The sequence below is a fragment of the Nonomuraea basaltis genome, from assembly GCF_005893125.1.
Lineage (GTDB): Bacteria > Actinomycetota > Actinomycetes > Streptosporangiales > Streptosporangiaceae > Nonomuraea > Nonomuraea basaltis.
This window is the reverse complement of the sequence record NZ_VCJS01000093.1, coordinates 1-47,731: the sequence shown is the minus strand read 5'-3', so window position 1 is coordinate 47,731 and position 47,731 is coordinate 1. Positions and strand designations below refer to the sequence as shown.

The 47,731-nt window shown below is 68.6% G+C and carries 43 protein-coding genes and 2 pseudogenes; 28 read left to right on the top strand and 17 right to left on the bottom strand.

Annotated features, from left to right (window positions below; translation table 11 throughout):
- Positions 1–410 precede the first annotated feature (410 nt).
- Both EJK15_RS35595 and EJK15_RS73120 read left to right on the top strand, forming a co-directional pair.
- Positions 411–977: a TetR/AcrR family transcriptional regulator gene (locus EJK15_RS35595; protein WP_138714869.1), complete on the top strand. Its 567-nt coding sequence runs from the start codon at positions 411–413 to the stop codon at positions 975–977.
- Positions 978–1,479: 502 nt separating this feature from the next.
- A complete protein-coding gene (locus EJK15_RS73120; RefSeq protein ID WP_206061289.1) occupies positions 1,480–1,707 on the top strand; it encodes a hypothetical protein in 228 nt (75 codons plus the stop codon).
- On the opposite strand, the gene EJK15_RS35580 is transcribed toward EJK15_RS73120, so the two are convergent.
- Positions 1,682–2,260 carry a helix-turn-helix domain-containing protein gene (locus EJK15_RS35580; protein WP_138714868.1) on the bottom strand — a complete coding sequence of 193 codons (579 nt, stop codon included), beginning with the start codon at positions 2,258–2,260 and terminating at the stop codon, positions 1,682–1,684. The two genes, EJK15_RS73120 and EJK15_RS35580, sit on opposite strands and share 26 nt — an antisense overlap.
- 134 nt (positions 2,261–2,394) lie before the next feature.
- On the opposite strand from EJK15_RS35580, the gene EJK15_RS35575 reads away from it, so the two are divergent.
- The 4 genes from EJK15_RS35575 to EJK15_RS35560 all read left to right on the top strand — a co-directional run bounded on the left by EJK15_RS35575 (position 2,395) and on the right by EJK15_RS35560 (position 6,100).
- Positions 2,395–2,964, top strand: a complete 570-nt coding sequence (locus EJK15_RS35575; protein WP_138714875.1) for an MOSC domain-containing protein — start codon at positions 2,395–2,397, stop codon at positions 2,962–2,964.
- Positions 2,961–3,905, top strand: coding sequence for a PDR/VanB family oxidoreductase (locus EJK15_RS35570; RefSeq protein WP_138714867.1), 945 nt, complete (start codon positions 2,961–2,963; stop codon positions 3,903–3,905). The genes EJK15_RS35575 and EJK15_RS35570 overlap by 4 nt, the downstream gene beginning before the upstream one ends.
- 184 nt (positions 3,906–4,089) lie before the next feature.
- Positions 4,090–5,331: an MFS transporter gene (locus EJK15_RS35565; RefSeq protein WP_171074709.1), complete on the top strand. Its 1,242-nt coding sequence runs from the start codon at positions 4,090–4,092 to the stop codon at positions 5,329–5,331.
- The gene (locus tag EJK15_RS35560; protein WP_138714865.1) at positions 5,324–6,100 is read left to right on the top strand and encodes an aspartate/glutamate racemase family protein; all 777 of its coding nucleotides are present in this window, start codon (positions 5,324–5,326) and stop codon (positions 6,098–6,100) included. Before EJK15_RS35565 ends, EJK15_RS35560 begins: the two co-directional genes overlap by 8 nt.
- Before the next feature lie 285 nt (positions 6,101–6,385).
- Here the strand turns inward: EJK15_RS35560 and EJK15_RS35555 are convergent, their stop codons facing one another.
- The 3 genes from EJK15_RS35555 to EJK15_RS35545 are packed head-to-tail and all read right to left on the bottom strand — an operon-like array spanning position 6,386 to position 9,062.
- Positions 6,386–6,586: a ferredoxin gene (locus tag EJK15_RS35555; RefSeq protein ID WP_138714864.1), complete on the bottom strand. Its 201-nt coding sequence runs from the start codon at positions 6,584–6,586 to the stop codon at positions 6,386–6,388.
- Between the two features lie 30 nt (positions 6,587–6,616).
- Positions 6,617–7,831: a cytochrome P450 gene (locus EJK15_RS35550; protein WP_138714863.1), complete on the bottom strand. Its 1,215-nt coding sequence runs from the start codon at positions 7,829–7,831 to the stop codon at positions 6,617–6,619.
- Between the two features lie 37 nt (positions 7,832–7,868).
- Complete coding sequence (locus EJK15_RS35545) at positions 7,869–9,062, bottom strand: NAD(P)/FAD-dependent oxidoreductase (RefSeq protein ID WP_206061287.1); 1,194 nt, start codon at positions 9,060–9,062, stop codon at positions 7,869–7,871.
- Between the two features lie 139 nt (positions 9,063–9,201).
- On the opposite strand from EJK15_RS35545, the gene EJK15_RS35540 reads away from it, so the two are divergent.
- Positions 9,202–9,846 (top strand): TetR/AcrR family transcriptional regulator, encoded by a 645-nt coding sequence (locus EJK15_RS35540; RefSeq protein WP_138714861.1) that lies wholly within the window; start codon positions 9,202–9,204, stop codon positions 9,844–9,846.
- Here the strand turns inward: EJK15_RS35540 and EJK15_RS35535 are convergent.
- A complete protein-coding gene (locus tag EJK15_RS35535; protein ID WP_138714860.1) occupies positions 9,824–10,801 on the bottom strand; it encodes a LacI family DNA-binding transcriptional regulator in 978 nt (325 codons plus the stop codon). The genes EJK15_RS35540 and EJK15_RS35535 overlap by 23 nt on opposite strands.
- Before the next feature lie 170 nt (positions 10,802–10,971).
- On the opposite strand from EJK15_RS35535, the gene EJK15_RS35530 reads away from it, so the two are divergent.
- From EJK15_RS35530 to EJK15_RS35520, 3 genes are read left to right on the top strand one after another with little or no spacing between them, the layout of a single operon-like run.
- The gene (locus EJK15_RS35530) at positions 10,972–12,255 is read left to right on the top strand and encodes an MFS transporter (RefSeq protein ID WP_138714859.1); all 1,284 of its coding nucleotides are present in this window, start codon (positions 10,972–10,974) and stop codon (positions 12,253–12,255) included.
- A gap of 2 nt (positions 12,256–12,257) precedes the next feature.
- Positions 12,258–14,906, top strand: a complete 2,649-nt coding sequence (locus tag EJK15_RS35525; protein WP_138714858.1) for an alpha-L-rhamnosidase — start codon at positions 12,258–12,260, stop codon at positions 14,904–14,906.
- A gap of 20 nt (positions 14,907–14,926) precedes the next feature.
- Positions 14,927–15,736: an SDR family NAD(P)-dependent oxidoreductase gene (locus tag EJK15_RS35520; RefSeq protein WP_138714857.1), complete on the top strand. Its 810-nt coding sequence runs from the start codon at positions 14,927–14,929 to the stop codon at positions 15,734–15,736.
- A 195-nt stretch (positions 15,737–15,931) separates the two neighbouring features.
- Here the strand turns inward: EJK15_RS35520 and uidA are convergent, their stop codons facing one another.
- Entirely contained in the window at positions 15,932–17,716 is a 1,785-nt protein-coding gene (uidA, locus tag EJK15_RS35515) for a beta-glucuronidase (RefSeq protein ID WP_138714856.1), read from the bottom strand.
- A 30-nt stretch (positions 17,717–17,746) separates the two neighbouring features.
- Positions 17,747–18,946: a family 1 glycosylhydrolase gene (locus EJK15_RS35510; protein ID WP_138714855.1), complete on the bottom strand. Its 1,200-nt coding sequence runs from the start codon at positions 18,944–18,946 to the stop codon at positions 17,747–17,749.
- Between the two features lie 91 nt (positions 18,947–19,037).
- Here EJK15_RS35510 and EJK15_RS35505 point away from each other — a divergent pair, with 91 nt between their 5' ends.
- Positions 19,038–19,670, top strand: coding sequence for a TetR/AcrR family transcriptional regulator (locus tag EJK15_RS35505; protein WP_138714854.1), 633 nt, complete (start codon positions 19,038–19,040; stop codon positions 19,668–19,670).
- A 16-nt stretch (positions 19,671–19,686) separates the two neighbouring features.
- On the opposite strand, the gene EJK15_RS71100 is transcribed toward EJK15_RS35505, so the two are convergent.
- Both EJK15_RS71100 and EJK15_RS35495 read right to left on the bottom strand, forming a co-directional pair.
- Entirely contained in the window at positions 19,687–19,956 is a 270-nt protein-coding gene (locus EJK15_RS71100) for a hypothetical protein (protein ID WP_171074708.1), read from the bottom strand.
- Positions 19,953–21,269: an FAD-dependent monooxygenase gene (locus tag EJK15_RS35495; RefSeq protein ID WP_240777425.1), complete on the bottom strand. Its 1,317-nt coding sequence runs from the start codon at positions 21,267–21,269 to the stop codon at positions 19,953–19,955. The genes EJK15_RS71100 and EJK15_RS35495 overlap by 4 nt, the downstream gene beginning before the upstream one ends.
- A gap of 88 nt (positions 21,270–21,357) precedes the next feature.
- Here EJK15_RS35495 and EJK15_RS35490 point away from each other — a divergent pair, with 88 nt between their 5' ends.
- Entirely contained in the window at positions 21,358–22,107 is a 750-nt protein-coding gene (locus tag EJK15_RS35490; RefSeq protein ID WP_206061286.1) for an IclR family transcriptional regulator, read from the top strand.
- Between the two features lie 120 nt (positions 22,108–22,227).
- A complete protein-coding gene (locus tag EJK15_RS71095) occupies positions 22,228–22,365 on the top strand; it encodes a hypothetical protein (RefSeq protein WP_171074707.1) in 138 nt (45 codons plus the stop codon).
- 40 nt (positions 22,366–22,405) lie between these two features.
- Here the strand turns inward: EJK15_RS71095 and EJK15_RS35485 are convergent, their stop codons facing one another.
- Positions 22,406–22,795 carry a cupin domain-containing protein gene (locus EJK15_RS35485; protein WP_240777424.1) on the bottom strand — a complete coding sequence of 130 codons (390 nt, stop codon included), beginning with the start codon at positions 22,793–22,795 and terminating at the stop codon, positions 22,406–22,408.
- A 4-nt stretch (positions 22,796–22,799) separates the two neighbouring features.
- Between EJK15_RS35485 and EJK15_RS35480 the strand changes: the two genes are divergently transcribed.
- Complete coding sequence (locus EJK15_RS35480) at positions 22,800–22,997, top strand: EamA family transporter (RefSeq protein ID WP_206061285.1); 198 nt, start codon at positions 22,800–22,802, stop codon at positions 22,995–22,997.
- A 222-nt stretch (positions 22,998–23,219) separates the two neighbouring features.
- Here the strand turns inward: EJK15_RS35480 and EJK15_RS35475 are convergent, their stop codons facing one another.
- Positions 23,220–24,269 (bottom strand): LacI family DNA-binding transcriptional regulator, encoded by a 1,050-nt coding sequence (locus EJK15_RS35475; protein WP_138714853.1) that lies wholly within the window; start codon positions 24,267–24,269, stop codon positions 23,220–23,222.
- A gap of 544 nt (positions 24,270–24,813) precedes the next feature.
- On the opposite strand from EJK15_RS35475, the gene EJK15_RS35470 reads away from it, so the two are divergent.
- From EJK15_RS35470 to EJK15_RS35445, 6 genes are all read left to right on the top strand, one after another.
- On the top strand, positions 24,814–25,857 hold the full coding sequence (locus EJK15_RS35470; RefSeq protein ID WP_138714852.1) for a substrate-binding domain-containing protein: 1,044 nt from the start codon (positions 24,814–24,816) through the stop codon (positions 25,855–25,857).
- Positions 25,858–25,937: 80 nt separating this feature from the next.
- Positions 25,938–27,014, top strand: coding sequence for an ABC transporter permease (locus tag EJK15_RS35465; RefSeq protein ID WP_206061284.1), 1,077 nt, complete (start codon positions 25,938–25,940; stop codon positions 27,012–27,014).
- Entirely contained in the window at positions 27,011–27,808 is a 798-nt protein-coding gene (locus EJK15_RS35460; protein ID WP_138714851.1) for an ATP-binding cassette domain-containing protein, read from the top strand. Before EJK15_RS35465 ends, EJK15_RS35460 begins: the two co-directional genes overlap by 4 nt.
- The gene (locus EJK15_RS35455) at positions 27,805–28,722 is read left to right on the top strand and encodes a TIM barrel protein (protein ID WP_206061283.1); all 918 of its coding nucleotides are present in this window, start codon (positions 27,805–27,807) and stop codon (positions 28,720–28,722) included. The genes EJK15_RS35460 and EJK15_RS35455 overlap by 4 nt, the downstream gene beginning before the upstream one ends.
- Before the next feature lie 15 nt (positions 28,723–28,737).
- On the top strand, positions 28,738–29,742 hold the full coding sequence (locus EJK15_RS35450) for a Gfo/Idh/MocA family protein (RefSeq protein ID WP_138714850.1): 1,005 nt from the start codon (positions 28,738–28,740) through the stop codon (positions 29,740–29,742).
- Positions 29,743–29,754: 12 nt separating this feature from the next.
- Positions 29,755–30,609 carry a sugar phosphate isomerase/epimerase family protein gene (locus EJK15_RS35445; RefSeq protein WP_138714849.1) on the top strand — a complete coding sequence of 285 codons (855 nt, stop codon included), beginning with the start codon at positions 29,755–29,757 and terminating at the stop codon, positions 30,607–30,609.
- A 104-nt stretch (positions 30,610–30,713) separates the two neighbouring features.
- Here EJK15_RS35445 and EJK15_RS35440 read toward each other — a convergent pair whose 3' ends face one another.
- Positions 30,714–31,943, bottom strand: a complete 1,230-nt coding sequence (locus EJK15_RS35440) for a mandelate racemase/muconate lactonizing enzyme family protein (RefSeq protein ID WP_138714848.1) — start codon at positions 31,941–31,943, stop codon at positions 30,714–30,716.
- Positions 31,944–32,066: 123 nt separating this feature from the next.
- On the opposite strand from EJK15_RS35440, the gene EJK15_RS35435 reads away from it, so the two are divergent.
- The 5 genes from EJK15_RS35435 to EJK15_RS35415 all read left to right on the top strand — a co-directional run bounded on the left by EJK15_RS35435 (position 32,067) and on the right by EJK15_RS35415 (position 38,266).
- Entirely contained in the window at positions 32,067–33,416 is a 1,350-nt protein-coding gene (locus tag EJK15_RS35435; RefSeq protein WP_138714847.1) for an ABC transporter substrate-binding protein, read from the top strand.
- Positions 33,417–33,422: 6 nt separating this feature from the next.
- Positions 33,423–34,286, top strand: coding sequence for a carbohydrate ABC transporter permease (locus EJK15_RS35430; RefSeq protein ID WP_138714846.1), 864 nt, complete (start codon positions 33,423–33,425; stop codon positions 34,284–34,286).
- Positions 34,283–35,104: a carbohydrate ABC transporter permease gene (locus tag EJK15_RS35425; protein ID WP_138714845.1), complete on the top strand. Its 822-nt coding sequence runs from the start codon at positions 34,283–34,285 to the stop codon at positions 35,102–35,104. The genes EJK15_RS35430 and EJK15_RS35425 overlap by 4 nt, the downstream gene beginning before the upstream one ends.
- 30 nt (positions 35,105–35,134) lie before the next feature.
- Positions 35,135–37,360 (top strand): hypothetical protein, encoded by a 2,226-nt coding sequence (locus EJK15_RS35420; protein WP_138714844.1) that lies wholly within the window; start codon positions 35,135–35,137, stop codon positions 37,358–37,360.
- Between the two features lie 78 nt (positions 37,361–37,438).
- Positions 37,439–38,266: a FadR/GntR family transcriptional regulator gene (locus EJK15_RS35415; RefSeq protein WP_138714843.1), complete on the top strand. Its 828-nt coding sequence runs from the start codon at positions 37,439–37,441 to the stop codon at positions 38,264–38,266.
- 32 nt (positions 38,267–38,298) lie between these two features.
- Here the strand turns inward: EJK15_RS35415 and EJK15_RS35410 are convergent, their stop codons facing one another.
- Together EJK15_RS35410 and EJK15_RS35405 are read right to left on the bottom strand one after the other, a co-directional pair.
- Positions 38,299–39,054: an SDR family NAD(P)-dependent oxidoreductase gene (locus EJK15_RS35410; RefSeq protein ID WP_138714842.1), complete on the bottom strand. Its 756-nt coding sequence runs from the start codon at positions 39,052–39,054 to the stop codon at positions 38,299–38,301.
- Between the two features lie 174 nt (positions 39,055–39,228).
- Complete coding sequence (locus EJK15_RS35405) at positions 39,229–40,887, bottom strand: alkaline phosphatase D family protein (RefSeq protein ID WP_138714841.1); 1,659 nt, start codon at positions 40,885–40,887, stop codon at positions 39,229–39,231.
- Between the two features lie 148 nt (positions 40,888–41,035).
- Between EJK15_RS35405 and EJK15_RS75025 the strand changes: the two are divergent.
- Positions 41,036–41,272 (top strand): annotated as a pseudogene (locus EJK15_RS75025) (TIM-barrel domain-containing protein); the annotation flags it as partial.
- A 159-nt stretch (positions 41,273–41,431) separates the two neighbouring features.
- Here EJK15_RS75025 and EJK15_RS35395 read toward each other — a convergent pair.
- Positions 41,432–44,644: an alpha-L-rhamnosidase gene (locus tag EJK15_RS35395; protein WP_206061281.1), complete on the bottom strand. Its 3,213-nt coding sequence runs from the start codon at positions 44,642–44,644 to the stop codon at positions 41,432–41,434.
- Positions 44,645–45,683: 1,039 nt separating this feature from the next.
- A pseudogene (locus tag EJK15_RS78470) lies at positions 45,684–45,788 on the bottom strand (NAD(P)-binding domain-containing protein); the annotation flags it as partial.
- A 97-nt stretch (positions 45,789–45,885) separates the two neighbouring features.
- Between EJK15_RS78470 and EJK15_RS35385 the strand changes: the two are divergent.
- Together EJK15_RS35385 and EJK15_RS73115 are read left to right on the top strand one after the other, a co-directional pair.
- Positions 45,886–46,293 (top strand): MerR family transcriptional regulator, encoded by a 408-nt coding sequence (locus EJK15_RS35385; protein ID WP_138714840.1) that lies wholly within the window; start codon positions 45,886–45,888, stop codon positions 46,291–46,293.
- Between the two features lie 129 nt (positions 46,294–46,422).
- The gene (locus EJK15_RS73115; protein ID WP_206061280.1) at positions 46,423–46,674 is read left to right on the top strand and encodes a site-specific integrase; all 252 of its coding nucleotides are present in this window, start codon (positions 46,423–46,425) and stop codon (positions 46,672–46,674) included.
- Here EJK15_RS73115 and EJK15_RS35375 read toward each other — a convergent pair.
- Positions 46,665–47,731: alpha/beta hydrolase family protein (locus EJK15_RS35375; protein ID WP_138714839.1), on the bottom strand; the 1,067-nt coding region annotated here is incomplete at its 5' end. The genes EJK15_RS73115 and EJK15_RS35375 overlap by 10 nt on opposite strands.

The window sequence follows — 47,731 nt, the reverse complement described above, 5'->3', positions numbered from 1 at the left end:
GACCGGATGCTTCTGGGGGTGAGGGACCCCGTCCCCGCATTCCCGGACCACGCACCCGATGCGTGCCGCCCGGATGCGGCGAGCACACGGGCGACCAGAACGCTCAACACCGTTCGGAGCGTTCGGCTGAGCATGAGCAACTCATGCTCAGTCCCTAGGAACGGTTGAACAGGCTCCGTCAGCCGCTATGCATGCGCTCCACGAGATTTTGCATCGGCGTCTTCTCGCAACCGCACCCGGAACGGATGCATCGCACGGTCGGAAGCCGCTTCCGGTTCGGATGCGGGCCCACGAGTTCCTCGCCTTGCGACAGCGAGAAAGAGCCGTACGGAAAGAGGGCGCTGCGGCCGGCCGCCCGGCACTTCCCATATGATAGATGCGCTTTACTATCTAACGTGGGCGGGTGGCTGATGAGTCGCGTTTCGCAAGCACAAGCGATCGAGAACCGCAGGCGCGCGGTCGCCGCGGCCTCCCAGCTCTTCCGGGAGCGTGGCGTGAACGGCATCAGCGTCGCCGATCTGATGAAGTCCATCGGGCTGACCACGGGCGGCTTCTACAAGCAGTTCCCCTCCAAGGAGGCCCTGATAGCCGAGGCGGCTCAAGCCGCTTTCGGGGACCTTGACCTACTCCTGGCGTCGTTCGACACCGACCACGGCGATCACGACACCGCGCGCGGCGCCCTCGTCGACTTCTACCTGTCGGCCGAGCACCGTGACCAGCCCGGCACCGGTTGTCCCACCGCGGGATTCGCCGGGGACATGGCTCGCGAGTCCACGGCTGGGGAGGTGCGCGAAACGTACGCAGCCGGAGTCGAGGAATTCGCCGCGTGGCTGTCTACCGACGCCGACGACGGCCTTCCCATGGTGGCCACCCTGGTCGGCGCGATCCTGCTTGCCCGGGCCACGGCGGGCACAGAACTGTCGGAGAAGATCCTCGAGTCGACCCACAAAGTCCTGACTGCACCACACGGACCTTGACTCGGAATCCTGGACACGGGCTATGCGGCTGGGGCCCGGTGTAGTCCCATTTGTTCGCCACGAGTTTGCGGTGCCAGGCCAGCAACGTGGCCGGGGTAATCGGGAAGATCCTTCCCATTGGGGGCGGGTATCAGGTGCGAGAGCGCCGCCAGCCACAGGCGATCGGCCGGCTCGTAACGCACCCGCGGGACCTGACGGCGCAGGACCGCGTTCTGATGCCGAAGCACCAGCAGCTCCGCCTCCTTGGAGACACTCCTCCGTAGCAGCAGCGCGGGCAAAGACAACAGACGTCGGGTGACAGCCGTGTCCGGCTGCTCGAAGGTGAGTCGTCCCGACGTGTAGAGCGGCAGTGGGGTGTCGGCCTGCACGCTGTGGGCCCCGAACGGGGTGTTGATCGGGCCGGGCTCGACGAGCAGGACCCGGACGCCGTGCTCGCGGACACGGCTGCCCGTCCGCCGCCCTGCTGGACGAAATCGGCCGCTGCGCGGACGCCACCAAACGGGTGTACACCGACGGCGTGCTGGCGGTCATCGGCGACTTCGCCGTCCGCCTGGCGCCGCATGATCCGCAGTCGGCACACGCGAAGGTGCTCAGCATCTACGCCGTGATGATCGGGGCGATGCAACTGTCCCGCGCGCTGGCCGACCGCGAGCGATGTCAAACGCAGAGAGCGGAGCGGGGTGACGGTCTGTCGGAAACGCGGATCAATGGCCCGGTGATGCGCCGGTGACCGGCGAGACCATCACCAACATCAGTCGTGCGGCACCAGAGACGCTGCTCAGCATGTGCTCCTCGCCGGAGTCGAAGTCGATAGCGTCGCCGGCCTCGAGTGTCCAACGTCGCGGGCCGATGCCGAGTTCGGCAGTGCCTTCCATCACAAAGATCCACTCGGTGCCGGAGTGGGATGACGGAGGTGTCGTCGTCCCGGCTGCGATGTCCACCAGGACGATTTGTACGCTGCTCGGGCCTGCGTGGGTGAGCAGCGGCCGGTAGCCGACGCCCGCAGTGAGTGGATGTGTGCGAAGTGAGCTGTGTCGCACGGCGGGGAAGGCGGACTGGTTCTCCCCGACGAGCTCGCCCAGCGTGAGGTCGTAGGCCTTCGCCAGCTGCAGGAGCACCCCGAGCGACGGGGCGCGTTCCCCACGCTCGATACGCGACAGGTGGGCGGCGGACACCCCGCTCGCCTCCGCGACGCTGGTCAGGCTGAGGCCGCGGCTGCGACGGTGTTCCGCGATCATCCGGGCCGCGAGCCCCTCCAGGTCCTCGGCGTGCGCCTGCGACATCGATCTCCTTAGGCTCCTGGTTCAGATGGTATCTTTGCCTATTGGCAAAGTAGGCATCGTTTCGGCTCATTTTAGTCCGATCCAGCCGGTACAGGAGTGATACCGGCGCCGAGAGGACGTGAGGACCGATCGTGATGGACACAGAGAGGCGTGACGAGGTGGCCGACGAGCCATGGCTCGGAGAGGTCCGGGCGATTTACGCAGCCGAGGGCGCCGGAGTGGAGATGCACGCATTGTCGGCGGCGCGCCTGCTGGCCGGGGTGGGTATGGAAGGCGACAGGTATGCGCTCGGCACCGGCCACTACTCACACCTTTGGCATCCGGACCGTCAGCTCACCCTGATCTCCCAGGAGGTGATCGACGGCCTCGCCCACGCCCTTGGTGAACCGGTGGACGGGGTGGAGTTGCGACGCAACATCGTGACCAAGGGCGTCCCGCTCAACTCTCTGGTCGAGCGGTGCTTCGCGATCGGGGAGACCGTTGTCTACGGAGGCAGGCTGAATGTGCCGTGCCGTTACCTTGAACGCTTGATCGACAAGCCCGTGTTCGAGCCGCTTCTCGGCCAGTCCGGGCTCAACTGCCGCATCTTGCGCGGCGGCACGATACATCCAGGAGATCCGATACGTCCGCTGCGGCCGGGAGAGGACGCCGGGATCCAGATGCCCGTGGCCGAGCAGGCCGAGATCGGCGGGGGTGCCACATGAGCGTGCGTCTGTTGATGGCCGCGCGGCTGCAGGCGGACGCGTGGCCCGCGCCGGGGGTACGCGAGCTCACCCTTGTTCCCCTTCACCGCGAGGCATTCCCGCCGTTCGTGGCCGGCGATCATGTCCAGATCCAGCACCGGAACGGGACCCGACGCGATTACTCGCTCATCGGGCCGGTAAGCGACTCATCGGCCTACCGGATCGCCATCCGCCGGGACGGGGATGGCCGCGGCGGCTCAGTCCTGTTCCATGACGACCTCGCGATCGGCGACATGCTGTTCGTCTCGTACCCGCAACCGGGCATGCGCATCGATCCGGCGGCGTCGCACCACGTGTTCGTCGCCGGGGGGATCGGTATCACGGCGATCCTCGGCCTGCTGGGCGGGCTGCCGCCTGGTGCGTCCAGCGAGATCAGGTACTGCGTACGGCGTCGCGAGCACGCTGCCTACCTCGACGTGCTGCAAGGGACGGGCGCCGATGTGGTCGTGCACGAGTCGTCCACTGGAGACCGGCTCGATCCGCATAAGCTGGCGGCTGAGCTCACCGGTGACACGACGCTGTATTACTGCGGTCCCGAGGGTCTTATGGCCGAGATGGCCCAGGCAACCACCCATCTCGAGCCGGAGCGGGTGCGCTGCGAAAGCTTCACTGCCCGGGCGAGCGCAGCTGGCGACGAGCTCGGTAACGCGTTCGACACATGGCTTGTGCTGTCCCGGCGAGCAATTCACGTCGGTGCGGACGAGTCTTTGGTCCAGGCGATGGTGCGGGAGGGGCTGCCAGTCGACTACTCGTGCGAGGGCGGTGCCTGCGGTACCTGTGTGCTCGACGTGGTCGACGGCGACATCCAGCACCGCGACCTGTGTCTGACCGACGACGAGCGCGCCAGGTCCATGGCCGCTTGCGTTTCGCGCGGGAAAGGTGCCATTTCCGTGCTGGCCTGACCATCGGCGGCAGCGTTTTACCCCGCCGCAATACGCGGCAATCGGATGGCAACGCAAGGACCGTACTTTGCCAATTGGCAAAGCCTTTGCCTGGTCTTCCCCCCGATCGCGATTGGACCGGCTCATGACCGACACGCTCCCGTCCACAGGCAGGACACAGGACAGCACCCGGCGCATCAGACGCGTGGTAGCCGCCAGCACGGTGGGCAGTACCATCGAGTGGTACGACTTCATGCTGTACGGCACGGTCGCCGCGCTGGTGTTTCCCACACAGTTCTTCCCTGCGAGTGACGGTCTTGCCGGGACGCTGCTCACTTTTTCGACCTTCTTCGTCGGGTTCGCCGCGCGCCCGATCGGCGCGGTCATCTTCGGCCACCTGGGCGATCGGATCGGGCGGAAGTCGGCCCTCATCAGCACGTTGATGCTCATGGGGATCGGCACGGTCGGAGTCGGGCTCATCCCGGGCTACCACTCGATCGGACTGTGGGCGCCTATCCTCCTCGTGCTCATGAGGACCCTTCAAGGTATCGGGATGGGTGGCGAGTGGGGTGGCGCGGTCCTCATGGCCACTGAATCCGGTGACGCGAAGAGACGTGGTTTCCGCGCTGCGTTTCCGCAGGCCTCAGCCATGCTCGGGGTGGCCCTGGCCAACGCGGTGGTGCTCGCGGTCAGCAACCTCGCGGGAGAGGCGTTCCTCAGCTGGGCCTGGCGACTGCCCTTCGTGGCCAGCATCGTGCTGGTCATCCTCGGGTTCTGGATGCGCAAGGGTCTCCCGGAGACGGCGGATTTCGCGGCGGCCAAGGACGCGGGGGCGGTCCACCGCGCCCCTGTGCTCAGCGTCGTGCGGTCGCATTCGCGAGAGATTTTGCTCGGTCTATTCCTGAAGGTCGGCGAGATGGCGGCGGTGTTCGTGTTCATCACCTTCGTCTTCGCCTACGGCACCTCGGTGGGCGGGTTCGGCCGCGGACTGCTGCTCGGACTCGTCGCGGCAGCGGCGCTGCTTTCGGCCTTGATCATGCCGCTGATGGGCTTGCTCGGTGACCGCTTCGGTCCCCGCCGGGTCTACCTGGCTGGTGCCGCCGGCACCGCCGTCATCTGCGTCGTCTACTTCGCGGCCATCAAGAGCGGCAACCCTGCCGTGGCGATTCCGGTGATCCTGGTTTCGCTAGTGCCGTACGCGGCTATGTTCGCCAGTGAGGCACCTTTGCTCACTGGGCTGTTTCCTGCACCGGTGCGCTACTCGGGCAGTTCTCTGGCCTTCAACCTCGCGGGGATCATCGGGGGCGGGCCCGCGCCTTTCATCGCCGCTGCGATCGCGGGCAGCTTCGCCTCTCCGTTCGCCTTGAGTGCCTACCTCCTGGTGACCGTGGCGCTTGGCGTCATCGCGACAATCCTGCTCGGCCGCCGGGAGACGCAGCATGCCTGACGACCAGACCAAATCCGCCGAGGTGCTCGTCATCACGCCGCAGGACGCCCCCTTCGTGGCCGGCTCCGCCGCCGACCGCTCGGTCCACGATGCCGACCTCGCCGGCATCGAGAGTGCGAACCTGTTCGCAGACCTCGCCGATCCACGGCAACCCCTGTTGCACCGCACGCTCGCCCGGCTCCCACCCGCCGGTGGCAGCGAGTCACCTTCGGTCGTCGCACTGACCATCGGCTACCTGTCGCGCTACCAGGGCAAGTTCGCCGCCGCCAGTGAAGCAGTGGTCGTGTCTTCACCGTTGCTGGCGGTGCCGACCCTTCTGGCGACCATCGCGCCGGACCGGGCGATCCTCGTGATCTACGCAGACTCACAACTCGCGTCGACCGCCGACCTGCCTGGCGTCGCCTCCAAGGACCGTGACCGCCTTCTCGTCGTCGGGTTGCAGGGACCCGGGCCGTTCCGCCGCGCCGTGATCGACCGGGCGGAGGCGTTCGACGCCGTAGCCGTCCTCGAGCAGATCAAGGGCGTCATCATCGAGTTCGCGGCGGCACACCGAATCGGCGCGGTCGTGCTCGAATGCGGCGAGATGGCGTGCATCGCCGACCGGCTGCGCGAGCGGATCTCCGTGCCAGTAGTCGACTACCACGCCCTCATCCACTTCTTCCGAGGAACGATCGGTCGAACCCCTATGCTCCACCGAGGCGCGCTCGCGCCGACGCAGATCGATCCCTTACCTCGGGGGAGCCGGGGATTGGCGGGTGACCCTGGTTGACAGGTCGGTGAGGCGCTCGGTTGCCGAGTCGCTCAGTGCCGTCTTCACTGCCCCGGAGGCCGTCTCCCGAACATTCGTCGGGTGACCTACTGCTCGATCGTCTCGCCGAAAGCGGCTGACTCGTGCGGGGGGCCGGTCGGGCAGTGTCATGCAGCAGCGGCTGCGGCGATGGCACCGGCTTCGTCGGCACCCCGCTCGTCTGCGTTCCTGCATCGCACCGTCGGGTCGAAGACCGGCGCATTCGCATGGGCGTTGCATGCCGAACGGTCGCTTATGAAGGCCCGATTACGCCTGCTCGGCCACCTCGATGGCGGCGGCGGGGCAGACAGCGGCGGCCTCGCGGACGGCGGCGTGCTGGTCCGCGTCCGGCTCCGGCTCCAGCAGGATGACGATGCCGTCGTCGTCGCGCTGGTCGAACACCTCGGGCGCGATCAGAACGCACTGGCCGGCGCCGCAGCACTTGGTCTCGTCGACGATGACTTTCATGATGATTCCCTCCGTGTGTCGATCAGGTGGTCACCAACGGACCGGCACGGTGCGCAGGCCGCCGACGGCCAGCCCCTCCAAGCGCTCCAACTCCTCTACCGGCACCGCCAGCTCCAGCGTGGGGAGCTTGCGCAGCAGCACCTCCAGGACGACCTGCAGCTCCGTGCGAGCCAGCGCCTGGCCCAGGCAGGAGTGGGCGCCGGCGCCGAAGGCCAGGTGGGGGTTGGGGCTGCGGGTCAGGTCCATCTGGTCGGCGGCCTCGATGGCGCTCTCGTCGCGGTTGGCGGCGGCCATGCTGCAGATCACGGTGGTGCCCTTGGGCAGGACAGTGCCGCTGACCTCGGTCTCCTCCTTGAGGTAGCGGGGCAGGCCGAAGCCGGAGTTGGCATCCAGGCGCAGTGACTCCTCGACCGTGGTGCGGATCAGTTTCGGGTCGGCCAGCAGCGCCTCCCAGCGGGTGCGGTCGGCCAGCAGCATGGCGACCATCTTGCCGATCATGTTGGCGGTGGTCTCGTGCCCGGCGACCAGCAGCGCCATACCGGTGACGAGGATCTGGATGTCGTTCAGCCCGCCGTCCTCGGGGCCGCCGGCCGCGATCAGCTCACTCAGCAGGTCGTCGCCCGGTTCGGCACGCTTGGCGGCGAGGTGGTCGGACATGTACTGGAAGAACTCGGCCTGGGCGGCGTCGATCTCCTCCTTGCCGTAGCGGGTCAGGTTGAGCAGGGTGTCGGACCAGTACGAGAAGCGGTCCCGGTCGGCGGCGGGCACGCCGAGCATGTCGCAGATGACGTAAACCGGCAGCGGGAAGCCCAGACCGGCTTTGAGGTCGCCGGGGGCGCCGCGCTTGACCATGTCGTCGATGAGGTCCTCGGCGATCTGGGCCATCCGAGGCCGTAGGGCGTTCATGCGCTTGGCGGTGAACCACCTGCCGACCAGGCGCCGCCAATGCTGGTGCTCCTCACCGCCGTCAGGGATGATCGCCGCCATCTCACTGCTGAACAGTCCGCCGTCGTCCGTCGCCGACAGCCGGGCCGCGTCGGGGGCGTTCAGCAGACGGGTGAAACGCGGATCGGCCAGCACCTGCTTGACGTCCTCATAGCGGGTCAGCAGCGTCGCCTGGTCGCCGCTGGGCAGCTTCACGTGCGCCACCGGGCACGTGCCCCGTAGCTCGGCCCACTCCGCGGGCGGGTCCAGCGCCGCGTCGTTGGGGATCGGATACGTCAGGACCTGCTCATTTGCACTCATTCGGCGTCTCCTCATGAATCGATGGTCATGCGTGTTCTCACGCGGGCGTGAGTGGCGGGGTGGTCTGCCAGGTGCCCAGCTCCTGCTGCCTCAGGAGGCGGGCCTGCTTGGGCATGTTCCAGCCGAGGACGCCGGTGATCATGCCGCCCTCGCGATAGACGGCGGTGAATCGGTGCTGCTCCGGGTCGCCCTCGGCGATGGTGACCTCGGCCGCCGGTGAGGGCCGGCCGTGGGCCTGGATCTTGATGTCGTACTGGTCGGTCCAGAAGTACGGGATCGGCGTGTAGGGGCGGTCGGCGCCGAGGATGTTGGCCGCCACCACCTGGGCCTGCTCGGTGGCGTTGGTACGGTTCTCCAGCCGCAGCCGCCTGCCGAGCCCAGCGTGCTCGAAAGAGGCCACGTCGCCGACGGCGTAGACGCCCTCGGCGGCGCGGCAGCGGGCGTCGCATTCCACCCCGTCGCCCAGGGTGAGGCCACTGCCGACCAGCCAGCCGGTCGCCGGGCGGGACCCGATGGCCACTACGACCGCGTCGGCGGGCAGAAGCTCGCCGGTGGCCAGCCTCACTCCGGTGACCCGGCCGTCGATGCCGGTCAGCTCGTCGACCGCGACGCCGAGCCGCAGCCGGACCCCGCGCTCGGTGTGGGCGCGGGTGAGCAGGGCGCCGACCACATCGCCGAGTTGCTCGCGCAGCAGCGCCGGCCCCAGCCCGGCGAGGGTGACCTCCAGGCCCATGGCACGGGCGGTGGCGGCGAGCTCCGCGCCCAGTACCCCCTCGCCCACGACCACGAGCCGGGCGCCGGCCGTCAGGTGAGCGCGCAGGGTGAGCGCGTCGTCCAGGCTGCGCAGCACGTGCACGCCCGTCAGGCCCTCCTGGCCGGGCAGCCGGTGCGGCGTCAGGCCGGTGGCGACGACCACGGCGTCGGCTCGCAGCACGCGGCCGGAGGCCGTGGTGACCGTCCGCCTCGCCGCGTCCAGCGCGACGGCGGGCTCGCCCCGGACCAACTCGGCGGCCAGGGCTTCGAGCTGGGCCGCCGTGCGGAGCCGGGTGCGGGCCGGCTCCCAGGTGCCGGCCAGGACCTGCTTCGACAGCGGCGGCCGATCGTAGGGGAGATGGGGCTCAGCGTCCACCAGGGTCAGCCGGCCCTGGTGACCGAGTCGCCGCAGCGCCTCCGCGGTACTCAGACCGGCGGCTGACGCACCGACGATCACAACATGTCCAGGCGAGGTCACGAGGCGCTGCTCGAATCGAGGGCGGTGGCCTGGCCTGCACGCATCCACATATGTCGAGATCCCTTCGTCATCCGGCCCATACATTAGCCTACAGCTGCAAGAAAACTTGCATGTGTAGTCGTTCGATAAGCTGGCAAGCGTGGACACCGTCAGAGAGAGCAAGGCTTCCTCGCGTGACCGGCGCGTGCGCCGTACCCGATCAGCCCTGGCACACGCGCTGATTCAGCTGGTCGAGGAGCGGGAGCTGTCCCGGATCAGCGTCTCCGACGTCGCCGAAGGCGCCGGAGTGAGCCGTTCGGCCTTCTACGACCACTACCGGGACGTCCACGAACTGGCCGAGGACGCCTGCACCGAGATGATCGACAACTTGATCGAGTCCTTGCCCGGCCCTGGCCTCGACTCGCCTGACCTGGCGCAGGAGGCGATCGAATCGCTGGCGGCGTTCTTCGGCAGCCTGGCCGAGCATGCGGGGCTGTATCGCGCGCTGCTGGGGCCGCAAGGCAGCGCACGCGTCGTCGGCCACATCCGCCGCCGCATCGCCATGGTCGTCCGTGACCGCCTGGCGCACGCCGACGCCGGCGTGTGGCCTGAGCGCGTCCCACATGACGTGACGGCGGCGTTCACTGCGGGGGCGCTCATGGGAGTGGCCGTCGACTGGCTCGAGCGCGGGTGTTCCCGGACCCCTGCCGAGATGGCCGAGGTGATCTGGCCGCTGCTGCACGCGCACTATCGCATCAACGAGAGCGCAAGCGGACGGAGACTCAGGTCGAAGCGCGGTGGATGATGTGCGGAGACAACGAGGTGGGGGGCAGGCGCGGCTTGCGGCCTGACAGGCTCGCCACGACTGCCTCGGCCAGGGAACGACCCACCTTCTCCAGGTCGAAGGCGATCGTGCTGAGCGGCGGATCGGCCACCTGGGCGAGGGGGATGTCGTCGGCGCCGATGACCGCCAGATCGCCTGGGGCGGCGAGCTTGGCGCGGCGCATACCCGCAAGCACAGCGATCGCGACCTCGTCGTTGTAGGCGCACACGGCCGTCACCGACTCCCGACGCCACCGCCGCGCCGCGCGTGCCATAGCGGCGGTGTCGAGTTTGGTGTCGAGCGCCAGCGGGGAGTCGATGCCGGCTTGCGCACAGGCGTCGGCGACCCCGAGCAGCCGGTCGTCGGCGATCTTGCGCAGCAGCGGGTGTTCGGGCATGGCGTAGCCGAGGCGTCGATGCCCCAGGGCGATGAGGTGCTCGGCCTGGAGGCGGCCCATGTGCTGCATGGTCGCGTGGGCCTCCACCTCGGTGGTGAACACGATGTCCGCGCCTGCGGCTTGGAGGGCCTGGGAGGTTTCGTCGTCCAACGGATCGAGGCTGGCCACCACCGAGGCGTCGATGGCGGCGCAGACATCGGGAAGCGACCGCCCGGACGCTCCGGCCAGGTGCGTGACCAAGGTCAGGCCGGCGTGGGCCAGTGAGGTGGCGAACTGCTCGACGAAGCGGGTGATCCCGGGGCCGATCGACAAGTGCGGGATGGACAGCAGGACGACGTCGCTGCGCCCGGCGGCCAGCGCGCGGGCCGAGCCGCGGGGGCGGTAGCCGAGCTGCCTGACCGCCTCCAGGACACGGTGCCTGGTCTCTTCGGGGATGGACTGCCCTGGCGTGTCGTTGAGCACGAAGCTCACCGTCGCTCCGGAGACGCCGGCCGCGCGGGCGACGTCGACGATCGTGGTCCGCTTCGCAGGGCGCGTCATGTCGGCTCATCGTAGGCGATTGTCGGCCACATATGTGAACGGCGCCTCGTTGCGTAGTTGTTACGGGGAGATGTCTTGCAACCTGGACGGCAGCCAACGGTAGGTTACTAATGCGCTTAAGTAACGAGCTGCAGTTTCTCCGGCCCTGACTTCTTAAAGGAAGGGTGTTCATGGCCACTCCCCCCTCTCTCGGACCGCTCGACACCGAGACCCCCGACGACCTGCCGAGTGCGAGCGCGAGCTACATCTTCTGGATGATGGCCGCCAACTTCGGCATCTCCATGGCGTTCGTGGTCCCGCTGTCGTTCTCGCTGGCGGTGCGGATCGACGAACTCGCCCCCGGACACGAGGAGGTGCTCGGATACGTCACGGGCACCGCGCAGACCATCTACCTTGTGCTCAGTCCCCTGCTCGGCGTGTGGAGCGATCGCACCCGCACCCGCCTCGGCCGTCGCCGCCCCTTCATGCTCGCCGGCCTGATCCTGGGCCTGGTCGCGCTGGTCGGCATCGCGATCGCGCCGAACCTGCTGCTCGTGGGAGCCGGCTGGATCCTCGCGATGCTGGGCTGGGCGACCGCCTCACAGGCGATCCTCAACGTGCAGGCCGACCGCATCCCCGAGGCCCAGCGCGGCAAGATCTCCGGCTTCACAGGGCTGACCGGCCAAATCGCCCCGATCATCGGGATCGGCATCACGACCGCCGTGACGGGCAACACGTTCCTCGTCTTCGTCCTGCCCGGCCTCATCGGCGCGGCGCTGCTGGCGGTCTTCCTCGTCGTGGGCAAGGAGAACGACACGCGCGGCGCCGTTCGGACGACGCCCGTGTCGGTGCGGACGCTGGCCTCCAGCTATGTGTTCAATCCCCGCAAGCACCCGGACTTCGGCTGGAACTGGCTGGGGCGCCTGATGTTCTTCATGGGGCTGTACTTCAATACGACGTTCACCACGTTCTTCTACGCCCAGCGCCTGGACCTGCCGGTGCGGGAGGTCGCGGGCACGGTGGCGATCATCGGCATCCTCGGTGTCGCCGCGGCGGCCCTTGGCGCGATCGGCGGTGGCTTCCTGTCGGACAAGCTACGCCGGCGGAAACTGTTCGCCCTCATCGGTGCGCTGTTCTTCGTCGCGGGCGGAATCGTCGAAGCCTTCGCGCAGTCCTTCCCCGTGCTGATGATCGGGTCCATCCTGATGCAGCTCGCGATCGCGTTCTTCAGCGCTGTCGACCAGGCGATCGTGCTCGCCGTGCTGCCCAGCCGGGAGGAGGCCGGGCGGTACATGGCCGTGGTGTCGTTCGCGCACAAGCTCCCGAGCGCGATAGCGCCGCTCATCGCTCCGTTCATCATCGGCATCGGCGCGATCGGCGGCGACAAGAACTACACGCTGCTCTACCTCACCGGCGCGGTTCTGGCGCTCATCGGTGGATTGCTGGTGTTCACGCGGGTGAAGTCGGTGCGATGAGTATGAGCGAGCACGCACCCTACGACCTGCGGATCACCAGTGACGGCGACCAGTTCCCGGTCACCGAGGAGCGGCCGCCGCTGTCCTGGACGCTGCCGCGGACGTGGGGCGGACAGGACGGCTACGACCTTCAGTTCCGTATCGACGGCGCCGAGCAGACGGTGGAGAACGTCGCCTCCGCCCGGCACCTGTTCGTCGAGTGGCCGCTGCCGCCGCTGCGCAGCCGACAGTCCGTCGGGTGGCGCGTCCGCACGCATCGTGACGGGCAGTCCTCGCCGTGGTCGTCGTGGCACGAGTTCGAGGCCGGCCTGCTGGACGAGGACTGGACGGCGCGATGGATCTCCCCGCAAGAAGACGGCAGGGAGCCCCGTCCCGCCTACGTTCTGGCCGGCACCGCCGATCTACGTGACGACATCGCCGCCGCCCGGCTCTACTCCACCGCCCTCGGCGTCTACGAGGCGTTCGTCAACGGCACGCGAGTGGGGGCAGCCGAGCTGACGCCGGGATCCACCTCCTACGGCGACACGCTCTACGCCCAGGCCGCCGACGTCACCGCGCTGCTGCGCGGCGGCGCCAACGACCTGGAGATCCTGCTCTCGGACGGCTGGTACCGGGGCAGCGTCGGGACCTGGCGCAAGCGCGACGCATGGGGCACGACCACTGCGGCGCGGCTTCAGCTTCACGTCCGCTACGCCGACGGCAACGAGGCGGTCGCCGTCACGGGCGCGGACTGGACCTCGCGCCGCAGCACCATCGTCGCGGCCGACCTCATGAACGGCCAGACGACCGACTTCACGGCCCCGCCCGGCGACGCGCGGCCTGTCCTCGTGGACGCGGTCAGCGCGCCGCCGATCAGCTGGTCGCCGGCCCCGCCGGTGCGACGGGTCGAGCAGCTCGCCCCGCGTTCGGTGACCCGGCACGCCAACGGCGCGTGGATCGTTGACTTCGGACAGAACGCGTCCGGCTGGATCAGCCTCACCGACCTGGGCCCGGCCGGCACCCGCACCGTGATCGACTACGGCGAGCATCTCGACCCGACCGGCGACCTGACCACGACCCATCTGGACAGCCAGAAGCCGGGCGAGGCAGCAATCCCGTTCGTCCAACGCGACGAAGTCGTCTCCTCGGGCAGCCTGGGCGAGGTGTTCGAGCCCCGGCACACCGTGCACGGCTTCCGCTACGCGCGCGTCCGCCGCACTGACGCGGACCTGGACCCGGCGAGCATCGTCATGCAGGTCGTGCACACCGGCCTGCGCCCGACGGCGACCTTCGCCTGCAGCGACGACGACCTCAACCGCCTGCACGAGGTGGCACGCTGGAGCTTCCGCGGCAACGCCGTCGACATCCCCACGGACTGCCCCACGCGCGAGCGCCTCGGCTGGACGGGCGACTATCAGATCTTCGCGCCGACCGCGTCGCGCCTGTACGACGTCGACGGCTTCAGCCGTAAATGGCTGCGATCGATCCGCGACGACCAGCTGGACGACGGCCGCGTCGTGAACTCCTCCCCGGACGCCAACCGGCTGAAGGTCCACGACGACCCGATGGCGAACGCGATCACCGGCTCCGCGGGGTGGGGAGACGCCATCGTCCACGTTCCGTGGGTGCTGTATGAGACGTACGGGGACACGGCCGCCCTCGCCGAGAACTGGCCGGCGATGCGGCGCTGGGTCGAATGGGCGCTCTCCACCGCACGCAACGCCCGGCACCCCTCCCGCGTCGAACGCTCGGCCGAGCCGCTCACGCACGAGGAGTTCATCTGGGACGGCTCCTTCCACTGGGGGGAATGGCTGGAGCCGAAGCAGCGCGCCGCGGACGGCTCCCTCATCGACCCCGTGATGAGCGATCCCACGGCGTGGTACATGGCCGACAAGGGAGAGGTGGGCACCGCGTACCTGTTCCGCTCCGTACGCACCCTCGCTGACGTGGCGGAGGTGTTGGGCCGCGCCGGCGACGCGGCCCGCTACCGCGAGACGGCGGAGAAGGTGCGCCGGGCGTGGCAGACGGAGTTCCTGGACGCCGAGGGCCGGACGAAGGCCGGCACGCAGGCGAGCTACGTGCGTGCCCTGGCGTTCGAGCTCGTGCCCGAGGAGCTGTGCGAGATGGCGGCCCGGCACCTCGTCGACCTGATCGACGCGGCCGACGGCCACCTCGGCACGGGCTTCCTCTCGACGGCGGACCTGCTGCCCGTCCTCGCCGACTCCGGCCATCCCGACGTCGCTTACTCGGTGCTGTACCAGCGCTCGTCCCCATCGTGGCTCGGCATGCTCGATCGCGGGGCGACGACCATATGGGAGGACTGGGACGGCGTATCAGAGGACGGCACCGCCACGGCGTCCCTCAACCACTACAGCAAGGGCGCGGTCATCCGCTTCCTGCACACCCACACCCTCGGCCTGCGGCAGGCTCCGGGCTCCGCCGGTTGGGAGTCCTTCGTCGTCGCACCGGTGCTCAACGAAGCGATCACCTGGGCCACGGGCACCTTCGACAGCCCCCAGGGACAGATCACCGTCGACTGGCGCGTCGAGGACGATCACCTGACCATCTCCATCGACGTGCCCGGCGGCTCCGAGGTGCAGGTCCGGCTCCCGGACGGCAGCACGTTCCACACCGGCCCCGGTCGCTTCGCCCGGCGCCACCCCATTTCCTGAAGAACCAAAGGAGACCATTCGTGTCCACTGCCGATGTGTCGAGCAAATCCCTGGCCGAGCTCGTTTCCTTGCAAGGGCGACGTGCGGTCGTGACCGGAGGCGGCCGCGGACTGGGCAAGGCGATCGCGCTCCGCTTGGCCGAGGCAGGAGCCGACCTGCTGATCGGCGACATTGATGAAGAGCTCGCCGTGACCGCCGCCAAGCAGCTCGCGGAACGCCATGGGGCACGCGCGATCGGCGCCGCCATGGACGTCACGGACGCGGCCGCCGTGGCCACGGCGGCCGACCGCGCGGTCGCCGAGCTCGGTGGCCTGGACATCTGGGTGAACAACGCCGGCATCTTCCCGAGCGTCCCGCTGCTGGAGATGACCGAGGAGACGTGGGACACGGTGTTCGCCGTGAACGCGCGCGGCGTCTTCGTCGGTGCGCGGGAGGCGGCACGGCGGATGTCGGCGGCGGGCACGGGCGGTGTCATCGTGAACATCGTCTCGACGGCCGGTTTCCGCGGCACCGCGCCGGGCCTGGCCGCCTACGTCGGCTCCAAGCACGCCGCTCGCGGTCTCACGTGCGAGCTGGCCCTCGAGCTCGCTCCACTGGGCATCCGCGTGCTCGGAGTGGCACCGAGCTATGTCCCCACGGAAGGCAACATGATGATGGCCGCGGCCGTGATGACCGCCGACGTCCCGCCGACCGACCTCATGCTGAACAGCCCGATCGGCCGGGTCGGTGTTCCTGACGACATCGCGCGCGTCGTCCTGTTCTGCGCGTCGGACCTGTCCGCCTTCATGACCGGCAGCACCTTGCTCGCCGACGGCGGCGACACCGCCTGAGCAGACGTCGGCTGTCCACGCGAGAGCTGTGGCCGGCTCCCCGAGGCGACTCGTCAAGAAACCCGCCGAGTGCGAGATCACACTCGGCGGGGGTTTTGCCGCGTCTGCGTCGCTGAGCACCATGGGGTTTCCCGCGCACCGTCCGGCGTGTTCCGGCCCGGCGCGCGGAGGGCACGTCCACGTCGGGGCGCTTGCCTACTGCGTGCTGGACGGTTTGCGGCCGGCGAGCGGCCTCCAGCGTGCCCGCAGCGCGTGAGCGGCGGCCTTGGGTCTGCGATCGCGGGTGAAGACGCCCTTCTTGTTGCCGTCGACCCGGTGGATGCCGTGGGAGGTCTGGAAGTCGGCGAAGTTCCACACGTGCTCGCCGATGAACGCCTCGATCCGGCCGAAGACGCGGTGGTGCATCTCGAGATAGGCCTGCTGGTACTCCTCGGTCCACGGCGTGTCCCAGACCGAGTGCAGTCCGGGCATGGTGTCGGCGCCGTACTCGCTCATCATGATCGGCTTGCCGAACTTCTCCGCCCAGCCGCGCAGGTCGTGCTCCAGGTAGGTCTCAGCCGTGGCGAGGTCGCCGGTGGCGATGTACCAGCCGTAGTAGCGGTTGATGCACAAGACGTCGAAGAGGTCGGCGAGGCGGTCGTTCTCGTGCGTGGCGAAGATCACGGCCGCGTAGCTGACCGGGCGGGTGGGATCGAGCTTGCGGGTGAGCTCCACCAGCGGCTCGAAGTACTCGCGCGCGCCGTCCTCGTTGGAGGCCGGCTCGTTGGCGATGCACCACATGACGACGCTCGGGTGGTTCTTGTCGCGGGCGATCAGCTCGCGGATCGCCTGGGCGTGTGCCTCACGGGTGGCCTCCCCGAAGGTCTCCGGTGAGAATGTGGGCCGGGGCGGAGCGCCGGTGAGCCCGGCGGCGACGGCGAGATTGAGGCCGACGGCGGCGGTCTCGTCGATGACGACGATGCCGTGCCGGTCGGCGAAGTCCATCACTTCTTCGGCGTAGGGGTAGTGCGAGGTGCGGAAGGAGTTGGCGCCGATCCAATCCATGAGCTGGAAGTCGTGGACGAGGTAGGCGTTGTCATGGCCCTTGCCGCGCACCGGCGTGTCCTCGTGCTTGCCGAACCCGGTGAAGTAGAACGGCTCGCCGTTGATGAGGAACTGCGTGCCGCGTACCTCCACGGTCCGTACGCCGAACGGCTCGGTGTAGCTGTCGATGACCTGGTCGCCATCGAGGACTTCGACAAGGAGGTCGTAGAGGTAGGCGGCGCCCGGTCGCCACAGGGCCACCTCGTCGATCCGCAGGATGCCGTTGGCCCCGTCCGCCGCCGCGACCTCCGCGCCGGCGGCGTCGAGCGCTCGCACCCGGACCGGTGCGGGCGCGCTGGTCCGGATGGAGTACTCGACCGTGCCGATCGTTTCGTCGAGGCCGGTCACGATCGTGATGTCCTCGACGTGGACGGCGGGACGGCTGCAGAGCCACACCGAGCGGGCCAGACCGGCGTAGTTGTAGAAGTCGTGCAGGTACGTCTGCCGGCGCCGCCCGTCGGCGGTGACGGTGATCGTGCCGGGCGGGATCGTCGTGTCGGTCAGTTCGTTGTTGACGCCGATGGTGAGGCGGAACTCCTGCCCGGCGCGCACGTGCTCGGTGATGTCGGCTTCGAAGGGCGTGTAGCCGCCCACGTGCTCGGCCACCAGTACGTCGTCGACGTAGACCTGGCCCTGGTGGGTGGCGGCGTCGACACGCAGGACGACGCGCTCGCCGGCCCAGCCGCGCGGCACCCGCACCTGGCGCTGGTACCAGACCCAGCCCACGTGGTCGCGGATCGCGCTGTCGGTGAACAAGTCGTTGTAGCTGGCCGGGACCGCTGCCTCCAGCGTGGTGTCCAGCGGCCCGGTCCACGGCTGCGTCCCCGCGACGGAGAACCGCCAGAGCCCGTCGAGATTCACCAGCTCACGGGTGGGGGTGGATCGGGGTTTCACCATCGAGCCGCTCCTGTCGGGTGGCCTCCCATGTCAGAGCTTTCCTCGGCGGGCGACCTCGCCCAGCCAGGCCAGGCTCGGCTTCGGGTGGCGCTCGAACGTCGTGCGATCGACGGCGATGAGACCGAAGGTCGGCTCCCAGTGGCCCCACTCGAAGTTGTCCAGCGCGGTCCAATGGAGGTAGCCCCGGACGTCGATGCCGTCGTCCATCGCGGCGAACAGGTGGGTGAGGGCCTCGGAGGTGTAGGCGATCCGCCGCGAGTCGTCAGGGGTGGCGATGCCGTTCTCGGTGATGAGGATCGGCGTGCCGCCGGTCGTCTCCCAGGTGTGCCGGACGGCGATGCCGAGCGCGTCGGGCCGGTAGGCGTTGCCGGTCATGGTGTTGTCGGGGTGCTGCGGGTGCGGGACGACGCCGTTCTCGTCGACGGCCTGGCTGGAGTACGACTGCACGCCGATGAAGCCGTCACCGCGGGCCGCCTCCAGATAGAGGTCCTCCCGGACGTAGCGCACCTCGCGGAGCTTGTCCTCGTTGCCAGGCGTCGCGGTGAGCGCCTGGCAGGCCACCGTCCAGCCGACGGCCGCCCCGGTGTGCTGCTTCAGCACCGCGCGGGCCGCGTCGTGCGCCTCGGCCAGCCGCGCGCCGATCTTCGGGTCGGGGTCGGGCAGCACCGGCCGTGCGGCGCCTTCCACAGTGGGGCTCATCCAGTCCTTGGTCGTCCGATCGGTCTGCGCATCCCGGGCCATCCCCAACATGAGGGCGAGCATGTTCGGCTCGTTGATCGTGCACACCCACTCGACACCGTCGAGAATGCTCGCGGCCTCCCGGACGTAGGTCTGGAAGCGCTCGATCGCCTGGTCGCCCAGCCACCCGCCGACCTCGGCGAACCATCGCGGGTTCGTGAAGTGGTGCAGGGTGACGACCGGGGTGAGGCCCAAATCCAGAGCCGTGTCGATCATCCTGCGGTAGTGGGCGAGCTCGGCCCTGGAGAATTCCCCGGGAACCGGCTCGATGCGGGCCCACTCGATGCCGAAGCGGTAGGAGTTGAGCCCGGCCTCGGCCAGCAGACGCATGTCCTCGGCGTAGCGATGGTAGCTGTCGACCGCGTCGCCGCTGCGCTGCATGCCGGGCATCTGCTGCTCGAGAGTCCACCAGTCGCTGTTGACGTTGTTGCCTTCCACCTGGTGCGGCGCGGTAGCCGCACCCCAGAGGAAACCGGCGGGGAGCTGGGGCATGGTTGAGTTCCTTGCTCGAGACCATGGTTTGTGACGCTGGCGACACGCTAGCATGAAAACCGAAACGCGCTACTAATTTGGAGGGGCGTCCATGACCGCAACCGGCAACCGCGGCCCGTACGCGAAGACGGCGGCGGTGCGGCGGCGCGTCCTCGAGGCCTGCGTGGACGCGTTCGGCGAGACCGGCTTCTACGGCGCCACCATGAAGGACATCGCCAAGCGCGCGGGCATCAGCCACACCGGTCTGCTGCACCATTTCCCGCGCAAGGAAGACCTGCTCCTCGGGGTGCTGGAGCTGCGCGACGAACGCGGCACCGAGTTCCTGCAATCGGCCAAGGTGCTGGACCCCGCAGCCGACCCCATCGACACCCTCAACGGCATGATCGCCGTCATCGTCGACAACGAACTCCAGCCAGGACTCATGGAGCTGCACTGCGTCGTCTCAGGCGAGGCGACCTCTCCGAACCACCCCGCGCACGCCTACTACGCCGACCGCTACTGCAACCTCCGCCGCTTCTACGCCGACACGTTCGTCGCCCTCGCCGAACGCAACGAGCTCCGCCCATCGATCGACCCCGAGACCCTGGCCACCATGACCATCTCCCTCATCAACGGCCTGCAGGCGCAGTGGCTCTTCGACCGCGACTCCGTGAAGGTCGAGTCCGCGATCCGCCAGTTCTTCCTCTCGGTCATCCCGGGACTTCCGCGCGAGGCCTTTTGGTAGGGCCTCCACATCCCTCCTACGGCTCAGGCCGGGCGCGTTCCGCCAGCTTGCCGACCGACTGGACAGGAGCAGCGCCCGTCGCCGCCGCGCTGATGATCAGGTGCCGGCGGGCGCGAGCACGATGTCGAATCGGACCTTCGACCAGGTGCCGTCGATGCCGCGGCCGTCGGGGGTAGGCGTGCCGGCCGGCCGGCACCGCCACGTGCATGGCGATCTCGTGGTGCCAGTGCGCCACCGTAAGACCGCCCGGGGGAGCGCGGCCATGGGAGAAGTTGAGAGCAGTCATCGCGTGTCGGCGGTCTCTTTCAGTGCGTCGTCGGGGTCGTAGGCGTAAATCCAGCCGTTCGCCACCAAGGGGTCCGCGGCGGCGAAGGACTTGTCGCGGGCCTGCTGTTCTGGCCCGTCGGGCAGGTGGTTGATGAGCGCCCGGGCGTGGCTGACTTCCTGCAACCGGCTGGTCCGGGGGATCCGCAGCGTCTCGTAGCGCCGCAGAGCCCGGGCCGGATCGCCCAGGTCGTCGGCGAGGCAGCGGGCGAGCACGGCGGCGTCCTCGATGGCCTGGGCCGCCCCTTGCGCGAAGAAGGGAAACATCGGGTGGGCCGCGTCGCCGAGGAGGGTCACCGGGCCCTTGCTCCATCGCCGCAGCGGCGCCCGGTCCAGGAGGGCCCACCGTCCAGGTGCCCCACCTGCCCGGATGAGCCCGGTCAGCCTCGGATCCCAGCCTTCGAATTCGGCCAGGAACTCCTCCACCGTCGCGGTCGCGGTCCAGGACTCGACGGCATCGTCCCCCGCGGGAGCGAAGGCGACGAGGTTCACGAACCGGCCGGCCGAGACGGGGTAGTGCACCAGATGGTGGCCGGGCCCGAGCCAGAGCGTCTGGGCGTTGCGCCGGGAAAAGGCCGGGGCATGCTCGGACGGCACGAGGGCGCGGAAGGCGCAGATGCCGGAGTAGACGGCCGGGGCGGATTCCGCGATCGTGCTCCGTACGACGGAGTGGATCCCGTCCGCTCCGATCACGACGTCGGGCTCGACGATCTCGCCGTCGGCGAAGCGCAGCACCGGCCTGCCGTCAGCGCGGGTGGTGAGATCGACGCACCGCTTGCCGAGGCGAACGCTGCTGTCGGGGACGGCTGATCTCAGGATCTCCAGGAGATCGGCACGATGTGCGGTGTAGGTGTGCTCGCCGTACAGCTGCTCGCACGCCGAGGCGAGGTCCTCGGCGGACAGCACCGTGCCGTCCTGCCAGCGGCGGAACTCCCAGCCGATCTCGAGTCGCACGGCACGGTGCAGGAAGTCGTCGAGGACGCCGAGCCGGCGGAGCAGCCGGGCGGCGTTCGGCGCCACCACCAGCCCCGCACCCACCTCGTTCAGTTCTGAGGCTTGTTCGTAGACGGTGGCGGAGATCCCTTCGCGACGGAGGAAGGCGCCTGCGGCGAGTCCGCCGATCCCGCCTCCCAGGATCGCGATCCGCGGGTTCTTCGCCCCTGTGTCGACCATCTGCTCGCACTCCGCTCCCGCCGTGGCCCCTTGCGCCTGGACGGCCCGTCTGATGGCGTCATGGTGCCCCGCTGCATCGCTCCAGCGGATGGACGTGTTCATCCAATGAACATGCCTGTTAAGGTGCCGCTACCCGATGAGCGAGGAGGTCGCGCACTGCATGCCTCGAACGCGTGAGCCGGGGAGAACGGTGAGCTCCCGCCTCCTGGAGGTCCTCTTCGCCTTCCAGCCTGACCACCCCGACCTGAGCCTGGCCGATCTGGTGCGCATGACCGGCATTCCGCACCCGACCGTGCGCCGCCTGGCCATGGAACTGGTCGCGGCGGGCGCCCTCGATCGCCGGGAGGACGGGCGATTCACCGTCGGGCTGCGGTTGTGGCAGCTCGGGACGCTGGCACCGCTGACCGAGTCCTTGCGGAGCCTGGCCCAGCCGTTCATGGAGGACCTCCACAGCGCGCTTCACCAGCATGTGCAACTGGCCGTCCTGGAAGGACACGAGGTAGTGATCATTGAGCGGTTGTCGGCACCACACGCTCTGGGCCTGGTGTCGCACGTCGGTGGGCGGCTGCCGCTGCATTGCTCCGGCGTAGGGAAGGTGCTGCTGAGCCATGGCGGCCCGGAGCTGATCGAGAGTGTCCTGAACCGAGGGCTTCGCCGCTACACCTCGCGGACGGTGGTCGATCCGGCGGAGCTGCGCCACGAGATCGCGGCGTGCCGCCGGACCGGAACCGCCGCCGTTCGTGGCGAGCTGACCGAGGGGGCCGACTCGGTGGCAACGCGAATCGTCGACGGCCACGGCCGGGTCGTCGCGGCGCTGTCGGTGGTGCTCCGGGCGGGCTCGGTCAAGCACCAGGCCGCACTGCCGTCGGTCCTGGCGAGTGGCCTGGGGATCTCGCGGCAGCTCGGATGGCGACCCGGAATCCGCATCCGCGAAGGCTGAGCCCTCCTGTCGTCCGACGTTGGGTGTCCGATGTGTGCGTTGTTCGGGGGGTGTGTCGTCGGATACTCGCGGCGCTGTTCGTCAGCGCGGCGGGCAGCCGACGTCGTGGAGGAGAGACCTATGTCAGCCACCGATCCGGACCCTGCTGTCGCACCCGGCATCCCGACCTCCGACCTGTTCATCGGCGGGAGCTGGGTACCGGCCGAGGCAGAGCGGTACATCGACAAGGCGGGAGGCCTGACCGGCCCCTTTCGATAAACACTGGAGCGGCAGCGGGTCCGAGACTGCTGCCGCTGAGTCAGGGTGTGGAAGCGGGGCTGGGCGGCAGGTGGACGGTCATGATCAGGTTGCAGGTTTCGGTGCCCGAGCCGCGGTAGGTGTGAGGGGTGTCGCCGTCGAACGTGGCGGTCTGTCCGGCTTCGACGGTGTGCTCGGTGCCGTCGACGACCAGGATCATCCGGCCGGAGGTGACGCTGACGGTTTCCACGACTCCGGCCTGGTGGGGGTTGCTGGGGTATTCCTCGTCCGGTTCCAGCTGCCAGCGCCAGACCTCGACAGGAGCCGGGCCTGAGGTCGTCAGCATGAGCCGGGCGTGGCTGCCCCGTTCTCCGGTCCACAGTGGTGCGACGGCGTCGGCTGTCACGACGCGGACGCGGCCTTCGGGCGGTCCCTGCATCAGGGCGGACACTGAAATGGACTCTGTGGCGAACCTGCTGTTCCTGCTCGCCGCCCGCAGCGGCGACCTCGCCGTCGTCGCCGTGATCGTCGCGCTCTACCCGGCCGGCATGGTCCTGCTCGCCCGCGGTGTGCTCGCCGAACGCATCCACCGCGGCCAGCTCGCCGGGCTGGGCACCGCCGCCGTCGCCGTCAGCCTCCTCGCCCTGACCTGAGCAGGCCCGCAGCCCCACCACACCGCCGATCACGCAAGGAGAACAGCATGTTCATCCGTCCCTACCGCACGCCGGCAGCGCCGCCGCCTGGACCGCATCGGCCCCTGGAAGCCCTGGGGTGCCCCGAACCCGGGGCGGTTCACACGCCGCCGACTGGCTCAGCAGCTCGGTGGAGCGGTGGGCCGAGGCCAAGGTCTGACCGCCATCGGTGCCACGAATCGGTCATGCGCGTGGTGGCGCGGTGGTGCCTCGGACGACGAGGCGGGCGTCGAGGATGAGCTCGCGGGAGGGCAGCCGGTGGTCGTCCAGGCGTTCCACCGCGGAGCGCACGGCGAGCTGAGCCATCTGCTCGGCGTCTTGACGCACGGTGGTGAGGTTGATGTGGGACAGGTGTGCAATGTGGCTGTCGTCGTACCCGACCACCGAAATGTCTGTCGGGATGCTGACGCCCGCGCGGCTCAGTGCGTGCATGAGCCCCATGGCGCACCGGTCGTTGCCGGCCAGCACGGCGGTCGGCAACCGGTCGTCGTGGACCAGCGTCTCACCGGCCTTCTCGCCGGATTCCTCGGTGTGATCTCCCGCGAGGACTCGGATCTCTTCCTGTAGCCCGTGGTCGCACATGGCGGCGCGGTACGCGCGGCGGCGTTCGGCGGAACCAGGGCCGTTGCCCCCGTCGATGTGGACGATGGCGCGGTGGCCGAGGCCCACCAGGTGATCCATGGCCTGTCGCATGCCCTTGTTCTCGGCGGTGTGTACGGTGTCGACGCCGCTCGCCGGCACGCGCCGCCCCACGACCACGGTGGGGGTATGGGCTCCCAACTCGGCGAGGTATGGGGTCTCGGCGTTCGGGCCGAGCAGGATCAACGCCTCGCAGCGGTGGCCCAGCAGGGCCTCGACGACCTTCCGCTCGTCCCGCGTGGGGCCGAGCGCGCTGAGCAGGACCTCGTAGCCGAGCCGCTCGGCCTCCGCGTAGATCGCCTCGACGAGATCGGCGTGGAAGGCGTTGCGGATGTTGATCATCACGCCGAGGACCATGCTGCGGTTGCGGGCGAGGAGCCGGGCGGCGTTGTCCGGACGGTAGCCGAGCTCGTCGGCGGCGCGGAAGACCCGGTCACGCGTCTCCTTGCTCGCCCCCGGCTCGTTGCGGAACACGAGCGACACCAGCGCCCGTGACACGCCCACGCGTGCCGCGACATCCGCCATGGTGGGGCGCTTGGCCCGCGTCGAGGCCCTGGTCACGGACGACTCGGATTCCGCACCTTGCTCCAACATCAACCCTTTTCCGATGTGCGCAGATTGTCGCAGGCTGTTGACATTCCGTGTGACCCGGCTCATAGTAACAGCGACTAGAGCGCGCTAGAAGAGCGCTCTAAATGCGGAAGCCGGACGGACACATGGAGCATCCATGAGACGCCGACGCCGGCCGTGTGCCGCGGTCGCACAACGACATCCGAGGAGACGCCGCTCCTGGGCAGCGGAGTGTGGTGCCCCTCCCCGGACGGCCGGATTCGGCGTAGGTACTCCGCCGCGCGGCGGGTCGGGAGTGCGCCGCGCCCTCCAGCACGTTTCCCCAGGTAAACGAGCCAATGAACGCTATATTGCTATGAGGTCAGTACGTCGTTATGTCAAGACAAAATTTGTTAAGACAATGTATTGACAGGCGGCTTCTCCTGCAGGTTACATCGTCGAAACGAAGCTGACCCGACGGGTCGGCCGACGCACCGACGGGCCCTCCTGGGCCCCTCACCGCCCGAGAACCTCTCGGTGCTCCCCTGATCCCAAAGGCCCGTGACCGCTCCCAGGAGAGGTAGAACCAGTGCCGTACTCCATTCGCATCGACTGGCGCGCTCTAGTAGCCGCGCCCCTTCTCGTGCTCGCCCTCGCCGGCTGTTCGAACGGCCCGGGCGTCGGTCAGAGCGCACTGCCCACGGAGCCCGCCGCGGCCGCTTCGGGGGCGGGGCTGCAGTCCGGGCTCGGGAGCCGGGCTGAGAACCGTAAGATCACGTTCTTGCTCTCCCAGGATCCCGGTGACTCTTTCTGGGGCACCATCTCGCAGGGCGCCAAGGACGCGGCCGAGTTGTTCAACGTCGAGCTGAACCTGCAGACCAGCCAGGGCGACTCGTCGAAGTACAACGACCTGATCGGCAGCGCCGTGGCCGACAAGCCCGCCGCCGTCGCCGTGGTGATCGACGACCCGAAGCGCTACACCGAGAACGTCTGCGCCGCTTCGAAGGCCGGCATCTCGGTGCTCGCGTACAACATCACGCAGGAGGGTGACGTCGCCAAGTGCACCCTGGGCTTCGTCGGCCAGAACTTCGAGGAGGCGGGCTTCCTGCTCGGCCAGCGCCTGATCGCCGAGGCGAAGCTGCCGCAGGGCGCCAAGGTCTTCACCCCGGTCGAGTTCCCCGACCAGGTGTACGCCATCCAGCGCAACGCCGGGGTCCAGAAGGCTCTCGACGCCATCGGCGCGAAGACCGAGATGGTCGCGACCGGCATCGACGACGCGGGGGCGCTGGACAAGATGAGCCAGTACCTGCTCGGCCACAAGGACACCGCGGCGATCGTGCCGCTGGGCGGCACCCCGCACCGCAACGTCGAGGCGGCGATGGCGGACGTCGGCGTCAAGGTCCCGGTGGTCGGCTTCGACCTGTCCAAGCCGGTCATCGACGGCATCAAGAGCGGGACCATCCTCGCCGCGGCGGACCAGCAGCCCTACGTCCAGGGCTTCCAGACCGTGGCGCAACTGGCGATGCACCTCGACTTCGGACTCAGCGCCGCGACCATCAACTCCGGCGGCGGCGGTCTGGTGGACAAGTCCAACGTCGCGGTCGTCGAGCAACTGGCAGGCACGATCCGCTGATCGGACCGGCAGCGGGGCGGGCCCTGACGCGCCTGCCCCACCGGTCCCGTCCCGCCACGGACAGGGAGAGCCAAGGAGCAATGAGCAAACCGACCAGCGACGGAGCTCCGTCACTCACCATGCAGGATCATTCGCCGATGGCGCAGACGGCTTCGGCGAAGCGCACCCCGGAGGCCTCTGCCCCTGGGCCGTTCGGCGGGTGGCTGCGGCTGGTGCGCGGCCGCGGCGCGCTCGAGATCGGCATCATCTTCGCGCTGGTGCAGATCGGTTGTGTCGTCGCCTATCTGCTGGCGCCGGACAGCTTCCCCTACCTCTCAGAGGCCAATTTCAACGTCCTGAGCCAGTCGATCCCGGTGCTGGCGATCCTCGCGATCGGCGCGGGCGTGCTGATGATCGCGGGGGAGTTCGACCTGTCTCTGGGGATGAACTACACCTTCTGCGCGCTGGTGTTCATTCACTGGTACTCCGACGGGAACGTGGCCGGTGCCTTCATTCTGACCTTCGCGATGGGCATCGGCATCGCGCTGCTCAACGGCGTGATCGTGACCCGGTTCAAGATCCCGTCTTTCATCGTCACGCTCGGCATGATGCTGTTCTGGGACGGCGCCGCGCTGTTCTACAACGGCACCTCCGCCGCGCGCATGCAGCGGGGCGAGACCCTGCGGACCGTCTTCGCCGGGCAGGTGGGCCCGTTCCGGGGCCAGGTCGTGTGGCTGGTCCTGGTCGCGGTGTTCTTCTGGGTGCTCATGCACCGCCACAAGCTCGGCAACCACATCTTCGCCGTCGGCGGGAACGAGTCCGCGGCCCGGGCGATCTCCATCAACCCGACGCGCATCAAGCTGATCGCCTTCGGCATCCTCGGGCTGTGCGTGGCGCTCGCCGCGATCCTCGTCGCGGTGCGGACGCAGTCCGTCCAGCCCGGCACCGGCCGCGGCATGGAGCTGCAGGCCATCGCGGCGGCCGTGGTCGGCGGCGTGGCGCTGCGCGGCGGCAAGGGCAGCGTGCTCGGCATGGTGCTCGGCGCGGCGCTCATCCTCGTGCTGCAGGACATCCTGCTGCTCTCCGGAGCTCCCGGCTTCTACCTCAATCTCTTCATCGGCGTGATCATCGTCTTCGCCGCCGTCTTCAACCGCCTCATCGAAGGGAAAGCCGAATGAGCTCGAACGGCGCCGGCGAGGTCCTCCTGGAGCTGTCGGGCATCACCAAGCGCTACGGACCGAACACCTGCCTGAACGACGTAGGCTTCCAGATCCGCGAGGGCGAGGTCGTCGGCCTGCTCGGCGACAACGGCGCCGGCAAGTCCACCCTCGTCAAGATCATGTCGGGCGTCGTCCGCGCGGACGCGGGGCAGTACGCCTGGCGAGGCAGGAAGCTGACCGCGCCGACCCGCCAGGACACCGAGAAGCTCGGCATCGAGACGATCTTCCAGGACTCCGCGCTGGTCCCGTCGCTCACCATCACCCGCAACATCTTCATGGGCCGCGAGCTCACCAGCCCGCTCGGCCTGCTGAGGCTGCGCGAGATGGACCGCATCGCCGCGGACATCCTCGACAGCGTCGTGACGATCGAGGGCATCAAGAGCCCTCGCCAGCTCGTGAGCTCGCTGTCCGGCGGCCAGCAGCAGGCGGTGGCGATCGCCCGCGCCGTGCACTTCAAGCGCAGCCTGCTCATTCTCGACGAACCGACGAGCGCCCTGGCCGTTCGCGCCACCGAGGCCCTGCTGGCCTACCTCACCCGGCTCAAGGGCGAGGGCGTCAGCTCCGTGCTGGTCACGCACAACCTGCACCATGCGTACCAGGTGTGCGACCGGCACATCGTGATGAACCACGGCCGCAAGATCCTCGAGACCACGCGCGAGCAGACCTCCGTCAAGGAGCTCACCGCGGCCGTGGTCGAAGGGGAGATCGGCCTGCAGCGCCACCGCCAGTCCCTGACCATCGATAGGAGATGACGTTGTCGCACACCGGCCCTCTGTCCCGGATCCGGTTGGGCACGGCCCCCGACTCGTGGGGCGTATGGTTCCCCGACGACCCGGACCAGGTTCCCTGGGACCGATTTCTCGACGAGGCGGCCGCGGCCGGCTACCGATGGATCGAGCTCGGCCCGTACGGCTACCTGCCCACCGATCCCGAGCAACTCCGTGACGAGCTCGGCCGGCGCGGGCTGCGGCTGTCCGGCGGCGCGGTGTTCGCGGGACTGCACCGCGGCCGGGAGGCGCTGAAGGAGGCCATCGAGGAGTGCCGCGCGGAGGCCAGGCTGCTCACCGCGCTCGGCGCGAAATACCTGGTCTCGCTGCCCGAGGGATACACCGACCTCGACGGGAGCCTCACCCAGCCGGTGGACCTGACCCCCGAGCAGTGGAAGGACCTCACTTCGGGCATGTCGGAGCTGGCCGGCGTCCTCCACGAGGAGTCCGGCGTCCGGCTGGTCTTCCACCCCCACGCCGACAGCCACGTCGACACCCAGGAACGCGTCCTGCGGTTCCTGGAGGACACCGACCCCGAGGTCGTCTCGCTCTGCCTTGACACCGGCCACATCTCCTACTGCGGCGGGGACAACATCGAGATCATCCGGGCGTACCCCGAGCGGATCGGCTACGTGCATCTCAAGCAGGTGAACCCCGAGATCGTCCGGCAGGTCCGCGAAGAGAACCTGTGCTTCGCCGAGGCCGTACGGCGCGGCGCCATGATCGAGCCTCCCACCGGCATCCCCGCCATGGAGCCGCTGCTGGCCGAGCTCGGCCAGCTGGACGCCGACCTGTTCGCGATCGTCGAGCAGGACCTCTACCCCTGCCCGACCGACACTCCGCTGCCCATCGCCACCCGCACCCGCAAGTACTTCAACGGCTGCGGCCTGCGTCCCTGAAAGAGAGGAATCCCTGTGACCATCAACGTCGGTGTCATCGGGGCCGGCAACATCGGGGCCGACCACGTGACACGGCTGGCATCCCAGGTCGTCGGATCGACGGTCGTCGCCCTGTTCGACGTCGACACCGCCCGCGCGGAGCAGATCGCCGCCGGGGCGGGCGCCGTGACGCGCGCGAGCGCGCTCGACGTCGTCGAGGACCCCGCCGTCGACGCCGTGGTCATCGCCTCGCCGGGCGACCTCCACGCCGAGCAGGTGCTGGCCTGCATCGCCGCGGGCAAGCCCGTGCTCTGCGAGAAGCCGCTGGCCACCACGGCGGCGGACTGCCTCAAGGTCCTCGAAGCCGAGGTCGCCTCCGGCCGCCGATGGATCCAGGTCGGCTTCATGCGCCGCTACGACCCGGGCTACCAGGTCGTCAAGAACGCGATCGACGACGGCACGGTCGGCGAGGCGCTCCTCGCCCACATGGTGCACCGCAACGCGGCCGTACCCGACTCCTTCACCAGCGCGATGGCGATGACCGACTCGGTCATCCACGAGATCGACACCACCCGCTGGCTGTTCGGCCAGGAGATCGTGCGCGCCACCGTCGTCGCCACGAAACCGAGCCCCCTGGCCGCGGCCCACGTGCGCGACCCGCAGATCGTGCTGCTGGAGCTCGCCGGCGGCGGCGTGGTCACCGTCGAGGTGTTCGTCAACTGCCAGTACGGCTACGACGTGCGCTGCGAGGTCGTGGGCTCAACGGGCGTCGTGGCGCTGGAGAACCCGAGCGCCAACGTGCTGGTCACCGGCGGGCGGCGGGTCCAGGCGGTGCCGGCCGACTGGCGGGTCCGGTTCGGCGGGACGTACCTGGCGGAACTGCAGGAGTGGATCACCGGGCTGCGCGCCGGCGTCGTCGGCGGGCCGAGCGCGTGGGACGGCTACGCGGCCACCGCCGTCGCGGAGAGCGCCGTCGCCTCGCTCGAGACGGGCGAGCCCGTCCCGGTCGGCCTCGTTGAGCGGCCCGGTCTCTACGCCTGAGAGGAAACCACGATGAAGATCACTCTTGACCCGTACATGATGCGCCGCACGCCGCTGCTCGAGTTGCCCGCGCTCGTCGCAGAGCTGGGCTACGAATACATCGAGTTGTCGCCGCGCGAGGACTTCCTGCCTTTCTTCCTGCACCCGAGGGCCGATCGGGACACCGTCGTGGCCTTCAAGGCCGCCCTCGGCGCAGCGAATGTCAAGATCTCCTCGGTGCTGCCGCTGTATCGCTGGTCCGGCCCCGACGAGGAGGAGCGCCAGGCGGCCGTGCGCTACTGGAAGCGGGCCATCGAGATCACGGTCGACCTCGGCTGCAACGTCATGAACTCGGAGTTCAACGGCCGTCCCGAGCAGGCGTCCCGGAGCGAGGCCATGTTCTGGCGGTCTATGGAGGAGCTGCTGCCCGTCTTCGAGCGCCAGGGAGTGGAGCTGCGCCTGGAGCCGCACCCCGACGACTTCGTCGAGGACGGCAAGACCGCCGTCGACATGGTGCGCGGGGTCAACTCCCCGCTCGTGTCGTTCCTCTACTGCGCGCCGCACACCTTCCACCAGGGCGGCAACATGACCGAGATCATGGAGTACGCCGGCGATCTGCTCACCCACCTGCACGTCGCCGACTCCTTCGACCATCGCGCCTCGTCCGGGCTGCGCTACATCGTCAACCCGCCGGGGTCGGCCGCCCGCGTTCACCAGCACCTGAACATCGGCCAGGGCGAGGTCGACTGGGACGAGTTCTTCGGCACCCTCGGCCGCGTCGGGTTCGACGGCATCATGACCGCGTGCGTCTTCGCCTGGGAGGACAAGGCGCGCGAGTCGAGCTTGTTCATGCTCCAGGAGATGACCAAGCGGACGGCCTCGTGGTGACGGAGCCTTTGCTGACCACACTGGACGGTACTCCGGCCAACGCGATCATCACCGATTCAACGTCGTCACCTCGACAGCCTTCCGAGGGGCCAGGCGAACGCCGGTTATCGGGCTAGCGGGAGGGGATGGGTGGCGCCGGTTACGCGGCGGCGTACAGTGGCGCTCTGGTCGAGATCGGGGCGGAGCCGGACTCCGTGGCCGGGGGCCGTTCCCGGGCTCAGCCGGCCAGCGGAGATGTCCGGCAGGCCGGTGACAAGCTGCGGGTACCAGCTGGAGTAGTAGGCCCTGGTGGTCTCCTGGATGAACACGTGCGGCAGATGGACGGCCAGGTGCGCCGAGGCGGCCAGCACCACGGGCCCGCTGCAGTCGTGCAGCGCGAGGGGCATTTCGGCCGCGAGCGTGCGCTCGGCCAGAGCCAGGACTTCGCTGATCCCGCCACACCAGCCGAGGTCGGCGATGAGGACGTCCACCCCGCGCCGATCGAGCAGAGGGGCCACGGCCGTGCGGCCACCCAGCGTCTCACCGGCGGCGATCGGAACCGGGCTGGTCGCTCGCAGTTCGCCGAGCTCGGCGTACCGATCCGGCCGTATCGGGTCCTCGACCCACAGGGGATCGAACTCCGCGAGCGCCGCCAGAATGACCCGCGCCACGGAAGGCTCCCACAAGCCGTGCAGTTCCACGAGGAGGCGCATGCGATCACCGACGGCGTCGCGCACCTTGCGCAAGGGGCCGAGTCCGGCATCGAGGTCGGCCCGGCTGATCTCGCGTCCCGCCGAACGTTCGGCGTAGACGTCGAAGGGCCAGATCTTCATGGCCGACACCCCCTCGGACAGGAGATCCTCGGCCAGCCGGTCGGCGTGGTGGAGGAAGCCGTAGAGGTCCTCGTAGCGTCCCTCGCCGGCCACCCCCCAGTTGGCCGACTTCTGGCCGCTGGGGTTGCGCATGTAGTGCGGGCCCGCGCAGGTGTTGTAGATCTGCACGTCGCTCCTGACCCGGCCGCCGAGCAGTTCGGTCAGCGGCAGGCCGGCCTCCTGACCCATCGCGTCCCACAGCGCCAGGTCAATGGCCGACAGCGCGCGGACCTCGGCGCCGCTGCCCAGGTAGCCGACATAGCCCTCCAGCTCCGTCAGCAGCGCCCGCAACTCGTCCGCGTCCCGCGGCATGGCGCGCCCGACCAGGGCGGGCGCCAGAGCCTCGTGGAGGTGCGCCTCGGCCGCGGCGGCCCCGTAGTAGGTCTCACCCAGCCCGACGATTCCCGAATCGAGGTGCACCTGAACCAGCAGCAGGTTGGGCAGTTCCTCGACGACGAGTGTCTCGATGCCTTCGATGCTCATGAATGTCTTCTTACCGGCCAGACTGGTCTGACCGCAACTCCTGGATGATGTCCGGCATGGTTGACGAAACCTCCTGTTTACCTAGATGGTGGTCTGACCGGTAAGCCCGCAAAGGAGTCTGCGATGACGTTGACGACACGTACGATCGCCGGCCTGGCCCTCATAGCCGCCACCGTGACGGCCTGCGCCCCTGGTGCCGCACCCACCGAAGCCCCCGACGCGGGCAAGGCCGTGTCCAGTGCGCTACCGACCGAGCCGGTCACGTTGACATTGAGCCACTTCGAGGAAGGCGGCCAGGGAAAGGCGATCGAGCAGCTGGCCGCCAAGTATCAGCAGCTTCACCCCAACATCACGATCAAACCGACCTACACGGCCTTCGCCGACTACGGCAAGAACATCAAGCTGCAGATGTCCTCGGAATCGGCGCCCGACATCGCCCAGGCCGGCCAGGCGCAGACGATGCAGGGCCCGCTGGTCCAGGCGGGCCTGCTCCGGCCGCTGGATGAGTACGCCAAGCTGTACGGCTGGAGCGAGCGGTTCAAGCCGGGCCTGCTCGACCAGGCCCGGTTCTCCAAGGACGGCAAGACCTTCGGCGCCGGCGAGCTGTACGGCATAGCCTTGGGCGGCAACCTGGTTGGCATTTACTACAACCGGGACAAGCTCGCCAAGCTCGGCATCACCACCCCCTTCAAGGATCTGGCCGCCTTCCAGGACGCGCTGGCCAAGGCCAAGGCGGCGGGCGAGACGCCGATCCAGCTCGGCAACCTGGAGGCCTGGCCGGGCAATCACGTGCTGTCCGACCTGATCGCTCAGTACGAGCCGCACGAGAACGGGCTCAACTGGGTCTACGGCCGCAAGGGCGCCACCTTCGACAGTCCCGGTGTGCAGCAGGCCACCAAGACCCTCGCGGAATGGGCCGAGGCCGGCTACATCGACTCCTCCGCCAACGGCACCTCCGACAGCGACGGCGTCGGCAAGTTCGTCAAGGGCAAGGGCGTCTTCATGGTCTCCGGCAGCTGGAACCGGTCGCGTATCGACGAGAACATGGACGGCAAGGCAGGATTCACCGCGATGCCGCCGGTCAAGGCCGGTGACCCGGTCCGCGCGACGGGCGCGACCACCTCGCCGTTCAGCATCTCCGCCAAGACCAAGTACCCCGACGTCGCCGCCAACTTCATCGACTTCATGACCCGGCCGGAGAACGCGGCCACGCTCTTCCAGGGCGGTTATCTGCCCGTCGCCGAGCGTGACGCGGGCAAGCCCAAGGCGGGCAGTGCCCAGGAGGGTTTGGTGGAGACCTGGCAGCAGGTTCTCGCCGACGACGGGCTGGCGCTCTACCTCGACTGGGCGACCCCGTCGATGGGCGACACCCTCTTCCCCGCGGTCCAGCAGCTGATCGCCGGTAAGACGACGCCGGACAAGCTCATCTCCACGGTCCAGGAGAACTGGGCCGACGAACGCGGCAACGGCTAGGGCGATATGAGGGCCAACTCCAGAGTCGCCTACCTTTACATCCTGCCCGGCTTCCTGGTCTTCGCGCTGTTCGTTCTGGGGCCGCTGGGGCACACCGCCTGGCTGTCGCTGTACGACTGGGACGGCATCACCCTCGGCACCTGGACCGGGCTGGACAACTACACCGAGCAGCTGGCCGATCCCGACGTCCGCACCGCTTTCAGTCACTCGATGGTGTTTCTGTTCTTCTTCGCCGCGCTGCCCGTCGGCCTGGGACTGGTGCTGGCCTCGGTACTGTCGCGGTTCCGGCTGCGCGGGCTGGGCTTCTTCCGCACCGTGATCTTCCTGCCCCAGGTGGCGACCGCGGTGGTGGTCGGCATCGCGTGGCGGTGGATGTACGCCGACGAGGGGACCATCAACCAGCTGCTGTCCGCGGTCGGCCTGGACGGGCTGGCCCGCGCCTGGCTGGGTGACTTCACCTGGGCGCTGCCCGCGCTCGGGCTGGTCGGCACCTGGGTGATGTCCGGGCTGTGCATGGTGTTGTTCCTGGCCGGCATCAGCAAGATTGACGCCAGTCTGTACGAGGCGGCCCGCGTGGACGGAGCCGGTCCGGTCAGGGAGTTCTTCGCGGTGACCTTGCCAGGACTCAAGCAGGAGATGGCCGTGGGGCTCACGCTCACCACGATCGCCGCGCTGCGCTCCTTCGACCTGGTCTACGTCACCACCGGTGGCGGCCCGGGCAACGCCACCAACGTCCCCGGTTTCGAGATCTACAAGCTGGCCTTCCGCCAGGGGGCCGTGGGCGAAGCCTGCGCGGTCGCCGTGATGCTCACCGTGCTCATCTTCACCGTGGTCCTGTTGATCACCCGGTTGCTGCGGGAGAAGCTGTGAACGCCCGTTTCGAACGGCTCGGCGCCTACACCTTCCTGTGCCTGTTCGCCCTTGCCGTATTGCTCCCCCTGTTCAGCATCCTCTCGGTCGCCCTGCAGCCCCAGGGGGCGCCGGTCACCGGCCTGAGCTGGCCAGACGATCCGCAGTGGGGCAACTTCGCGCGGGCGTGGACCACCGGCTCCTTCGGCGACCTCATCACCTCGAGCGTGATCGTCGCGGTGGTGGTGGTCCCGGTCGCGACGGTGCTGTCGATCATGACCGGGTACGCCTTCGGCACCATGCGGTTCCGCGGCAGCACCCCGCTTTTCTACGTGATGCTGATCGGCATCGTCATGCCGTACGAGGCCACCGTCGTGCCGCTCTACTACGACCTGCGCCAGTTCGGTCTCACCGACAACTACCTGGGCCTGATGCTGCCCGAGATCGGGTTGTCGGTGTCGTTCGGCACGTTCTGGATGCGGGCCTTCTTCCTTTCCACGCCCCGCGCGCTGATCGAGGCGGCCCGCATGGACGGCGCCAACTCCTTCACCGTCCTGTTCCGTATCTTGCTGCCTGTCGCCCGGCCCGCCGTCACCACGCTCATGGTCCTGTTCTTCGTCTGGACCTGGAACGAGTTCCTGCTGTCGCTGGTGCTGCTGCAGGATCCGGCCGTCCGCACCGCGCCCGCCGGCCTCGGCCTGTTCGTCGGCCAGCGCACCACCGACGTCGCCGGACTGTCAGCCGGGGCCCTCATCGTCACCGTCCCCGTCGTCGTCGTCTACCTTTTCCTGCAACGCCATGTGATCCGCGGCATGCTGCAGGGCGCCGTCAAGGGCTGACCCTTTCGAGGTAGAAGGAAGGCTCCGTACGTGTCCCACGCCATCGACTTCCGGTTCGCGCCCCCCTCGCGCTGGACAGCGATCTGCCTGCCCGACGACCCGCACAAGACCCTGGTCCGCGAGGACGGCGCCCTGCTCTACGGCTTCACACAGACGCACCTCGCGGCCTGGCACTTCGCCACCGTCGTGGAGTTCTCCGCCCAGACCGCCGACCGGCCCGTGTCGGTGACCCAGTGCACCGAGTCCGCCGCACGCCCCATCGTGGTCACCACCATGCGCTACCCCCGGCTGGAGCTCACGCTGACCGCCTTCGCCCACGAGCACGACGGCTTCCGCGCCGATGTCGTGATGTGGGAGCTGACGCACATCGGCGACGACGGCGAGGTGCTCACCGGACTGCACATCGACCACCACGACCGCGACGCGGTGCTGACGGGTGGCACGACACCGTTCCACGTCGCCTACTCGGTGGCGCCCGAGCAGGCTCCCGCCCAGCCGATCTGGATGGACGACACCGCCGAACAAGACGGCACGCCGCTCGGCCCTGTCGCCCTGGTCCACCGGCCGCAACGGCTCCATCTCGCCCACCCGACCGGATTCCGCCCGGCCACCGGCCTTGACGTCACCCCCGAGATCCTGCGACCAGGCGGGCGTACCGGCGGGGCACTGGTCCTGCCGCAGCCGGCCGTGGCCAAAACGCCCGCCATCGCGGACCTGGCCTGGGCCGAGGCCGCCCTGACCCGTGCCCGCGCCTTCTGGGACGAGCTTCCAGCGCTACGGCTGCCGATCACCGTGCCCGACCCGGCCGTGCAGGACCTGCTGGTGGCCTGCGTGCGCAACCTGCTGCAGGCGCGGGAGATCCGCGACGGGCTGCCGGTGCCGCAGGTCGGCGCTACGGTCTACCGCGGCTTGTGGATCGTCGATGGCCATTTCATCCTGGAGGCGGCCCGCTACCTCGGCTTTGCCGCCGACGCCGACGCCGGTGTGCGGGTACTCCTGCGCCGGGCCAGACCCGACGGCTCCATCACCGGGTTGGAGATGGCACCGCACATCAAGGAGACCGCGATCGCGATCGCCACGCTGGTGCGGCAGTCGGAGCTCAGCGCCGACCCGCGTGGCGCGCTCAGCTCGCACTGGCCGGTGGTGCTGCGCGCCATCGACCACATCGCCGACCTGCGCCGCCAGGCCGACGCGTTGCCCGCCGGCCACCCGCTGCACGGCCTGATGCCGCCGGCGTTCGCCGACGGAGGAGTGGCAGGCGTACGGGCGGAGTACACCACCACGCTGTGGACGCTCGCGGGGCTGCGCGCCGCGGTCAGGGGAGCGACGATGCTCGGCCGCGCATCCGATCGCAACGCGATTCACGCGCAGTACCTCCAGCTGCGCGCCAACTTCGACACGGCGGCCCGCCGGCACCGCGAGGAAGGACTCGCGTACCTGCCCATGATCCATCCGGAGAGCGGATCGCATCACTACCACGCTGGTCCCGTCGAGGCCGACGTGGCCGCATGGCATCGGATCCGGCCCGGCAGCGCCACGTGGGCGCTGTGCCAGGCCATCTGGCCGGGCGAGGTGTTCGAGCCCGGCGACCACGTGGTCACCGACCTGCTGACGCTGTTCGACGTGCTCGATGACGAGCAGGGGATTCCTGCCGAGACCGGCTGGCTGCCCTACCGCGCCGTCTGGCCCTACGCCGCCTCGTTCGCCGCGCACGCGTGGCTCTACGCCGGCCGTGCCGACAAGGCGGTCGACTACCTCTACGCCTTCGCCAACCATGCCGCGCCCACCCGCGTATGGCGGGAGGAGCAGTCGCTGACCGCCACCGGCAACGGGCAGCTGTGGGGCGACATGCCGCACAACTGGGCCTCGGCCGAATTCGTGCGGCTGGTCAGGCATCTGCTGCTGTTCGAGCGGGACGACACACTCGAACTGCTGCCCGCCGCACCGGCTGGGTGGTTCAGGGCCGGTCAGACCATCGAGCTGGAGCGCAGCACCACCCGCTTCGGGCCGGTCAGCCTGCACGTCACGACCGAGCACACGGACGTGGTCACGGTCACCGTCCGCTACACCCGCCAGGGCGACGCTCACCCGGCCCCGGACCGGCTCTCCCTGAGCCTGCCCCTTCCCGAGGGGGCCGCGGAGCGACCCACCGAGATCACCGTCGACGGCCGCGCGGTGCCGCCCGCCGACGGGCGGATCCCGCTGGCCACGGTCGACGACGTCACCGTCCGCATGACATACCGTCGGCTATCATGATCAGGGACGTTTGCCTCCGGCGGGGGCGGGAAATAGCATCCGGTCTGACCGCGCGGGGTGCTGTCGGGAGGATCACCGGTGACGATTGACGCCGTTCCGCGTGACATGCTGTCCACCTATCTCGAGGACGCCTTGCTCACCGGGAAGATCAGCCCGGGCAGCCGGCTTCCCTCCGAGCGGCTGCTTGCCCAGCGTTTCGGGCTCAGCCGCCCCTCCGTCCGTGAAGTCATCAAGGAACTGCAGGAGCGTGGGCTGGTCCGGGTCATTCCCGGGCGCGGCACGTTCGTCCGCGAGCCGAGCAGCGTCGACAGCATCCGCCCGCTGGAGGCCTATTACCGCCGGCGCAACGCCACCCCGCGCGAGGTGACCGACGCGCGGATCATGCTGGAGACCCACGCCGCCGTGCTGGCCGCGCGAAACGCGACCGAGGACGATCTGACCGCGCTGCGCAAGATGCTGAGCGCCTTCGAGATGGCCGGCAACGTCGTAGAGAAGGCCCGCGCCGACATCGCCTTCCACATCCTCATCGCGCGGGCCGCCCGCAACTCCGTGCTGGAGGTGATGTTCCTGTCGATCGCTGGGCTCACCTTCGAATACATGCTGCGCAGCCTCGCCGATCCCACGATCGTCCGAGAGGGCGCCCCGTACCACGACGACATCCTCGCGGCGATCGCCGACCGCGACACCGAACGGGCTCGCCGCGCCATGGAGGGCCACCTGTCAGTGGCGCACTACCACTACGGCGAAGACCTTGACCAGGGGCTCGACACGCTCGCCCGCCGCGAGCTCACCCGGCTAATGGGGCCGGGTGTGTCACTCGACGGCATCATCGAATCGGTGCTGACCGCGCTCGACGGCCCTGACGACGACCTGCTGCGACTGGAGCCCAACTCCCGTCAGCGCTAGGGTCTGTTTTCAAATTGATCTTCAACTCCTGGTCAGTCCTGGTTGAACAGCGAGCAGCCGCCGTCGGCCAGCAGGGTCGTGCCGGTGATGTAGTCGGCGTCGGGTGAGCACAGGAACGCGGCCACCCTGGCCACCTGCTCGGCGGATTGCGGAACTCCCAGCGGAATGGCCTGGGCGGCCCGCGCGGCGTAGGCGGGCTCGTTGTCGAACTGCCACTTGGCCAGGCCCGCGGCCACGATTCCCGGCGCGAGGGCGTTGACGAGGATGCCGTGCGGTGCCAGCTCCTTGGCCATCGACCGGGCGAGCATCGCCACGCCGGCCTTCGACGCGCTGTAGGCCGCGATCTCCGGCCACGGCACCGTGCCGACCCAGGATCCCGTCAGCACGATGCGCCCGCCAGATCCTTGGGCCACCATGCGCCGTGCGGACGCCTGGGCCGTGTGGAAGCAGCCGGTGAGATTGATCGCCAGCTGTTGTTCCCAATGCTCGACAGAGATTTCCAGGAACGGGGCGGATTTGACGACGCCGGCGTTGGCGATTGCGATATCGAGATGCCCGACCTCGTCGACAGCGGCGTCCAGGGACGGCCGATCGCGCACGTCGGCCTGCACATAGCCCACCTTGCCGTGCGCGGATGCGGTGGCGATCCACGGGCGGGCCTCGGCAGGCGACTTCACGTCCAGGAGCGTAACGCGAGCTCCCCTGCGAGTCAGCTCGGCGGCCATCGCGGCACCGATGTCTCCTGCGCCACCGGTGATCAACGCGGAGCGTCCCTCTAGTACGGGCATGATCCATTCTCCTCTGGTTTGACCGGTCAAACCAGAATCCTACGCCGGAGCGACGCACCTGCAGCAGATGGCGCGGTATCAGCGCTGACGGTCGGCGGGTGACCTGGAGTAAGCGTCGCGCGGGCAGGTGAGCGGCCGCGGAAGCAAGCCGTCCCGCCCGCCTGCCCGACGTGGTCAGCGTTGCGGTTGCTCGGCGAGATGGTCCAGCTCGCCGGCCACGTCCGGAATGCTCAGAACGCCGATCGGCGGGTTGTCCGCTGTCTGGTGCAGGCCGGGGTTGCCCGCCTCCACCGCGAACGACGCACGAGTCGAGATGGGCGCTCCAGGCCGCGTAACGTAGGGCACGATCCGGTAGTCGACGGTCAACGTCTCCGGAGTCGCCGTGGCGCGCACGTAGCCACGCTGAACGTTGTGGAACTTCAGGTGCGGATTGGCGGCGAGGAACGTCTGCCCGAGCCCGTCCTGGTCGGCGCCGTCCTTGCCGGAGGCGATCGAGGTCCCGGCGAACTCCACGCCCATGACCGGAGAGTTCGGGTCGTCGAAGTCGGGCTTGAGCTCAGCCGCCAGGCTGCGGTGGATGTCACCGGACAGCACCACCGGATTGCGCACGTTGTGCTCCACCATCCCCGACAGCAGCCGGGCGCGGGCGGAGGCGTAGCCGTCCCACAGATCCATGCCGAAGGCCTGCACGTCGGGACTGGCGTCGTGGTCGAGCGGCGCCATGAGCAGTTGCTGCGCCAGCACGTTCCACGTCGTACGCGAGCGCGCGAGGCCGCCGAGCAGCCACTCCTCCTGCCTGGCGCCCAGCATCGTCCGGTTCGGGTCCAGCCGGTCCGCGCATCCGACGTCCAATCCGTCGCCGCACGGCTGGTCGTCGCGATACTGGCGGGTGTCGAGCACGTTGAAGGTCGCCAGCCTGCCGAAGGACGCGCGCCGATAGAGCCGCATGTCAGGCCCTCCAGGCATGGAGGCGCGGCGCAGCGGCAGGTGCTCGTAGTACGCCTGGAACGCGGCGGCCCGCCGTTGCAGGAAGACCTGCGGGTCCTGGTCGGGCTCGGTGTCGATCTGGGAGATGTCCTTGGCCCAGTTGTTCTCCACGTCGTGGTCGTCGACCGTCACCATCCAGGGGAACGCCGCGTGCGCGGCCTGCAGGTCGGGGTCGGTCCGGTAGAGGGCGTGCCGGTTGCGGTACTCCGTGAGGGTGAAGGTCTCCTTCAGGTACTGCTCGGGCAGGCTGAGCCCGCGCACCCCGCCGGTGGCGCCCACGCCGTACTCGTAGATGTAGTCGCCGAGGTGGAGGACCACGTCCAGGTCCTCCTGGGCCAGGTGCCGGTAGGCGGTGTAGAAGCCCTCATACCAGCACTGACAGGAGACGAAGGCGAACGCCAGGGCGCTCATGTCCGCCCCCGGCGCGGGCGTGGTCTTGGTCCGGCCGACCGGGCTGATCTCGCCGCCCGCGCGGAACCGATAGAAGTACTCCCTGCCGGGACGCAGGCCGTGCAGCTCAACGTGCACGCTGTGCCCACGCTCCGGTCTGGCCAGGCTGATCCCCTCGCGAACGACACGCCGGAACCGGTCATCAGCGGCGACCTGCCACTGTACCTTTACGGCCTGCTCCGGCATACCGCCGCGGCCGTCCAGGGCGAGCGGCTCAGGAGCCAGCCTGGTCCACAACACGACCCCGTCGGGCGCCGGATCGCCCGACGCCACCCCAAGGGTGAACGGGGTGCTCGCGGCAGCCGCCGTTCCCGTCCCGATCCAGCCTGGTATTGCGGCTGCCGAGCCCGCCACCAGCGTCGCTGTGAGGAATCCTCGACGGCTGTACCTGTTCATGCGCGAGCTCCTGTCGATCATGGTGCGTACCCCACCATGAACACAGAAGCCGGAAGTGATCAAGAGGTTGAAATATCGTGGATTTGTGCTTAATGATCGCCCACGGTCCCTCGTGTTTCGCAGTTGTGGGTGATCATGTAAGCGCTGGGTCGCCTTCGGGCTCATGTCCTCCCCCTCGCGGCTGCACGGCTCATCGTCCTACCGCGTGCCGTGGGCCTTCGGCGAGGAGGCCGTGGAGGTGACCCGGCTGTTCACGAGACTCAAGCTCCGCCTGATGCCGTCCCGACGGCACGTGGACGAGCTACCTGACGGGCGAGCGCGTCGAGGGCCTCCGGTTGGACCTGCGAACTCGCCTGACGACGCCACGGAACAACGAATTTCATGACGTCCTCTTGAGACGGTTACCGTCAGCGCGGCCTCGTGTTCCCGCACGGTCCAGAAGGGCGCCGCTCCACCCGCAGACCGCAAGGGCGTCGATTAACCAATAGTCCCATCTTGAGCATGCTGGATCCCGGTCTCCGTATGGAGACCGGGATCCTGTGAATCACTGGGCAGTAGCGGCTATGAAGGTGAACGAACCGGACGGGACGTTGTACACGGCGTAGTTCCCATCCATTCGCAGGAACTTCGCCCGATGCGGGCTCACGGTGGAACGGAAGTCCTTCGCCGGCACCCAGACCTCAGCGGTGGTGTTCGCGGGGACATCGACCGTCAGCTTGAACCATCGGTCACCCTTGGTCCATGCGGAACGGGCGGTGCCCTGCGGCGCTTCGTAGCTGCCCTGCACCGAGGTGAGGTCGCCGACCGGCTTGGGCTGAATGACGAGGCGCCGGTAGGCGGTGGAGCCGTCGGCCTCGCGGATGCCCGCCAGCCCGGTGTGGAACCACTCCTCGATCTGCGCGAGGATCATGTGGTTCTTCGAGGCCCCGCGGTTCCACTGTTCGCCGATCGTGGTCATGCCATTGGGGTTGGCGCTGGTGGGCTGCATGAAGAACCCGTAACTCGGCTGGTCGTCGCCTTGCAGCAGGTCCCACAGGACGTCGTCCCTGCCGCCGTCGGCCAGTGCGCGGACCGTCGGGGCCATGCCGATGGTGCCCCCGCTGAAGTGCGGACCGTCGCCGATGGGGTGGTAGGCGTACACGAGCTCGACGAGCGCGTCGAGGACCGCCTGGCGTTCGCTGCCGGGGACGATCCCGGCGTCGAGCGCGAGCGCCTGTGCCGTCTGCGTCGCGCCGGCGTTACCGGCGCTGGTGTAGCGGCGCAGCTCCTGGTTGTAGAAGTGGGCGTTGAAGGCGTTCTTGATGTCACCGGCGAGCGCCTGGTAGCGGGCGGCGTCGTCGGTGTGACCCGTCAGCTCGGCCATCGTGGCCAGCTTCGTGATCATGATGTAGTAGCCCCAGGTGCCGGTGATCCGGCCCGAGGTCTGGTCGGCCGCGACCCAGTCGGCGAGGGCGGCGTCGACGATGTGCGCGTTCTCGCCCGTCCCAGCCTTCTGACGCTGGATGTAGTCGGCGAAGTCGACCATCTGGTCGTAGTACCGCTTCATGGTGTCGGTGTCGCCGTAGAGCTCGTAGAGCATCGCGGGGACCAGGATGATGGCGTTGCCCCAGTTGATCTCGTCGCCGAAACGTCCGCTGTAGCCCCAGTCGTAGACCGGGGTCTTCAACGCCACGTTCCCGCGCATCGGGGTGTCGGCGATCGACTGTCCCTCGACGAGGTGCCGCATCGTGGTCCGCAGGTAGGCGGCGAGCTCGTAATTGCGGTGGATGGCCCCCATCGGCATCGTGTAGTCGGCCGGGTACGACAGCTTCTCCCGGCCGGGGCAGTCGGTGAACACCGACATCATGTTCGACGCGAAGGAGTATCGGGCCATCCTGTGGATGCGGTTGACGCGGGCGTTGGAGGTGGTGACCTCACCGGCCACGGGGGTGGCGGCCTGCAGCCGGATGCCTTTGATCAGGTCCTTCGTGGGGGTGTAGCCCTCCGGCAGGCCGGTGACCTGGATCCATTGCATGCCGAAGTAGCTGAAGTCGGGGTGCCAGGTCTCTCCGCCGCGGAGTCCGGCGGTGGTGTAGGTGTTGAACAGGTCGCGCCCTCGGTTGCCGCCTCCCCCCATGAGGGAGGCCTGGTCGACGGTTCCGTCGGGGGCGAGTGACTCGGCGGGCGCCATCCGGATGGTGACCCCGCCGGCCACGGTGCCCTTGAGGTTCAGCTGCGGCCACCCGCTGATGTTCTGGCCGAGGTCGAACACCCAGGTCCCCGGTGCCGGGTTCGTCATCGAGACCGGCGTGAACGTTTCGACCGCCTTCACGGGCTCGGCCGTGCGGGCCACCAGCTTGGTGGCGAGGTTCGGGGGCGGCGCGATCCCCGCGTCCACCCACGACATGTCCGAGCCGTCGCGCCGCCTGGCGGTGGCGGACAGATCGGAGCCCGGCAGGTCCCAGCCGACCTGCTCGCGCCGTGCGTCATAGTCGGAGCCGGAGTACCAGGCGTCGGTGACGAGGGCGCCGAGGGCGGTGCGCCAGCTGCGGTCGGAGACGATGACGTCCGTCGAGCCGTTGCTGTAGCCGATCTCCAGCCGCGCGATCATGCGTGGTGTGACCGCGGCGCCGGCGCTCGCGTCGCTTGCCGCGATGTTGTTGCCCGATCCGGTCACCGTCGCACCGGAGGAGTGTGCCTTGGACAGCCCCGGCGTAAAGGTGATCCCCGTGCCGTCGGCGCCTGCGGTGCCGATCGCGGTGATGGTGCGGGATTCGAGGCTGTCGCCGCCGTTGCCGGTGTCGATGTTGACGGTGCCGCCGACGTGGTAGTTGGCGACATTGTCGAGTCTCACGGTCGTCGCGCCGGCCTCGGCGTCGGCGGCCAGAGTGCCGCTGCCCTTCAGCTGACTCTGCCACCACGAGTACGGTGCCGTGCGGCCGACGGCCGGATTCGTTACGCTGCGCCGCACGTAGGCGGGGCCGTTGCCGAGCCGGACACCGAGGGTGTTGGCCCCGGTGCGCAGGTCGTCGGTGATGTCGTAGGTGCGGTACTCGCTGGAGAGCTGGTAATTCGAGTAGCCGGGCGCGAGCACTTCGTCGCTGAGCTTGCGGCCGTTCAACGTCGGGAGCTGCAGGCCCACGCCGGAAAGGTAGAGACGGGCACTGGCCACGCGCTTCCTGCGGTCGACGGCGAACTGACGGGCGAAGATCGGCATGGGCTGCGCTTCGGTGCGGCCCGGGTACTCGATCCAGCGTGCCGGGCCCCAGTCACTCTGCTGCAGCAGGCCCATCTCCAAGGAGGAGGGCTTGCTCCAGTCCGATGGCTTCTTGTCGGCGTCCCAGACGCGGACGTGCCAGACGACCTTCTGACGCGAACTCAGCGCCTGCCCGGCGTAGCGGACGCCGGACTGGACGGCGGAGTTCACCTTGCCGGAGTCCCAGATCAGCCGGCCGCGCTTGAGGTTCTCCTCGCTCGTCGAGGCTTGGACCTGGTAGGCGGTCTGCGCGTCGCCGGGACAGGCCGCCCGCGAGAGAGGCCGGCGGCACGGATGAGCGGCGGCTTGTCGTGTCTCTTGCATCCGCCACCCCAGCGAGGGGGTGGGATTGTCGATGCCGAGAGATTCGTCGTTCCGGCCGTCCACATTGAGGTCGACGACCTGGACGGGCGATGGCGCGCCGGCGATGGCCGGTGGAGCGCCGAAGGGCTGCGAGACCACAAGGGCTAAGGACACCCCCAGTCCCGCGAGCATGCGGATCCGACGACGTGATTTCGACACAGATCACTCCCTTCCCGGCCGGCCCTTGCCGCGCCGGCCGGTAGTGCTTCGCCTGCTTGTGCCTGGGGTCGCACCTGGGGCCAGGGCTCGAGGTGGCCAGGCGATCCGCCCCGGTGGCGGGGCGGGAGGGATCGTCAGGCGCTGGCCTCGTCGTCGGCGTCCGTCGCCGCGGAAGGGGTCGCTATCCGCTGAAGGTCAGTGGGGTGACCCGGCGTGGGCGGGCACGAGGGTGGCGCTCGGGTCGCCGAATGAGTCGGCGTGAGGGTGAATGCTGTAGCCGCCGGTTCGGGGAACGCACAACATCGTCCGGCGGGCTCAACTCTGTGCGGTCGGGCGGGCCGCGGGACGAGCGGCCGAGAACGACCAGTTCAGGGCCATGGGGGTGACGGAAGGCTCGCACAATGCGCCTCCGCGGAGATTGTAAATCGATTTAAGCAAGGCGTCGTTGTCGTTAACGTAGGCGTTACGTAGTCCGGCGTCAAGAGGAAGTTCGTGCAACGGTTCACAGTATTTACCCATGTGTGAGACGTGTGCGATTAGAAAAATGAATAACGATACCCATCCTGGCCGAGGCCTGGACCAGCGAAAACGGGAGTATCTCTCAGGCGGCGTGCGTGCTTGTGGGAGGCGGTGGCGATCTCTGGCGAGCTTCGCCGATCAGGCCGCCATGGACTGTCACCGGTGCACGTTTACGTTTCTGACGTGCTTATACGTAAGAAGCGGCCTGCCTCTGTGGGGCTGGGGGGACGATGGCGTGCTAGTCCAGCCGCACACCTGCCGCTATTGACACGCGACTGCCGGCCGCCTACGGCCTGGGGGGTTAAAACGTTTTGTCCGAACTTTGGCTGAGGGCAGGTGAGCACCTGGCGTTGGAGTGCCTGGAGGAGACCCTGGCGAACGCGCTGCCGGGCGATGTGGGCGCGGTCCGTCTCGACGCCTCGCTGCTGATCGAGCTGGACATCCGCACCCAGTTCCTGGCTGCCTTCACCCATGCCGGTGGCCGGAAGGTCGCCCAGTCGGTGGAGCTGAAGCGCAACATCCTGGCGGTGCTGATCGCCAACTGGCCGGCCTTGGAGGTCGTACGGTTCCACACGGTTGTGGGATGCCCGGCTTTCAGGAACGCGCCGGCGAGTGCCTGGCCCATCAGTCCGAGTCCGATGACTGTCACGGGTGTATCGGTATTGTTGTTCACGGCATCATCGTCAACGTTGATACCCGTGTGAAGGCCAAGTGAGGTTTCGGTGCGGATCGGGGAACTGAGTCGTCGGGCGGGCGTCAACGCTCATCAGTTGCGCTACTACGAGGCCCAAGGCCTGCTGGAGGCAGACCGCGGCGCGAACGGTTACCGCGAGTACGACGAGAACGCCGTGCTGCGGGTGAAGCAGATCCGGCACCTGCTTGGTGCCGGTTTGTCCTCTGAGGACATCGCGTACGTGCTGCCCTGTGCGGTCGGAGAGGCCCCGGAGCTGCTCGGGTGTCCCGAGTTGCTGGCCGCGATGCGGTCACGGCTGCAGCGACTGGACGATCAGATGGACAGGCTCGCTCAATCCCGCGACGCTCTTGCCGACTACATTGATGCGGCCGATCGAATGGGCAGCGAGAGCTATCCACCCTTTGACGATGCTGACCAGGAGCCCGTCCCCGCCTGAGCGGCAGGGGTGCTGGCTACGGCCCGAGCAGTGCCAACGGGATGGCGGCAACGCCGTCCCGGCGGCGATACGCGTGCTCGCCGGCGTACAGGACGAAAGCGTCGATCAGGTCGTCCTAACTGATGTTTCGTGAGATGGCTGACTCCGCGCGACCTCCGCGACCTCATCGACGCCGGGGTGTCCATTGAGGCCGTCCGCCGCCGTCTCGGCCACGCCTCCGCCGGGACCACCCAGCTGTACGCCCTGCTGGACGACAAGGTCGCCCACGCCTGCGACAACTCTCCAAGGGCCCGGGCTCGCCGTCGTGCACCGGGCCAGGCAGGCATCCGGCCTCTTCAGCATCCCCCGACGGCTTCAGGCGTCGCCGGGCCTCAGGAGTGAGCGCAGGTCGCGGGGCAGAACTTGGCCTCGGGGTAGCGTGAGGATGGCTTGTCCAGGAGGGGCTGCCGCTGCGACTTCAGGTGCTGGTCGAGGAAGGCCGCCACGTAGGTGCGGGTGAGCTCTGCGCCACGGGCCGCGGGCAGCATGCCAGGGAGAGGTTCGAGGCCGAGGACGTCTGCCACCAGCGGGATGTCGGTGAAGGACTGGTGTTCGGCGTCCGACAGCACGAGCCAGCGCTTCCACCCGGTCAGCAGCTTCCAGTCACGGTCCCACGAATTGTCGCGGCCGCCCGGGACATGCTCTTGCGAACCCAGGAACATGAAAGGCCGGGAGAGGCCGCTCTTGGGGATCCGGGCGTAGGTGGTGCCGTCCATGTCGATTCCGGCGCGTATGCGTGGGTCTTTGACCATGGCCGCCACGGCGCTGGCCCCGCCGATCGACTGGCCTGCCATCGCGATCCTTTTGCGGTCGATCAGGTCGTGTCCGTCCCACTCGGAGGTCAGCTGGTCGAGGACGAAGGAGACGTCGGCGGCTCGGCCCTGGACCAGCCCGGTGCCGAAGCCGGGGTCGGTGTTGCTGTCGCAGGCGAGGCATTCGGCGACCCGCCCGTCGGACAGGGTGGTGGCGTAGCTTTCGTAGGTGTGGTCGATCCCGGCCACGACGTAGCCTCGGCTGGCGAGGTCCTCGGCCAGGGAGGTGAGCGTGCTCATCGGTTTGGTGAAGCCGGGGGAGAGCACCACCAGCGGAAGCTTGCGCCCGGAGGGGTCGGCGTTCTTGGCGGCGTTGGTTCGTGTGTTGCTCAGTGTGTTGTACGGCGCGGTCGAGATCCCGGAGCCTTTCAGGAGGAGCTCCGCTTCCTTGGCTGTCATGTAGGGCGAGCGCTGCCCGTCGCGCTGCTTGGCCGGATACCACAGGGTGACCTTGAGCTCCCTGGCGTCGACGTCGAGGTCCCAGGGATCGGGGCGGGAGGTGTCGGTCAGATGCAGGGTGGTGGTGCCGACCGGCCGGGGGCCTGTCTCTTTTACACCTCTTACGCTGCCGCCGCTGTCTCTTATAC

Coding starts and splice junctions, on each gene's coding strand:
- EJK15_RS35595 (WP_138714869.1), top strand. CDS start 411: ATGAGTCGCGTTTCGCAAGCACAAGCGATCGAGAACCGCAGGCGCGCG.
- EJK15_RS35580 (WP_138714868.1), bottom strand. CDS start 2,260: ATGTCGCAGGCGCACGCCGAGGACCTGGAGGGGCTCGCGGCCCGGATG.
- EJK15_RS35575 (WP_138714875.1), top strand. CDS start 2,395: ATGGACACAGAGAGGCGTGACGAGGTGGCCGACGAGCCATGGCTCGGA.
- EJK15_RS35570 (WP_138714867.1), top strand. CDS start 2,961: ATGAGCGTGCGTCTGTTGATGGCCGCGCGGCTGCAGGCGGACGCGTGG.
- EJK15_RS35560 (WP_138714865.1), top strand. CDS start 5,324: ATGCCTGACGACCAGACCAAATCCGCCGAGGTGCTCGTCATCACGCCG.
- EJK15_RS35555 (WP_138714864.1), bottom strand. CDS start 6,586: ATGAAAGTCATCGTCGACGAGACCAAGTGCTGCGGCGCCGGCCAGTGC.
- EJK15_RS35550 (WP_138714863.1), bottom strand. CDS start 7,831: ATGAGTGCAAATGAGCAGGTCCTGACGTATCCGATCCCCAACGACGCG.
- EJK15_RS35535 (WP_138714860.1), bottom strand. CDS start 10,801: ATGACGCGCCCTGCGAAGCGGACCACGATCGTCGACGTCGCCCGCGCG.
- EJK15_RS35530 (WP_138714859.1), top strand. CDS start 10,972: ATGGCCACTCCCCCCTCTCTCGGACCGCTCGACACCGAGACCCCCGAC.
- EJK15_RS35525 (WP_138714858.1), top strand. CDS start 12,258: ATGAGCGAGCACGCACCCTACGACCTGCGGATCACCAGTGACGGCGAC.
- uidA (WP_138714856.1), bottom strand. CDS start 17,716: ATGGTGAAACCCCGATCCACCCCCACCCGTGAGCTGGTGAATCTCGAC.
- EJK15_RS35510 (WP_138714855.1), bottom strand. CDS start 18,946: ATGCCCCAGCTCCCCGCCGGTTTCCTCTGGGGTGCGGCTACCGCGCCG.
- EJK15_RS35505 (WP_138714854.1), top strand. CDS start 19,038: ATGACCGCAACCGGCAACCGCGGCCCGTACGCGAAGACGGCGGCGGTG.
- EJK15_RS71100 (WP_171074708.1), bottom strand. CDS start 19,956: ATGACTGCTCTCAACTTCTCCCATGGCCGCGCTCCCCCGGGCGGTCTT.
- EJK15_RS35495 (WP_240777425.1), bottom strand. CDS start 21,269: ATGAACACGTCCATCCGCTGGAGCGATGCAGCGGGGCACCATGACGCC.
- EJK15_RS71095 (WP_171074707.1), top strand. CDS start 22,228: ATGTCAGCCACCGATCCGGACCCTGCTGTCGCACCCGGCATCCCGACC.
- EJK15_RS35480 (WP_206061285.1), top strand. CDS start 22,800: ATGGACTCTGTGGCGAACCTGCTGTTCCTGCTCGCCGCCCGCAGCGGC.
- EJK15_RS35475 (WP_138714853.1), bottom strand. CDS start 24,269: ATGTTGGAGCAAGGTGCGGAATCCGAGTCGTCCGTGACCAGGGCCTCG.
- EJK15_RS35465 (WP_206061284.1), top strand. CDS start 25,938: ATGAGCAAACCGACCAGCGACGGAGCTCCGTCACTCACCATGCAGGAT.
- EJK15_RS35460 (WP_138714851.1), top strand. CDS start 27,011: ATGAGCTCGAACGGCGCCGGCGAGGTCCTCCTGGAGCTGTCGGGCATC.
- EJK15_RS35455 (WP_206061283.1), top strand. CDS start 27,805: ATGACGTTGTCGCACACCGGCCCTCTGTCCCGGATCCGGTTGGGCACG.
- EJK15_RS35445 (WP_138714849.1), top strand. CDS start 29,755: ATGAAGATCACTCTTGACCCGTACATGATGCGCCGCACGCCGCTGCTC.
- EJK15_RS35440 (WP_138714848.1), bottom strand. CDS start 31,943: ATGAGCATCGAAGGCATCGAGACACTCGTCGTCGAGGAACTGCCCAAC.
- EJK15_RS35435 (WP_138714847.1), top strand. CDS start 32,067: ATGACGTTGACGACACGTACGATCGCCGGCCTGGCCCTCATAGCCGCC.
- EJK15_RS35430 (WP_138714846.1), top strand. CDS start 33,423: ATGAGGGCCAACTCCAGAGTCGCCTACCTTTACATCCTGCCCGGCTTC.
- EJK15_RS35410 (WP_138714842.1), bottom strand. CDS start 39,054: ATGCCCGTACTAGAGGGACGCTCCGCGTTGATCACCGGTGGCGCAGGA.
- EJK15_RS35405 (WP_138714841.1), bottom strand. CDS start 40,887: ATGAACAGGTACAGCCGTCGAGGATTCCTCACAGCGACGCTGGTGGCG.